Source organism: Pseudomonas sp. LB3P25, assembly GCF_054897985.1.
The window spans coordinates 2,061,890-2,117,889 of the sequence record NZ_CM142711.1; the positions used below are offsets into that span (position 1 = coordinate 2,061,890).

Consider the following 56,000-nt stretch of genomic DNA (forward strand, 5'->3'; position numbering starts at 1 on the left):
ACGTTCGCGCAGGTAGATCAGACCGGCCTGGGCCTGGCCGATTTTGACGGTTTCAAACAACACCCGTTCGAGCAAGGGTGCGAAGCGGGTCTCGGCGCTCAGGCTGTCGGTGATCTGGAAAAAACTCGCCAGAGTGTCTTTCATGCGCGTCATCGACACGCTCAGTTGGTCGACTTCGAGCACCGGGGAGCGACGTGAGGCCGGAAAGTTGAAGTCGAAACTGCGAACCGCATTGGCCTCCCGCACCAGCGCGCGCAGGGGTTTAACCAGAATCCGCGAGGTTAGCCAACCCAGCGGCAGGCACAGCAACAGCGTGGCCAGGGTAATCAACGCACCTTGCCAGCGCATGCGGTAGGCATCGACGAGCAATTCATCTTCCGGCACCAGCAGCGCCAGTTGCAATCCCTGGGGGCCGCCTTCCTGCATGCTGCTGCGGGCAACGATCCATTGACGACCGGCGACATCCAGGCGGTTACCTTCGGGGGGACTGTTGAGCAATGCGCCGAGGCTGGGGCTCAGGTCGGCGGCTTTGATCAGGCGGGCAGTCTGATCGTCGATGATCAGTTTGCTGCTGTCGGGATACGCGATGGCATTCCCTTCGGCATCGAACAGCACGATTTCGGTATTGGGGGTCACGACATGTTTGGCCAGGGTTGCGGAGAGTTCCGCCAAGGTCAGATCGGCCCCCATGATGGCCTGTTCGCCACTGCGCCGGGCCAGGGTAGTGCCGACATTGCGGGTGGAGAAAAAGAGGTAGGGTTCGGTGGTGATCTGATCCCTGTCGTTACGGGCGTTGGCATACCAGGCGCGGGTTCGCAGATCGTAGGTTTCGTCGGGGTTGTCCCGGCGACTGATGAGGGCCAGATCTTGATCGAAAAACAATGATTGGGAGCGGACCTGACCGCTGTTGCCTGTTCGCTCAATGCTCCACACCTGATAAGCCGCAGTGTCCGGTGCCTTGAGGAGCGTTTTCAGGTCGGGGGTTCGCAAGGGTCGAACCATGAAGAAATCACCGTTGCCGTAGCCCAGATACAGCGAGGCCAGGTCGGGGTTGTCCTTGAGCGACTGGCTGAAGGGTTTGAGCAGCGCCAGGCGTTGCGCAAGATCTGGTGCCTGGGTCGCCGGGTATTCCGCCAGCAGGGTCAGCAGATGGCGAATCGGCTCATAGGTGGCGTGCAGGTCGAGACGGACGTCCTGCTCGATGCGGTTGAAGAGCTTTTCACTGCTGGAAAGAATGATTTGTGTGGTTTGCCGGTAGTTGAAAATGCCCAGCACCACGCCAGTCAGCAACAGCAGGAGAGTGAACATCACGCTGATATGGACGTGCAGGGGAAACCGTCGTTGATCCGGGCGCAGTGGGCTGGGCATTACAGGTTTCTCCATGATGGTTAACACACTGCTCAGCGTCCAAGCATAGTTAAGGCTCTGTCATTCTGCTGTTGTCGTTTTGGCTGATCTGTTGCTGCAATGCTTGCTCCAATTCGAGCATGGCGCGCTCTATAGCCTTGCTGCAATCGGCCACTTCGTCGTGATGAAATGCCTCATGGCAGGCCTTTTCCAGCGCCTCGCAGCTGTCGATCACCCGGGAAGCCTGGACGATTCGGGCGGCGCCCTTGATTTTGTGGGCAACGTCGAGAAATGACCGAGGCTCTTTGGGTGGGGACAGCGCCAGCAATTCCTGTCGGTCCAGGCGGTTGCTGTTCAACAGTTCGGTCAACAACCGCTGGTCCAATACCGGATCGCCACCGGTCAAAAGACGCAGTCCTTGCAGGCTGAACGCCGGATTGCGGACGGTTGGCTTGATACCTTCAACCCACTGACTCAAGGCTGTCAGGGTAAGGGGCTTGAACAGGCAGTCGTCCATCCCGGCGTGTTTGCAGCGTTGTACTTCTTCCGGTTGTGCGTTGGCGGTAAAACCCAGCAGGGTACAGGGCGGGCGGTGCGTTTGTTGTTCATGTCGGCGAATGGCGCGGGCCAGTTCGTATCCGTTCATGATCGGCATGTTGCAATCGACAATCACCAGATCGAACGGCTCGACTTCCCATGCCTGAAATCCCGCCTGGCCATCCGGCGCGACGCTGAATCGGTGGCCCAGAAACTCCAGTTGCTGGCGCATGAGCAAGCGATTGGCGGGGTGATCGTCGACCACCAGAACATTCAAGGGGGCCGTCGTGGTGTGGATTTGCGCTTCAGCAGTCTCCGGCATCTGTTCGAGTGGCAGTGTTGCCAGGTGCAACGACACCTCGACTTGAGTGCCGACACCCGGCTGGCTGCTCAATTGCAGGCTTCCGTCCATCATTTCGCACAGGCTGCGGCTGATCACCAGCCCAAGCCCCGCACCGCCTCTGGCTGACTGCCCGGAGTTATCGGCCTGAGCGAAAGGTTCGAACAGCCGCCGCTGTTCCTGTTCACTGATCCCTATGCCGCTGTCGTGAACCTGCAACAGCATCCGGACCCGCTCAGGCTCGGCGGTCGGGTGCAAGTCGACGATGATCCTGACTTGGCCTTGCTCTGTGAACTTGATGGCGTTGCTGACCAGGTTGGACAACACCTGTTTGAAGCGCATCGGGTCCAACAGGACATCAAACTCCCTATTGGCAGGGCGGAATTCCAGCCGCAGCCGGAGATTTTTCTGGCGCGCCAGTCCATCGAAGACCCGCACCACCGAGGCCACGATTTCATTTGGATTGACCCGTTCAGGGCTCAGGCTCAAGCGCCCGGATTCAATCCGGGCAATGTCGAGAATGTCCCCGATCAGCTCCAGCAGGTCCTTCGCCGAGTTGTACGCCACATCGATGGCCGGGCGATCCGGGTGCTCATGATCGATACGCTTCAGCGTTAGCTCGAGCATGCCGATGACCGCATTCATCGGGGTGCGGATCTCATGGCTCATGGTCGCCAGAAAAATGGTTTTGGCTCGGTTGGCTTCATCGGCGCACTCTTTGGCATCGCGCAGATCATCGAACAGTTGCCGCCGTTCGCTGATGTCGATCCAGCCGCCGATGATGCCTTGCACTTCACCGCTCGAATCACGGTAGGGAAGAATCCAGTGGTAAATCGTCAGTCTGCGGCCGCCGATGTGCAGCGCGCGATCGAGAATCAGCGGTATGCCCTCGGCCACGACGCGCTGGTAATCGGCCTGATACTCCCGTGCTTCGAACGCATTGCTCATGCTGCCTTGCATGACGCTTTTGCCGATGACGTCTTCACGTCTCGCGCAGAAGGCTTCCAGGTAACTGTCGTTGCAGCTTTGCAGCAGTCCCTGACGATCGCGGACGTAGATGGGATGAGGCGTCCCATTGACCAGTGATCGCATGAATTCGAATTGATCGTTTAATGCGCGCTCGGCTGCCTGACGCTGCTTTATCTGGCGACGCATGTAAGCGTTCCAGGCAACGGAAATCAGCAGCAGCACCCCGGCCCCGATAACGATTTGGTAGAACAGTCGGTGATAGTTGCGCCAGGTACTTTGCGAGGACGCCGAATAGCCGCGCCAGCGGCTGTTGATGATGCCCAGTTCTTCCGGTGCAATGCTCAGCAGCGCCTTGTTGAGGATGGCGTTCAGTTCTTTGGCATCTCGGCCTGTGGCCAGGGAGAACGCGGCCTGGCGGGTACCAATGGTGGTACTGATTTGAAGTGTTTGCTCGAAGAGTCGCGATGAGATGAAGTAGTTGGCAATCACCAGTGAGTTCACTGCACCTTCTGCCTTGCCTTCGGCCAGCAACTCCACGGCGCTGAACGTGTCTGGGGTTTCAATCAGCTTGATCCGTGGGAACTCGCTGCGCAGATAATCCACCAGGGGATTGCCTTGGGCGATTGCCAGGCGTTTGTCCTGCAACTGCGCAAGGCTTGTCGGGCTGTCGACGGCTTTGCGAGTCAGCAGGACAAAGGAGTTTTGCAGGTAGGGGCGGGTGAAGTTCAACGTCGTTTCACGTTGGGCGCTGGGGAGCAGGGCGGCGATCAAGTCGGCCTTGTTGTCTCTGATCTGCTCGACCATCTCGTCATCACTGCGGCTGCGATGGACGTCGAAGCGCAAACCGGTGCGCAATCTGATCAGCTCGAGCAAGTCCGCGGTAACCCCACGAAAGTTGCCATCACTGTCGAAAAACGTCAGCGGCGCAAAAGCCTCATTGACCACCACACGCACTACCGGATTGTGCACCAGCCAGCGCTCCTCATTGTGGGTGAGCTGCAGTTTTTGATCGGTGAGAAGCATGTCACTGCCGGCACTCCAGCGTTTTGCGATGTTGTCTCGTTCGCTGGTGGGGATGGCCATGAGTATTGCGTTGATGATCCCGAGCAGTTGCGGGTTGTCCTTGTGCACGGCAAAGCTGAAACCGTGGGCTTCGTGTTTGCCGAAGTTGGCCATGCGAATGTTGTTCAGATACCCCTTGTTGATCATGTAATGGGTGGAAATGGTGTCACCCAGAAAAACGTCAGCCTGGTCGAAGGCAACGGCATTGATCGCATTCTGGTAGGACGGAAAGGACGTGATGATCGCCCTCGGATACATTGCCTTGACCTCCGCCAGCGGCAAGTAGTGATACACCATGCTCAGCCGCAGACCGGCCAGGCCATCGGTCAAGGTTCTGGTTTCACCTTCACGTGTCACCAGAACCGGCTGGTCCACGGCGTAGGGGGTGGAAAGTACGATGTCAGCGTTGTGAGCTTCGAATCCATTGGCGGTCCCCAGCAAATCGATCTCGCCGTTTTCGAGTGCCTCTATAGCGGCCTCCCGGGACGAAAATCTCAGAACCTTGATTGGCAAACCGGTTGTTTTGCCGAGGATGCCCGCGTAATCGGCGGTAAAGCCTTCGTAGTCGTGACCACTGACGGTCAGGTCGAAAGGGGGGTAGTCCGGGGCTGACGTGCCCAGGATCAGTTCCCGTTTATTCTCAATCCATTGTCGTTGTGCGTTATCCAGTTGGACTTCCTGGTGTCCGGCCATTGAGCGACTCATCAGGGTGTAGTTCTCGCTGACGGTCTGCGCAGCGGCCACTGAGGCGGTCAGGCATAAACCTGCGGCCATGAGTGTCAGATAATCCTTTATACGACTGGGCATCCTGTTTCTCACACTAACGCGTTACGTTTTGCCATATCGATGAGTTCAACCAGGGATTTGGCTTTGAGTTTCTGCATGAGGCGTTTTTTATAAGTGCTGACAGTCTTGTTGCTCAGAAACATACCTTTGGCAATTTCCTTGTTGGTGCGGCCTTGGGCAAAAAGTTGCAATACCATCAGTTCCCGGTCATTGACTGACTTGAACAGCTCCAGGTCGGCGAAGCGCGCATCATCACAGCGAACAGGATTCAAGGCTTGACTTGGGAAATAGTTGTAACCTGACAATACGGCCTTTATAGCGCTTACCAGTTCACTCAGATCTTCCTGTTTACACACATATCCCGATGCGCCGGATTGCATGCAGCGAATACCGAAAAGTGTCGGGCACTGTGCTGTTAACACCAATGTTTTCAGGCGGGTACTCATTGCGTTGAATCGGGCGAGAACTTCCAGCCCATCCAGTTTGGGAATGCTGATGTCGAGAATGACCAAGTCAGGCATGCATTCGCGAACCATCTGCATGGCGTCGACCCCATTATCAGTTTCGCCGACGACTTTGTAACCTTCATGTTCAAGCAACATTCTGACGGCAAGGCGGATGACCGGGTGATCGTCGACAATAAAAACGGAGTTCATAATCAAATCCCATACGCGCTCAAATAAAGCGCGCACCTTAGCTCAGATAGTTGAGGCGACGCATGAACTGACGGACCTGTAGTGGCAATATAGGAATGTTCCTACAGGTGAAGAAGAATAGGACTACGTATCAACTAGGTTTTTTATGAGGAAGGGTGAAGGTTGTTGAGGGTTAGTCAGATTGCTGGAAATATTGGTTTGTAAGTTTTGAATTGTGTTTGTGTTGAGTTTTTAGTGTGTTCGGTATACGTTTATTTACAGTGAGGCCAAGGTCAACAAGTTTCTAAATTCGGATTGTTTCAGCGGTTTGATCAAGTAACCCAATAATGGCAGTCCGTGTTCGTTGGCCTTTTTTTCAAGTTCGTCCAGTTCGGCGGATGTCAGGCTACTTAACAGTATTGCCTGTCTAATCATCCCCCGATGGCTGGCGAATTCGACGAGATCAAGCCCGCAGAGGTCGGGCAGACATTGATCGCACAAAAGGATATCAAACGGTTGCACAGCCTTGAGCATCTGTTGCAAGGCGCCATCGGCACTGTCGGTGGTGGTCAGTTGGGTGAAACCGTAACTCTCAAGCAGGTATTGAGTCGCCCGGAGTTGGAAGGGATGATCTTCCACCAGCAAGATGCGCAGATCGTCTTTGAACATAGGATTATTCACGCTTCTTCTGTCGAACTGAAGGAAGCGAGATTATTTCGCGAGGTTACCGAATAATCGATCAGTTAGCTCGGCACATGTTGTAGGGGGATTCGGCGAACGTTGAGCGCACTTGGGTTTTGAGAGGTCAATCAACCATTGCAGGCGGCGTAATGGCTGATCACCCGGGTCTCTTCAGTGGCTCGAACAACCGGTCATCTCCAGCGCCATTTCACTTGCATAGCTGTCGGTCATGCCGGCGATGAAGTCAATCATCCGTAGAAACGAGGCGTGCAATGAGCCGTGAGGATCGGGCGCATTGTTGCCCAACAGGTCGAGGACTCGGCAACTCTTGAAGGACGGCGTTCGACCGTTGTGCTGTTCCAGTGCCGCGCCGCAGAAGGCGTTGAGCAGGATTTCCAGCGTGGTGTAAGCGCCGATTTCATGCAGGGTCTTGCGCTTGTCCTGAAAGATTTTTTTTCGCGCCATGTCCTTGGCATTCAGTACGCAACGCTTGGCAGGGCCGTGCATGTGTTCCACCAGATCACCGGGCAGCGTACCGTCCAGCAACGCATCCTGTTGCTCGACAAAGGCCCGGGCTGCGGCGTTGGTCAGGTGTTCAATGGCTTTGCCTCGCAGGATCGCCAGTTTGCGCCGGCGCGAATCCTGTGGACCAAGCTGGCGATAGGTTTCCGGCAGATCGTCACCCACAAGATCCAGCAACAGAGACTCGACTTCGGCGTACTCCAGCAACTCCATCTCCAGACCGTCTTCCAGATCGATCAGCGCGTAACAGATGTCATCGGCAGCCTCCATCAGATACACGAGCGGATGGCGCGCCCAGCGCTGTTCCTCGAGTTGCGGCAGGCCAAGTTTATGGGCGATTTGTTCCAATAGCGGCAATTCGCTCTGATAGCAGCCAAACTTGTGTTTCTTGTAGCCCAGTGAATCCGCGTGTTTTGCCGTCCATGGATACTTCAGATAAGTACCCAGTGTGGCGTAGGTCAGCCGGGTGCCGCCGTCGAACTGGTGATATTCCAGCTGGGTAAGTACCCGGAAGCCTTGGGCATTGCCTTCGAAATTGAGGAAGTCATTGCGTTCGACTTCGCTCATCGCATCCAGCCAGCCACGACCGGCGGCTTGCTGGAACCAGTGGCGAATCGCGTCTTCGCCGGAGTGGCCGAAGGGCGGATTGCCGATGTCATGGGCCAAGCAAGCCGATTGCACCACCATCCCCAGGTCGCTGGGCTCGCACCAGTCGGGCAGGGCGCTGCGGATGGTTTCGCCGACGCGCATGCCCAGCGAACGGCCGACGCAGCTGACTTCCAGCGAGTGGGTCAGGCGCGTGTGGATATGATCGTTGCTGGTGACCGGATGGACTTGGGTCTTACGCCCGAGACGGCGGAACGCTCCCGAGAAAATGATGCGGTCGTGGTCTTTGTGGAAAGGGCTGCGGCCGAGTTCTTCCGGGCTGTGCAGAGGCTTTCCGAGGCGTTCGCGGGTAAGCAGGGTTTGCCAATCCAAGGCTGGTTCTCTCCGTCGAGTGACTGATGAGTGTCCTGTCTCGCAAATACTGTTCCTTTTTGACGGTGTCTGTCGCCGTCATGCTGCGTTGCCGCTCCTCGCCATAGCGGGCTATGACTCGTCGCGGCGCCTTGCCTGACGACCACAGCCACTCGTCAAAAGAGGAACGTATTTGTGAGACAGGGCACTAGCTTCCGGGTTCGCGTCAGGACCTGCAAGGGAAAAACACGCACACACCTGTAGGAGCACGGCTTGCCGGCGATGGCGGTGTATCAGGCGCTGCAATATCGAGTGAACTGCCGTCATCGCGAGCAAGCCCGGCTCCTACAGCCCGACGGCGTCAATATCGATGAGCAGCAGTCGCTCGCCGTGGTCGAAAAATTGCCCGGCGGTGAGGCAGTACTGGTTGCTCGTGGCATCGCGGTAAGTGTTGGAGAGCGTCAGCCTGCGCTCATCCCAACCCTCTGCCAGCAGGTGATAGAAGTAGGGGCGCCACGACCAGTTGTGGCCCAGGTAGCGATTGTCGGCCTCCCAACCGTTGTTGCGCCATTCAAGGTTGGGCGTTAGCTGCGTACCGTGGCGGTCGCATTGATAGAAGCGCAGCAGCCAGGGAAATGCATCCAGTTGTGGCAAGGCGCTGAGCGGTGCGCGGGCCTGAGCCCATGCTTGCAGGATGGTCATCAGTTCGCTGAGTTGTTGGCGCATGATCGTCAGGCGACCGCGCTCATTCAGCTTTTGCTGAACATAGCGCTGACGCAGTTGCGCGAAGCGCTCGACAAAGGCGTCCGAGGCATAGAAATCGGCTTGCGCGCGGGCGAACAGAAAACCCTGAACGTAGCGCGAACCGCACTCCAGGGCAAAACTCAGTTGAGCTTCGGTTTCCACCCCTTCGGCGATGATCCAGCAACCGGTTTTCTCCGCCATTTGCGCCAGAGCCTTGACCACGTCGCTGCTCGGTCCACCCAACGCAGCGGCCTGGAACAGGCGCATGTCGAGCTTGAGAATGTCCGGTTGCAGCGCGAGTACGCGATCAAGCTGAGAGTAACCGGCACCGAAATCATCAATGGCGATCCTCGCGCCGGCCTGTCGGTAGCGCGCCACGACGTCGGCCAGGCGCTGAATATCGCCCCCCAGTTCGGTGATCTCAAAGACAATGCGTTGTGGGTCGACGTTGTGCCTGCTCAATTGCTTGAGGCTCGGTAAAGCCTGGTCCTGCCGCAAGCGGTTGATCCAGCGTGGTGATATGTTCAGGCTCAGAAACCAGTCCGAGGGCGCTTCATGCAGACGGCTCAGCGCGTTATCGCGGATCTGGCGATCCAGACGACGCAGCGCGATGGCGGGCGTTCGCGGGTCGGCGAACAGCGGCCCCACCGAGGTCAGTTGACCGTCGGCCTGGCGCAATCTTCCCAGTGCCTCGACGCCAGCGATACGGCCGGTGGCGGTATCGATGAAGGGTTGAAAACAGGCGAGCGGTTGCCCGTCGATCACGAGGCCTCCTTGGTCAGGTCTTGTTTTTGGATAAACCTGCTCACCGGGTAGGCACGCAGGATCGAACCCCTCGATAAAGAGGTTCAATCCCGATGTTGCAAGAATGCAGCCAGATAGCGGCCTTAGTGGTTACGCGAAGAGCCTTGCATGACCAGCTTGATCAATGGCCCCAGCGTGGCGCCCAGACGAACCAGTCGAGTGAGACTGCTGACGCCACCGCTCTTGGCGCCCTTACCCGTCAGAAAACCCAGCAAGGTGACGGCTGCCACGCCCCAGAGTGGAGCGTGCTTGATGCCGAAACCATCGTGCAGGTTTTGCGTCATCCCGCGCACGCGCTGCAAGGGTTGCAGCAGTTGCGCGGATTCGTGGCGGATTTCCTGGCGATGCATTTCCATGCGCAGGCGGATCAGCGCTTTGCGCATTTCTGTGCGCGAGCTGTTGTGAGGCAGTTCAGGCAGGCTCATGGCAGCAGGCGCTCCCGATCGTTGGCCAACTCTTCCAGGGTGCCGTGGAAGGGCGAGGACTCATCGTAAATCGCCGCTCTCAAGCGCATCGCACAGAAAATGGCCGCGAGTGTGTAGAAAACACAGAGCCCGATGATGGCCGCCAGGCGATAGGTGTCCCAAAACAGGATCAACACCAGCGTCGACAACCCCACCAGCAACAGCAAGGCAAAAACCAGCGCCAGGCCTGCGAATAGCAACAGGCTTACCGTGCGGGCTTTTTGTTCCTGCAATTCGATGCCGAACAGTTCGACATGGCTGTGCAGCAGTCCAAGAAAAGCGGCACCCAGGCGCCGCGTTGAGGAGCTTGGGCCCGTCGCGGACGAGCCGGATTCGCCGATCGCCATATCAGCGCCGAGTGGCCAGCAAGCCAATCAGGAAACCCACGCCGGCCGCGATCCCGACCGATTGCCATGGGTTAGCCTGAACATAGTCTTCGGTGGCGGTAACGGCGGCCTTGCCGCGTAAACGCAGGGAGTCTTCGGTCAATTTCAAGGTTTCGCGCGCACGCAGCAGACTGTCGTGGATTTGCTCGCGCAACTCATCAGCCTGATCGCCGGCCAACGTTGCGGTGTGTTCCAGCAAGCGTTCGGTATCGTTGACCAGAGTCTGAAAATCGTTCATCAGGATTTCTTGAGCAGTCTTTGCCTTGATGCTGGCCATGGGTGGATCTCCGTAAGTGGCTTCTGAAACGTTCGAGTATGAGCCTTGCGCGAAGGTTCAGTACAAATGACTGGTACAACTTTTGCTACGTCGTGGTGCGTCTGCCTGCGCCGTTGCGCTGTTGCTGGGCAGGATTCGAGCAAAACCTTATCTCAAATAATGAAAACTCGCGCAAAGGTTCCAACCTTGTGCACCAAAGCGGCTCATCGGGATCAATGTGCTGATCCCGGCAAGGTGCAACTTGGTGCATGAATTGTCTGCGCGAACTGCTTTGGTGCTTTTTTAGCCTTCAGGTCTGCCAACCCCATGGAAAATCTGCAAAGCGCTGTGGACAGTCTGGTCCATAGCTCCAATACGTTGTTCATTCTGATCGGCGCGGTCATGGTGCTGGCGATGCACGCCGGTTTCGCCTTTCTTGAAGTCGGCACGGTTCGACAAAAGAACCAGGTCAATGCCTTGTCGAAGATACTCAGCGACTTCGCCATTTCGACCCTGGCCTACTTCTTTATAGGCTATTGGATTTCCTATGGGGTGACCTTCATGCAACCGGCAGCTGTGATCAATGCGGATCATGGCTATGGGCTGGTGAAGTTTTTCTTCCTGCTGACGTTTGCTGCGGCGATACCCGCGATCATTTCCGGAGGCATCGCCGAGCGCGCCCGGTTCGTCCCGCAGTTGTGTGCAACAGCACTGATCGTGGCGTTCATCTATCCGTTCTTCGAGGGGATGATCTGGAACGGTAACTTTGGCCTGCAAGCCTGGTTGCTGGAGCACTTTGGTGCCAGCTTCCATGATTTCGCCGGCTCGGTGGTGGTTCACGCCATGGGTGGTTGGCTGGCCCTGGCGGCGGTGTTGTTGCTCGGGCCGCGTAATGGTCGTTATCGCGAAGGGCGACTGGTGGCGTTCGCGCCCTCGAGCATTCCCTTTTTGGCGCTGGGGTCGTGGATCCTGATCGTGGGCTGGTTCGGTTTCAACGTGATGAGTGCGCAAACCCTGCAAGGTGTCAGCGGACTGGTGGCGGTGAATTCGTTGATGGCCATGGTCGGCGGTACCGTGGCGGCGCTGATCGTCGGGCGCAATGACCCGGGCTTTCTGCATAACGGCCCGCTGGCCGGACTGGTAGCGATCTGTGCCGGTTCTGATCTGATGCACCCGGTGGGCGCGCTGATCACGGGCGTTATCGCCGGCGCACTGTTTGTCTGGTGCTTCACCGCGGCTCAAGTCAAATGGCGCATCGACGATGTGTTGGGCGTTTGGCCGTTGCATGGTTTGTGTGGCGTCTGGGGCGGGATCGCCTGCGGCATCTTCGGCCAGAGCGCGTTGGGTGGGCTGGGCGGCGTGAGTCTGATCAGCCAGTTGATCGGCACCGCGCTGGGGGTGGTCGTGGCGCTGGCCGGTGGCTTTGCCGTGTATGGTGCGATCAAGGCGTTCCATGGCCTGCGCCTGAGTCAGGAAGAAGAGTATTACGGCGCGGACTTGTCGGTGCACAAGATCGGCGCTGTCAGTCAGGACTAGGTCTCTTCGTCGTCAGCGCCTGGATAGAAACCGTGCAGAAGTCGATAGCGGTCGTGCCGAATCTGGTCGGCCCGCTCCTGTACCTGATGCGCGGGTAATCCCAGCATGATCAGCGCGTGGGAGGCGAGCATCAGGCTCGACTCCAGCAGTTCGGGCACGACTTCGCTGGCGCCGGCTGCCTTCAACTCGACCAGTTGGCTGTCGTCGCGCGTGCGCACCAGAATCGGTACGGTCGTGTTGAGTCGCCGCGCTTCCTTGAGGATCAGTAACGCAATGTCGGTCTGATCCACGGCGATCACCAGCAGCCTGGCGCGCTCCAGCCCTATCGCGACCAGCAGTTCACCGCGGCGTGAGTCGCCATAATGCACACAGGTTTCACCAACGGCGGCTTCCTGGACACGCACCGGATCAGTATCCAGAGCGATATAGGGTTGCTGCGCATTGCGTAGTGCGCGTCCGATGGACTGGCCGACGCGACCGTAGCCACAGATCACGACATGGTTGTGTAATCCGGCATTGAGCGCGCTGATTTCCTCGAGTTTCGCTTCTTCATTGGGCTTGCGGTGCAGGCGTGTGGCGACGTGGGGCGCGGCGCGCAGCAGCAACGGCGTGACCAGCATCGAACAGAAGGTCGCCGCCAGCAGCAGACCGCCAAAATCCGCGGGCATCAGTTTGTTCTGCTGCATCTGTGCCATCAGCGCAAAGCAGAACTCGCCGCCCTGGGCCAATGCCAGGCCGCTACGCCAGGCGGTTTCGCCATCGCTGCCACGCCATTTGACCAGCAGCGCAACGACGCTGCCCTTGAGCAGCAACAACCCCAGAGTCAGGCCGAGGATCAGCAGGCCGTGGCTGGCGAACAACTGCAAGTCGATCAGCATGCCGATACTGACGAAGAACAGCCCGAGCAGGATGTCGCGGAACGGACGGATGTCGGCCTCGATCTGATGCCGGTAGTGGCTTTCCCCCAGCAGCATGCCGGCGAGAAACGCACCCAGGGCTGGGGAGAGACCGAGCAGGTGAGTCAGCCACGCCGTCAGCAGAACAATCACCAGCGCCAGTAGCACGAACAGTTTCGGGGAACGGGCAGCCGCCACTTCATGGAACAGCCGCGGCAGCAACCAGCGACTGGCCAGCAACAGGCCGATAAACAGCACGACGGTTTTACCCAGCGTCAGTGGCAGCGCCCAATACCAGGCCTGATCGCTGCTGCCAGCGAACACGGGCACCAGGGTCAGCAGCAATACCGCGACGACGTCCTGGAACAGCAACACGGCAATGGCATTCTGGCCGTGACTGCTGAAAATCTCGCCGAGACTGCTCAACTCTTTACTGACAATGGCCGTGGAAGACAGCGACAGGCCGGCGCCGAGTAACAACGCAGGCGTGATCGGCATGCCGAGCAGCATCAGCAATCCGCCTAGCAGCATCCCGGAACACAGCACCTGCAGACTGCCAAGCCCAAACACCACTCGGCGTAACGCGAGCATTTTCGACAGGGAAAATTCCAGCCCGAGGGAGAACAGCAGAAACACCACGCCCAACTCGGCGAGGTCCGGAAGCTCTTCGTTTTCGTTAACCCAGTTGAATGCGGTCGGCCCGATCATCAGCCCCACGCACAGGTAGCCCAGTACTGGCGGCAATCGCAGGCGCTGGAACAGTGCAATTACCACCAGGGAGGAGGCGAGAATGATCAACAGGTTGGCGAACACAAAAACTCCGGTGATGGACGCTGGCAATTCAAGCGTAGAGGCAAATAATCCGTGAGCATCGCGCAATGGGTATTGAAGGCGACTGATGTGCGTCAGCGTATTGCCGCGATCCGTTGCCGTTATGGCCCAAGGGTTGAGTATTCAATGGCTCGACGGCATTTCAGGGCAGGCCTAGAATAGTGACTTAATTTTTTTCGGTTGAGCGCTCATGCTTCCTGAATGTCAGCTGTTCGGCACCGTTGGTTGCCATCTTTGTGAAGTCGCCGAAGCCATGCTGATGGAATTTGTCGAGCGCGAGGGTCTGCTGGTGGAGCTGGTGGATATCGCTGACGACGAAACATGGTTCGAAGCTTACAGTCTGCGTATTCCGGTGTTACGACGGGTCGACACCGGCGCTGAGTTGGCCTGGCCATTCAGTACCGAACAGGTGGTGGCACTCCTGCGTTAAGCGGTTTTTTGCGGTGGCGGTGTTCCCGCCTGTCGAACTTTGCGATGGATCCCCTTGGCTTTACCGGTGCGGTTCGGATACTGTATGCGCATACAGTTATTCGTGATGCCTGCCTTGCACCCCTGGTTTTCGGGTTTGGGCAGGCGGTCCGGGCGTGAGAGGGATGAATTGTGGTCAATGTCGAACAATTGAAGAACAGCGTGAACCGGATGTCGGCGGACGTGGTGCGCGAGGCTGTCCTCGAATTGCGTCTGGATGGCCTGGTGACAGAAGGAAAAACCCCCTTCAATAAACTGCATTTCAATACCTGTTTCGCCGAAATAGAAGCCTTGTTCCAGCGCGCGGGCTATCACCGGCAGCTGGATGTCGTGGGTTATCAGGGCTTGTTGTATGCGCTTTATGACCCTGGTCGCTGGGAGGCGGTCGATGTGCTGCGCTGGCTCAAGGAGTTCACCGAAGCGGCAGCGCGCACGCAGATTCCGGCTTGAGGATTCTCTTCTAGGTTCGTTCCGCCCGCTGTTGGATAATGCCGCCCTGTATTGAGGGTTAGAGCTTTCGTATGTCCACTTCATCATTTTCTGCTGCACACAACCAGGCGAGCACGCTCTACTTGCCGCCTGGCCCGTGGCGGACCGTACTCGATTGTCTGTGCGAACACTTCAGCGCCATCGGCCGTGAACAATGGCTGGACAGAATCGCTCGCGGTCGTGTCCTCGACGGTCACGGCATGCCGATCGCCCTTGATCTGCCTTACAAGGAAGGCTTGCGGATTCATTATTTCCGTGAGGTGCCGGACGAAAAACCGATCCCGGTGGTCGAGTCGATTCTGTACGCGGATGAGCATCTGGTCGTGGCGGACAAGCCGCATTTTCTGCCAGTGACTCCGGCGGGTGAGTACGTGGAGCAGACCCTGTTGCGACGGCTGATCCGTCGACTCGATAACCCGCATCTGGTGCCTTTGCATCGCATTGACCGGCATACGGCGGGGCTGGTGCTGTTTTCCGCCAACCCTCAGAGCCGTTCTGCCTATCAGTCGTTGTTTCCTACACGGCAGATCGAAAAGCGCTACGAGGCAATCGCGCGAGCGTTGCCTGAACGCTCTTTTCCATTGGTCCATAAGAGCCGGCTCATCGATGGCGAGCCTTTCTTCCGCATGCAGGAAGGTCCGGGCGTCAGCAATACCGAGACGGCTGTCGAAGTCAGGGAGAAGAACGGTGACCTCTGGCGTTATGCGCTTTACCCGGTGACTGGCAAGAAGCATCAGCTACGGGTGCACATGACAGCGTTGGGCGCCAGCATCTGCAACGACCCGTTTTATCCGCACGTACTCAAGGATGTTGAGGATGACTATGCCAATCCTTTGAAACTGCTCGCGCAGTGGCTACGGTTTGTAGATCCGGTCACCGGCCAGGAAAGAGTATTCGAAAGTACCATTACCCTGCAGTGGTGATCATGAGGTTCAGCGAATCTGCTGAACTTCAGCCACGAAAAAGCCCGCATAAAGCGGGCTTTTCCATATCCGGTTGTCACCGCAAAAATTACAGCTCTTTAACGGTACGAACCTGATCCTTGTTGATGCGGGTCTGCTTGCCATCCAGTTGTTCGAATTCGTAGAAACCCGAATCTTTATCGAACTTTGGCGCGTCGACAGCCTGGATTTCTCGACCGTCATTCAAGGTGATCACTGTAGGCGATGCGCAACCGGCGAGGGTAGCAAGGCCCAGTGCGAGCATGAAAGTGGCGAGGGTCCGTTGAGTCATGAGTGTGTCTCCGAATATGAATTCTTTTGGTTACTGAGCTTCAGACGTGTACAGCGCGCGCAAGTTCCTTCTCCTGTCAGTCTGACACAGTGTAGTTGGCACTTAACAGTTCTGGTGTGTTGAGGTTGGCCAGGCGTGGGTCATTGTCGGGGCATTGCAGGGCGGTAGCGCCCAGTTTACGCATAAGGCGCCCCGGACTGCGTTCGCCGTCGTTCCAGGCACTTTCAAAATCAGCCGAGAGTGCCACGGGGATGATGCACAGCAGAGGTTCCCAGTGTTCGCCATGGCGCAGCATCAACGGTTGGTCCGGGTGCTGGTTGGCGGAGTCGCGCATGCTATTGAGCAGCGCAGCATCGATGCGCGGTACGTCACACGGCAGCACCAGCAGATGCGCATGGCGGGCGGCCTTCAGGCCTGCGCGAATACCGGCCAGGGGGCCAGGAAAGTCGCCTTCATCGTCATGAACCAACTGGTCGGCGTAGGGCGCGTACTTTTCCAGGTTTCTGTTGCAGGAGATGATCAGGTCATCGCTCAATGAACGGGTCTTGCGGTGCAAGTGGGCAATCAGTGGCTCACCTTGCCATTCCAGCAGCCCTTTGTCCTGACCGCCCATGCGTTGGCCACGACCACCTGCCAGGAGCAGAATGGAACAGGGCGGCAAATGTGTATTCGAGGTCATGGCAGGTCTCCATGGGGGCGGCGAAAAAATGAGGCGCTGTGATATAACACCGGGCTGTTTCTCCTACAACTGGATGAGCCTATGAAAGCCAAGGCTGATGTACCTTTCGCACCGCTCAACATCGCGGTGCTGACGGTCAGTGATACCCGTACCCTGGAAACCGATACCTCAGGCCAGGTCTTCGTCGACCGGTTGAGTGCTGCCGGTCATAACCTTGCGGCCCGGGTTCTGCTTAAAGATGATCTCTACAAAATTCGCGCGCAAGTCGCCAACTGGATTGCCGACGATGTCGTGCAGGTGGTGCTGATCACTGGCGGTACCGGTTTCACTGGACGCGACAGCACTCCGGAAGCGGTGAGTTGCCTGCTGGACAAACAGGTCGACGGTTTTGGTGAGCTGTTCAGGCAGATATCGGTGGCGGATATTGGCACCTCTACTGTTCAGTCCCGTGCCCTTGCCGGCCTGTCCAATAGCACGCTGGTCTGCTGCTTGCCGGGTTCGACCAATGCCGTGCGCACCGGTTGGGATGGCATTCTTGCCGAGCAGCTGGATTCGCGTCACCGTCCGTGCAATTTCGTGGCTCATCTCAAACAGGCGGCACCCTGTGAATCCCGCGGGTAAGCCAGGCAAGACTGGCAGTCTGATGGCTGTCGAGGTGGCACTGGCGCGCTTGCTGGAAATGGCCGAAGCCTCACCGATTCTTGAGCGTGAACGTTTGCCGTTGGCGCAGGTTCAGGGCCGGGTGTTGGCCGATAACCTGATCTCGACGCTTGATCTGCCACCTTGGCCCAATAGTGCCATGGACGGTTATGCCTTGCGCATGGCCGACTGGACTGGAGAACCTCTGGTGGTCAGCCAGAAGATTTTTGCCGGTCAGGCTCCAGAGCCTTTGAAGCCTGGCACCTGTGCACGAATCTTCACCGGTGCGCCAGTGCCCGCCGGTGCTGATTGCGTCGAGATGCAGGAAAATACCGAGGTTCAGGCGGATGAGCGGGTACGTTTCACCGAAACCATGACCCTGGGACAAAACATTCGTCCTCAAGGCCAGGAAGCCACTGTTGGTGAATTGATACTGCCAGCCGGTACGCGCCTCGAGCCGATCGAACAGGGGCTGGCTGCATCGTTGGGATGCGCAGAGTTGGACGTGATTCGCAAGGTTCGCGTTGCTGTTCTGTCCACCGGTGATGAACTGATTGAACCGGGTCAGGCTCTGGGGCCGGGACAGATCTACAACAGCAATCGAGTGTTGCTGTGCAGTTGGTTGCAGCGCCTGGGCTGTGAGGTGATCGATGCCGGAATTCTTCCGGATGATTTAGCGACCACTCGCACTCGCCTTGGTGAATTGAAGGATGTCGATCTGATCCTTTCCACCGGTGGTGTGTCGGTGGGAGAAGCTGACTTTCTGGGTATTGCCTTGCGTGAAGAGGGCGAGTTGACGTTGTGGAAACTCGCTATCAAACCCGGGAAGCCGCTGACATTCGGGCATTTTCGCGGCGTACCTGTGATTGGTTTACCCGGTAATCCCGCGTCAACTTTGGTGACCTTTGCTTTGTTGGCAAGGCCCTATCTCTTGCGTCGACAGGGTGTAAAAGAGGTTGATCCCGTGAAGTTTCAGGTGCCGGCAGGGTTTGCATGGCCAAAAGCAGGCAATCGGCGCGAGTACTTGCGTGGACGTCTGGAGAACGGCCGGGCAATCATCTACAAGAATCAGAGTTCGGGTGTACTGCGTAGCGCCGCCTGGGCTGATGGTCTGGTTGAGGTGCTGGAGGATCGCACGCTGATCGAAGGTGACTGCGTGAACTTCATCCCGCTGAGCGAAGTCCTGAGCTGATTCCTGCCGCAGGCTTGCCGCGCAAACCCGGTTGATCGAACCGGGTTTTGCGTTCATGGCTAGCCCTTAGTGAGTCAGGAGTGTCACGACCTGGTCGAAACGGCTATTGGCGATCCAGGCCAGGAGCCCGATGACCACGGCTGTTCCGATAGCCGAATAGGCAAGCCGGTGTTTTATGGATTTGACGTCACTACGGACTTCATCCAGGTCTCGCCGGATGTATTTGAGGTGTGTCTCCAATTCAACGACGCGAGACTCCATATCAGCTTCTCCAATGGGCTTTGTGCTGTTTTTGAATTCAGCTTGATGATTGGCGCGTTTTTCTGCGAACGGTACGACCGGAATGACCGGTGACCTGATCTCTTGGCTTTGCATGGCACGTCCCTGTGTAGTTCCTGCTGATGTTTGATAACCGCAGGCGCCAAGGTGTACCAATCGCATGGGTCGGTCAATTGAGCCGATTCCTCACGTCTTGTAAGAAAAAATCCCGGCTTGTAGGACGCCATAGGACTCGACTTCAAATAATTCAAACTCTTGCGACTTTTATGCGGTGCGACGAGGTCAACATCTCCTATACGGAATTCAATCATGGGAGTGACAACTAATGAGCGAACGCAAGGCGGTGTTGATTCTGCATGGCAAGCAAGCGCTCAACGAGGCGGTTCGTTCTGCCGTCGCGGACAAACGCAAACAGGGGTGGGAGCTGGCCGTTCGAGTGACCTGGGAGGCCGGCGACGCACAGCGGTTGGTGGATGAAGCTCTGGCGGCAGGCTACATGCAAGTCATCGCCGGCGGCGGTGATGGCACCTTGCGGGATATTGCCGAAGCCATGGCGGCGCATTCGACGCAGGCCAGCCTGGTACTGATGCCCTTGGGGACTGCCAATGATTTTGCGCGTGCCGCCGGCGTGCCTCTGGAACCCGCGCAGGCGCTGGAACTTCTCGACATTGCGCCGAGAGCCATTGATCTGGGGGAGGTCGGTGGGCAGGTGTTCCTGAATATGGCCACGGGCGGTTTTGGCAGTCAGGTCACTGCAAACACCTCGGAGGATTTGAAAAAAATCCTCGGGGGGGCGGCTTATCTGTTCACCGGTTTATCGCGCTTCAGTGAATTGCACGCGGCCTATGGCGAATTGCAGGGGCCTGATTTTCAATGGAGTGGCGAGCTGTTGGCATTGGGTATTGGCAATGGCCGGCAGGCCGGTGGTGGGCATGTGTTGTGTCCAGAAGCGCTGGCTGACGACGGTCTGCTGGACATCAGTATTCTGCCTGCGCCGCAGGAAGTCGTCGGCACCTTGAAAACCCTGCTGGCCGATGGCTTCGGCATCGACAACATGTTTGTGCGAGTCCGGTTGCCGTGGGTCGAAATCAAGGTCTCGGAAGGCCTCTACATCAACCTCGACGGCGAACCGCTGGAAGGCGACAACTTGCGATTCTCGGCACGTCCAGCGGCACTGCGCGTACATTTGCCTGAAAACTCGCCGCTGCTGGGGTCATCGCAATCGATCAATCATCCAGGCTGATGATTTGCTCGCGAACGGCGAACAGCACCAGACCCGCCACATCGTAGATCTGCAAGCGCTTCATGATCTGCGAGCGGTGGGTTTCAACGGTCTTGATGCTGAGGCCCAGGCCATTGGCGATTTCCCGGGTAGATTTTCCGCGAACGATCAGCCGAAGGATTTCCAGCTGACGCGCCGTCAGGTTGTGCGAGTCGGCAGGTTCCGGCTGGTTTTTCTGAGTTCGGGTCAGCGCCTGGTTGATGACGGTGTGGGCGATGGCCGGGCTCAGGTAGCGTTCGTTGTTACGCAAGGCATCCAAGGCATGTTCGAGCTCGGTAGCCGTGGTGTCCTTGAGCAGGTAGCCATGTGCACCGGATTCCAGTGCCTGCATGATGAGTGCAGGATCGGTGTGCATCGACAGGATCAGCACCTTGCTCTGCGGGCGTACTCGCTTGAGTCGCTGCAAGGCGTCAAGGCCACTGGTTTCCTTCATGGAAATATCTAGCAGGACGATATCCGGGGACAGCTGCTCGACCATCTCCAGCAACTGCGAGCCGTCATTGGCCTCACCGATTACCGCGTAGCCGGGAATATCCAGCACCAGAGCGCGCACGCCTGCCCTGATAAGCGAGTGGTCATCCACCAGAAGTAAGTTACAAGTCAACGCATAACCTTATTCGTACTGGCTCGTTCGAGCGCACGAGGCGCCCAGGGAAAGAGTGCTTCGATTTGAGTGCCTTTGCCCGGCTCGCTGGAAACGCTCAGTGTGCCGCCTAGCTGATTGATCCGCTCCGACATCCCTGCCATGCCGCGTTGCCCTTCACGACCTGGATCGGTCGCTGGCGCGAAACCCAGGCCATCGTCGCTGATCAACAGCGTCAGGCCCTGAGGCAGACGTTGCAGACGGACCAACAGATTTTTCGCTTCGGCATGGCGCAGTATATTGGTCACCGCTTCCTGGGTGATTCTAAAGGCCGCCACCGTCATTTCTTCCGGTATACCGGCCAAGCGCTGATGGCATTCCAGGCTCCAGTGCACCGGCGTGTTGGCCAGCGTCTTGAGTAAATGCGCCCGCAGACTGGCTTCCAGCCCGAGACTGGTCAGCTGCCTCGGATTGAGAATGGCCGATACGTCTCGAACTTTGGTCAGGGTTTCTTCCAGCGTGTCGCAGAGCACTGAACACTGGCCCTGAAGTTCTTCGGGCATTCGGCGTTTGAGCCAGTCGCTTTGAAGTTTTGCCGCGGTCAGCAATTGGCCGATGTCGTCATGCAATTCCCGGCTGAGCCGGTGACGTTCGTTTTCCTGAACCTCCAAGAGTCGGTCAGCCAACTCTTGGGGTTGAAACTTTATCGACTTGCGCGAAAGACAATACTGCACCCAGACGCAGGTCAATGCCGCGATATTGAGTACCAGCAGACTTAGCGGCAGGCGAGTGGACAGGCTATAAATCAGCAGGCTGCCAAGCGCCGAGCAGGTACACAACATAAGCGTGACCCGGCGCGCGTTTTTTGGGGAGGGTGGCCTTAGGGTGATTGACTTGAGGCTGGCGTACATAGCGGATGGAGCCAATGGATGTTCGCTGCGGGAAGACCGGTCATCGTGGATGACGGGGCCCTGTCTGGAGTCACTCTGCCATTAATTGACGTCAACTAATGGGCGGCATAATACCACTTAAGATACCGTTGGTCGCGTTTGGTATATATGTCTGCAGAGTCAGGAAATAAGCGTTTATGGACAGCAGTTCCATAATGGGAAAAGTTGGGTGGCAGGAAGGGTTTATTTGTTTCGAGTTGTCGTTAGCGGGTATGGAATATTCAAATGCGACATGAGCCCGTTAAAGTTAGAGAGGCAGTCATGGCAATAAAATTCGGAGCCGGCACAGTGCTCCGATAAATTCAGGCTTGTCGCCCCGAATAGGAAACGAGTGTGAACGGTTTGGAATTAGCGGGGGGCTGAAACTGACTGTGTCCGACCTGAAAGGCGAAGGCTTCGATCAGGGAGGTCTGTTCACTGTCATCAAGGCTGAGTTGGCCGGTCTTCTGATCGATAAGCTCGAGTTGCCAGGCGATCAACGTCAGGCAGTTTTTTAGCGCACCCAAGGCCTGGTCGTGTAAATCCATATGGTTCTGGGCGTGGCTCAGCAAACCATGAATGTGCAACGAAAACTCCGAAACGGCTGCCAGAGCGAGCGCATCAGCTTTGTTGGCCAGTTTGAGCAGGGTGCTAAGCATGCAGTCGATAGCGTCCTTGTCATTGCTGATCAGTTGCAAATGACTCAGGCATTCCTCGGTTTTGACCAGGAGTGTCTCAGCTTCGACGAGAAACTCAGGGAGCCGGTGAGCCCACTCTATACGATCGTTCGGCATGCTTATCTCCACAACGTCATGTCAAATGCGGGAATGTCGTGTGTGTCGACGGGGGCGATCAGAGTCCCCGCATTGCCATGCCGTCGTGAGATCGCGCGCCGGCCTGTCTGGCTGCAGGCTGGGGAACTCGATAGGGTGGGTGGCCACTTACCTGCGATCGCACACAAAAGCCTGACTCCGTTCATGCAATGAGAATGGCGTCACATTAATGGCTATTGGATATTGCGAATATCAGGTTGGGCCTGATTGCTACTAGGGGAATCCCTTACACGGTGGAACCAACCGAACGAAACGAGGTCTCGCGGCAGGCAATGATGCAGATGAAATCACCTGGCCAGTAAAGCATGATGCTAATGTGACATCAATGTTTGGTCGTGGCATTTTACAGGGGGGTCAAGGTCCGGCAAAAACAGCCGATAACCCCCTTTAGTGAATTCATCAGAACAAGCCCAGGAGTCATTGATGGCCGGCATTCTCGACACGGTAGACCAACGCACGCAACTGGTGGGTGAGAATCGCCTGGAAATTCTTATGTTCCGGCTGGCCGGACGGCAATTGTTCGCGATCAACGTCTTCAAAGTGCAGGAAGTGCTGCAACTGCCGAAGCTGACCCTGATGCCTCAGCGTCATCCGTTTGTCTGCGGCGTGGTTAATCTGCGTGGCCAGACCCTGCCAGTGATCGACCTGTCCCAGGCCATCGGTATGCGTCCGCTGGTGCCAGGCCCTACCAGTACGATCATCGTTACCGAGTACAACCGTTCGGTGCAGGCGTTCCTGGTCGGTGGTGTGGACCGTATCGTCAACATGAACTGGGAAGCCATTTTGCCGCCCCCGGCCAGCGCCGGTCGTCAGCATTACTTGACTGCTATCAGCAAGGTCGACGATCAGTTGGTGGAAATCATCGATGTCGAGAAAGTCCTGGCGGAAATCGTCCCGTACAACGCCAAGGTGTCGCGCGACAAACTCGACGATCCGGTTCTGGAACGTGCCCGTGGCCGTGAAGTGCTGCTGGTGGACGACTCGAACGTGGCCCTGTCGCAATTGCGCGACACCCTGGGTCAGTTAGGCGTGAAGATGCACATCGCCAGTGATGGCTTGAAGGCACTGAACATGCTCAAGGCCTGGGCCGATACCGGTGTGAACATGACCGACAAGCTGCTGATGGTCTTCACCGATGCGGAAATGCCGGAAATGGACGGCTATCGCCTGACCACGGAAATCCGCAACGACCCGCGTCTGCGTGGCCTTTATGTGGTTCTGCATACCTCGTTGTCCGGCAGCTTCAACGACTCGATGGTGAAGAAGGTCGGCTGCGACAACTTCCTCTCCAAGTTCCAGCCGGACAAACTCGTCGATGTGGTGCGCCAGCGCTTGATGCTCGATGAAGTGCCTGCCTGACCACAACACGCTCCCACAGTTTTTGGCCTTTGATTCGGCGATCAAGCTCGTATAGGGTGGCGTTTTTGCCCACCAGGGAGCTGGCCATGTTGCGTCTGAGCGCGCTTTATCGTTATCCGTTGAAATCCGGCAAGGGCCAGGCCCTGCAGCAGGTCAGCCTCGACAAGCTGGGCCTGGACGGTGATCGACGCTGGATGCTGGTGGACGAGGCCAGCGGACGCTTCCTGACCCAGCGTGCGGTGGCGCAGATGAGTCAGCTGTCGGCGTTGTGGAATGCCGACGGGGGCTTGACCCTCAGTGCGCCGGGCCGCTCACCGATCGATATCGCCTTGCCCGCCAGCGACGCGCAACTGCGTGGCGTGACCATCTGGCGCGATACGTTGCGTGTGCCGGATGCCGGTGACGAGGCGGGTGCCTGGGTCAGCGAATTCATTGGCAAACCGACTCGCCTGGTGCAAGTCCCTCTTGATCGTGCACGGACCACACAGGCCGGCTACGGTAAGGACGACGATCAGGTGGCCTTCGCCGATGGCTTTCCGCTGTTGCTGATCGGACAGGCCTCGTTGGAGGATTTGTCGCAAAAAGTCGGCCGCCCGCTGGAAATGCTGCGCTTTCGGCCGAATCTGGTGATCGAGGGCAGCGAAGCGTATGCCGAGGATGGCTGGAAGCGCATCCGCATCGGCGATGTCGAGTTCCGCGTGGTCAAGTCGTGTTCACGCTGCATTCTGACCACCATCGACCCGCAAACCGGTGAGCGCAGCGAAGATCGTGAGCCTCTGGCCACGTTGCAGAAATACCGTGCCGAGGCCGATGGTGCGATGTTCGGACAGAACCTGGTCAATGACAGCAATGGCCAACTGGAAGTCGGTATGCCGGTGACGGTTCTGGAATAAGACAATCTGAATGACTGCCCTTGAACAAAAAGTGCCCGTGTCCATGGACACGAGCATTTTTTTGTCGCTGTGAAAACCCGGGGGGTTAGCCGCGGTATTCGCACAGGTAAGCGGTGTCGACGGCCACTTTCAGCTGGAACTTGCTGTTGGCGGGCACGTTGAACTGGCTGCCGGCGGCGAAGGTTTCCCAGTCGCTGCTGTCTGGCAGTTTGACGGTCAGGGCGCCGGACACCACGTGCATGATTTCACGCTGGCTGGTGCCGAATTCGTATTCGCCCGGTGCCATGACGCCGATGGTCGCAGGACCTTCAGCAGTGCCAAAGGCGATCGACTTGACGGTGCCGTCGAAGTACTCGTTGACTTTAAACATGGGCGATTCCTCGAAAAGGGCTAAAAAGGGCCGGCCAGTATGCACAAGGCCCATGCCGGCGTCACCTCTCTAAAGTGGAAGAACCAACGGCAATAATCGTGCGGTATTGCGCGCATCTTCCAGCGCCCGATGTTGTTGGCCGCTGAACTGCATGCCCGCCAGTTGCAGCGCGCCGTTGAGCCCCAGCGGGCGTTCCAGCCGGCGAGCCTTGGCAAAGCGCTGTTTGAGGTTCATGTGCGGCACCCGGCTCAGGGCGCTGTCGAGTTGCAGGCGCTCCCACTCCTGAACCAATTGTTTGCGATCGTAATCGCCCCAACTGGCCCAGCCTTCGAGGCGTGAGTGATGCTGGCCGAGCCAGTGCTCGAACGACGCCCAGACCTCGCTCAGAGGCTGCGCAGCATCGATATTGGCCTGGGTGATGTGGGTCAGTTCCCGGCAAAACGGCATCAGCAAGGGCCGACGCAGCGGCCGGACGAAACACTGGAAATAATCCAGTTCGCGCCCTTTGCGGTCCACCAGGGTGGCGCCGATTTCGATGATTTCCATTTCCGTTACTGGCCAACCACCCTCATCGGTGGTGGCTTCGAGATCAATGACCAGCCAGTGAGGCATCGCAGGGTTCCTGGTATCCGCGTCCTGATAGGGCTTGAGCGTAGCCAAACCCGGCGGATCCGCCTAGCGGCTTATTCGACCTCCAACAAAATCTGACGATTTTTTACCTGATCGCCGACCCTGACCTGCAAGCGTTTGAGTACGCCGTCGATACCCGATTTGAGCGGATGCTCCATTTTCATGGCCTCCAGCACCACCAACAACTGGCCTTTACTAACCGGGCTGCCCTCAGTCACCAACACGTCGACGATCGCCCCGTCCATCGGCGCCTTAAGGGTGCCGGTGCTGACGCTGACCTGACTACTGACCAAGGCCTGCGTCCGGTCCACCAGCCGCAGGCTACCGGGACGGGTGAACAGCCAGAGTTGTCCCGCCTCGAGACGGTAAGCATGGCGTCGCCGGATACCGTTGATTTCCAGGCTGGCCCAGCGTCCGTCGCACTGGATGACCTTCAATTCAAAGAGCGTTGTGGCGACTTGAATCCGATACGGTTCATCCGGCACAGCGTTCAATTCCACTGACCAATCCTGATCCTCAAGGCCGATTCGATAGTGCAACGGCACGCTGGCGTTATTGCGCCAACCGGCCAGTGGCGCGTGATGAACCTGCGCCGAGGCCTGATAGAACAGGGCAGCTGCGATGGCCAGTTCTTCGGCACTTGGCACATGCGCATGCAGGCAGGGATGCTCGGCGAAGTGAGTCTGGATGAACCCGGTGCTGAACTCGCCACTCATAAATTGCGGGTGTTCGAGCAGGCTGGCGAGCAAGCGCTGATTGCTCTGCACGCCGAGCAGCACGCTGTCCTGCACCGCCCGCAGCAACCGGCGCCGGGCTTCTTCGCGGGTGGCGCCGTGAGCGATGATCTTGCCCAGCATCGGGTCATAAAACGGGCTGACATTCTGGCCTTCGGTCAGGCCATGATCGATCCGCACGCCGCCCTGCAACGCAGGCTCCCATGCGGTGATGCGACCGGTTTGTGGGAGAAAACCGTGTGCCGGATCTTCGGCGTACAAACGGACTTCCATGGCATGGCCACTGAGCTGGACCTGCTCCTGGCGCAACGGCAGAGGTAGCCCTTCGGCGACGTGCAACTGCCAGGCCACCAGATCGAGGCCAGTGATCAATTCGGTCACCGGGTGCTCCACCTGGAGTCGGGTGTTCATCTCCAGAAAGTAAAACTGCCCGCGCGCATCCAGCAGGAACTCGACGGTGCCAGCGCCGACGTAATTCACGGCGCGACCCGCCTTGAGCGCTGCTTCACCCATGGCCCGACGCAACTCGGCGTTCATCACCGGGCAGGGTGCTTCTTCGATGACTTTTTGATGGCGACGCTGGATCGAACAGTCGCGCTCGCCAAGGTAGATCAGGTTGCCGTGCCGGTCGCCGAACAGTTGAACCTCGACGTGGCGCGGGTCGATCAGCGCTTGCTCGAGAATCAGTTCGTCGCTGCCAAACCCATGCAGCGCTTCGGAGCGGGCGGTGCGCAGTTGCTCGAGCAAATCATTGGCCTCGTGCACCAGGCGCATGCCACGCCCGCCACCGCCGGCACTGGCCTTGATCATCAACGGATAGCCGATGCGTGCGGCTTCGCGGCTCAGGGTCGCGTCGTCCTGTTCTTCGCCCTGATAACCTTTGATGCACGGCACACCGGCATCGAGCATGGCGAGTTTCGACAGGCGTTTGCTGCCCATCAGTTCGATGGCGTCGGGACTGGGGCCGATGAAGGTGATGCCGGCATCCTGGCAGGCGAGGGCGAACCCGGCGTTTTCCGAGAGGAAGCCGTAGCCCGGATGGATCGCGTCAGCGCCCGTGCGCCGGGCGGCGTCGAGAATGGCCGGGATATTCAGATACGACTGCTGCACCGGGGCCGGGCCGATGTTCACGGCTTCGTCGGCCATCTGCACATGCAGCACATCGGCGTCGGCATCGCTGAACACCGCGACCGTGCGATAGCCCAGGGCCTGGGCGGTGCGCTGGATGCGGCAGGCGATTTCACCGCGGTTGGCGATCAGGATTTTTCTGAATCCGGGCATTGGGTCTTCTCTCAAGTTTTGCGGTGGATGTGATGGCCTCTTCGCGAGCAGGCTCGCTCCCACATTGGATCTGTGTCGTTCACAAAACCCTGTGGGAGCGAGCCTGCTCGCGATGCTTTTAAGGCGCCCACCCCGGTTTACGCTTTTGCATGAAGGCCATGGTCCCCTCAACTCCTTCAGCCCCGGTCACCGCCTCGCTGAACCACTCGGCCGCTTCATCCAGCAACGCATTCGATGGCTGCCCGGCACTTGCCAGCAACAGCTTTTTGGTCGTCGCATTCGCTTCCGGCGCGCAGCACAACACATGGGCCAGAATTTCATCGAGACGCTCGGCCAACGCTTGCGCGTCATGCTCGACAAAGTGCACCAACCCCATGCGCCGCGCCTGTGTGCCATCGAAACGTGCCGCGGTCAGCGCCAGTCGGCGAGTCTGAGTCAGGCCGATGCGCTGCACCACGAACGGCGCGATTTGCGCTGGCAGCAGACCGAGGCTGGTTTCCGGCAGACCGAATTGCGCCTGGTGATCGGCCAAGGCGACGTCGCTGACGCAGGCCAGACCCAATCCACCGCCGAGCACCGCGCCTTGCAGCACCGTGATCACCACTTGCGGCGCGTGTTGCACCGCTTGCAGCAGTGCACCGAACGCCCGATTCAAGTCGCGATACGCGCTCGGACCTTGAGCGCGGGCATTAGCCATGTCCTTGATGTCGCCACCGGCGCAAAAATGCCCGCCCGCACCACCGATCACCAGCGCGCGAATGGCTCGGTCGTCACCCACGGCTGCCACCACCGCGCGCAGTTCATCGACCATCTGCAAGCTCATGGCGTTGCGGCTTTCCGGGCGGTTGAGGGTGATGTGCAGGACGCCGTTATGCGGTTCAAGCAGCAAGGTCTGGCAAACGGGCAAGGTGCTCATTTCTTTTTCCCCGGCAGGATGCCCATGAGTTTGCAGATGATCCCCAGCATGATTTCGTCGGCACCGCCGCCGATCGACACCAGCCGCACGTCGCGGTACGCGCGGGCCACCGGGTTGTCCCACATGAAGCCCATGCCGCCCCAATATTGCAGGCAGCTGTCGCTGACTTCCCGACCCAAACGCCCGGCCTTGAGTTTGGCCATCGACGCCAGACGGGTGACGTCCTGGCCTTTGATGTACTGCTCGGTGGCCTGATAGACCAATGCCCGCAGGCATTCGATTTCGGTTTGCAGTTCGGCCAGGCGGAAGTGGATGACCTGATTGTCGATCAGCGCATTGCCGAAGGTTTTGCGCTCCTTGCAGTACTCGATGGTGCTGTCGATGCAGTACTCCAGGCCCTTGATCATATTCGCCGCGCCGAACAGCCGTTCCTCCTGGAACTGCAGCATCTGCATCATGAACCCCGCGCCTTCATGGCCGATGCGATTGCGTTGCGGCACGCGGACGTTGTCGAAAAACACCTGAGCGGTTTCCGAGCTGCGCATGCCGAGCTTGTCCAGGTGTGAGCTGAGGCTGATGCCCGGCGTGTTCATCGGCACCATGATCAGCGACTTGTTGATGTGCGGTTTGTCGTCCGAGGTGTTGGCCAGCAGGCAGATGAAATCGGCGCTCGGCGAGTTGGTGATCCACATCTTGCTACCGTTGATCACGTAGTCGTCACCGTCCTTGCGGGCGGTGGTTTTCAAACCGGCCACGTCGGAACCGGCGCCGACTTCGGAAACACCGATGCAACCGACCTGCTCGCCAGAGATCGCCGGCCGCAGGAATTCTTCACGCAACTCATCGGAGCCGAAACGCGCCAACGCCGGGGTGCACATGTCAGTCTGCACGCCGATGGACATCGGAATGCCGCCGCAGTGGATCGTGCCGAACTCTTCAGCCGCGACGATCGAATAGCTGTAGTCCAGCCCCATGCCGCCAAACTTTTCCGGTTTGGAAATCCCCAGCAGGCCGAGGTCGCCGGCCTTGCGGAAGATCTCGTGGATCGGAAAGCGCCCGGCCTTTTCCCATGCCTCGACGTGAGGATTGATCTCGTGATCGACAAATTGGCGGACGGTCCGGCGCAGTGCTTCGTGTTCCTGGGTGAAGATCATTTTTATTGTTCTCCTGATCGCGCTCTTAGAAGCGAGCTACACCAAAACTGTTGGTTTGCAGCGGCCGCACTTCGGCTTCATGACAGATATCCAGCAAGTACCCGAGCAAGGTCCGGGTATCCCGCGGATCGATCAACCCGTCGTCCCACAAACTGGCGCTGCCATAGAGCGCGGTGGATTGGCTGTCGAGTTTCTGCGCGGTGACCTGTTCCAGCATGTCGAGCATTTTCGGGTCGGGCACCAGGCCGTCCTTGGCCTGCTTGGCCTCGGTGACGATCCGCAGCACTTTGCCGGCCTGGGCGCCGCCCATCACCGCCGTGCGGCTGTTGGGCCAGGCGAAAATGAAGCGCGGGTCGAGGCCGCGGCCGCACATTGCGTAGTTGCCGGCGCCATAGGAGCCACCGACGACGATGGTCAGTTTAGGCACCCGGGCGTTGGCCACTGCTTGAATCATTTTCGCGCCGTGTTTGATCACGCCTTGCTGCTCCGACTCAGTGCCGACCATGAATCCGGTGGTGTTGTGAAAAAACAGCAGCGGCGTCTTGCTCTGGTCACAGAGCTGAATGAACTGCGCAGCCTTGCTCGCACCCTTGGGCGTGATCGGCCCATTGTTGCCAATGAACCCGCAGGCGCGGCCTTGAATCTGCAAATGGCCGCAGACGGTTTGCTGATCGAACTCACCCTTGAATTCGAGAAAGTTCGAGCCGTCGGCAATCCGCGCGATGATTTCGCGTACGTCATAGGGCTTTTTTGGATCATCAGGAATCAGCCCGAGCAGTTCATCGATGGGGTAGAGCGGTTCTTCCCACCGACGTTCGGGTACCCATGACAGCTGATCATTCCACGGCAACAGGCTGACAATCTCGCGTACCTGCCGCACGCCATCGGCGTCGTTCTCGGCCAGGTACTCCGCGGTGCCGGCGATTTGCGCATGCATCTCGGCGCCGCCCAGTGCTTCATCGGTGGCGACTTCGCCGGTGGCAGCCTTGAGCAGCGGCGGGCCGGCCAGAAACAGCTTGGCCTTGCCACGCACCACCACCACGTAATCCGACAACCCTGGCTGATAGGCGCCACCCGCTGTGGCCGAGCCATGGACCACCGTGATTTGCGGCAGGCCCATGGCCGACATCCGCGCCTGATTGGCAAAGCTGCGGGCGCCTTCGACGAAAATCTCCGCCGCGTAATTGAGGTTGGCGCCACCGCTTTCGGCCAGGATAATGACCGGCAGTTTGTTCTCCATGGCGATCTGTTGCAGGCGCAGGGATTTTTTCAAACCGCTGGGGGAAATGGTCCCGCCTTTGATCGCACTGTTGTTCGCCACCACCAGTACCCGCACGCCGGACACGTAACCGATTCCCGCGATCAACCCGCCGCCTGCCGAGCTGCCGTCCTTGTCGTCGTGCAGCTTGTAGCCCGCCAGGCTCGCCAGTTCGAGGAACGGGGCGCCGGGGTCCAGCAGCAGGTTGAGGCGTTCCCGGGGTAACAATTGGCCGCGCTTGTCGAACCTGGGCTTGGCTTCGGCCGCTTTATTCAGCAGGTGCTGTTCGAGCTGGCGGACGTGCTCGATGCCGACCAGCATCGCCGCGTGATTGCGGGCGAACTGTTCGCTGAACGGGTCCACTTGCGACTGAATCACCGGCATGACTTATTCCTTATCCTTGAGGACGTCCGGCAAGTAGGCTCGATGGAAACCGTTATACGACTCGCTGATCTGCGCCTTGTGTATCGGCCAGGCGCGCCCGCCCAGGCTGGCGGCGCCGTCGATGCGCAAGGTGCTGCCGCTGACAAACGCCGCTGCCGGGCTGAGCAGGAAAACGATCGCCGCGCTGACTTCCGATTCGGTGCCGATGCGTTTCAGTGGAACGTGCTCGCGCAACGTCGGGATCACCGCTTTGTACGCGCCTTCGTAGGTGTCCATGCCACTGGACGCGATCCAGCCCGGCGCCACGGCATTGACCCGCACCCCGGCATAACCCCATTCGAACGCGGCGGTCTTGGTGAGGTTGTCCATGCCTGAGCGCGCCGCGCCCGAGTGGCCCATGCCGGGCATGCCGCCCCACATGTCGGCGAGCATGTTGACGATGGCGCCGCCGTGCGTGCTCATGGACTGGTTGAACACTTCCCGGGCCATCAGGAAGCCGCCCATCAGGTTGGTGTGCAACACCGTTTCGAAACCTTTTTGATTGATCGACGCCAGCGGCGACGGGTACTGCCCGCCGGCATTATTGACCAGACCGTGAATCAGTCCGTGCTTGCGGATTAATTCGCTGACCACATGCTTGACGGCTTCTTCCTCACGAATATCGCAGACCATCCAGTCAGCCTTGCCGCCATCTTCGGTAATCTCGGCCACGACGTTTTTCAGCTTGTCGGCCTTGCGCCCGAGCAGCAGCACATGGGCGCCGAGGGCCGCCAGTTCGTGAGCGGTGCAACGGCCGATGCCGCTGCCGCCACCGGTGATGATGATATTTTGGCCTGCAAACAAATCGGCTTTGAAAATCGAATCGTAAGCCATGGCAACAGTCCTCTAGTTGACCCGGTCGGCGATGCGCTGAGGCACCGGTATCTGAATTTCCAGCAGTTGCTGGGCGAAGGCTTTGCCTTGCGGATCGATCCGCAGGCTGGCCACACCACCACCTCCCAGGGCGTTCTCCAGCAGAAAATTAAGGCTGTGGGTGCCCGGCAGGTACCAGCGTTCGACACGTCCGTGGATCGGATCGAGGACATGACTCATCCAGTCGACGATCACTTCTGGCGTCAAGGCTTCGGCAATCCACGGCAGGTACTCCGGCTCGCGGGCCATGACGCCGATGTTGCTGTGGTTACCCTTGTCACCGGAACGCGCCACTGCGAGTTTGACCAGGGCCACGCTGGCATCGGCCCGGTCTGTGGGTTTCGGTAGGGCGCACGCCACGGGCAAGTCGGCGGTGTCGAGCACATCAACGGCGGGCAGGGCGCAGGGGTGGCGCCGGCCCTTTAGATCAATTTCCAGCGTGCAGGCGGTTTTGTCGATAAGGAACGAGAACAGCCGGATCAGCGGATACACCGTCGGCCGTCCACCGACAATTCCGGTCAGTCCCGGCGCCATGCCGGTGGCGGCCTGGGCGATCTCATGGGAGAACACAATCAACGCCTGTTTACCCGGATGGCGCACTGCGAGTTTGATCACCACTTCGCGGCTGTCCTGACGCTGACCGTGGGGGCCGTAAGTGGCCTCGCTGCCGAGCAGTTCGATGTTCACTTCGCTGTAGGGCCCCCAGCCGCGCTGGCTGAAGATTTCCGAGGTCTTGTTGATGATCGCTTCGCTGACTCGACGCGCCTTGTCGACCGCATCGATCCCGGCGATCAGGCAACTGGCGGTGCAGCGGAAACCGTCCGGGTACGTCGCGCTGACCTTGTACTGATCGGTCGGCGGCAAGCCTTTTGCGCCGTGCACCTGAACCGCGTTTTTGCCTTGTTGCACGAGTTTGACTTCAGTGAAATCGCAGACCACGTCCGGCAGCAGATACGCCTGCGGGTTGCCGATTTCATACAGCATCTGCTCGCCGACCGTCAGTGGGGTGACCAGCCCGCCGGAGCCTTCGGGCTTGCTGACGATGAACTGGCTGTCGGCGATGACTTCGACGATGGGGAAGCCGATGTGTTCGTAGTCGGGCACCTCGCGCCAATCGGTGAAGTTGCCGCCGGTGCACTGGGCGCCGCATTCGATGATGTGGCCGGCCAATGCGGCTTGGGCGAGTTTGTCGTAGTCGTGCCACGACCAGCCGAACTCATGCACCAGCGCGGCGCTGACCACGGCGCTGTCGACTACGCGCCCGGTGATGACGATGTCGGCGCCCAGACGCAGGGCTTCGACGATGCCCGGTGCACCGAGGTAGGCGTTGGTCGAGACACACATCGGCGGCAAGGGCGCGCCGCTGAACATTTCATGGATACCGCTGCAGCTCAGCCGTTTGAACTGCGGCTGCAAGTCATCGCCCAGCAGCACGGCAATCTTCAGCGCCACCCCGGCCTTGTCGCAGGCCGCTTGCAGGGCGGCGGCGCAGGCTTGCGGGTTGACCCCGCCGGCATTGCTGATGATGCGGATTTTCTGTTCGGCGAGTTGGCCCAGCAACGGGCTGAGGACTTCGATGAAGTCGCTGGCGTAACCGGCCTGGGGATCTTTCATCCGCGCACCGGCCATGATCGACATCGTAATCTCGGCCAGATAATCGAAGACCAGATAGTCCAGACGCCCACCTTCCACCAGTTGCGCGGCGGCGGTCGAGGTGTCGCCCCAGAAGGCGCTGGCGCAACCGATGCGGATTGTTTTTGGCACAGTCAACTCCATAACCACCCCCGACAGAAGTACATCGAGACTACCAAGCAAGCGCTTGGTTTGTAAACGGCTTAACTATCTTCTGCCCGAGCGCTTGCTTGGTCGCTCCGGCCAGCTTAAATTGCCCGCGCAACCCCGCAGTTTTAGCGGCAAGCGGCGTATTTGATTGATCGACTGTAGGAGAGAACGGGTGGACGAGCAAAAAGCCCTGAGGGTGATGCGCGAATTGGTCGACAGCGGCCAATTGACCGACCCGGACAGCGCCCGCGGCAAACTGCTGCAAGTGGCGGCTCACCTGTTCCGCAACAAAGGTTATGAACGCACCACCGTGCGCGATCTGGCCGGTGCCGTGGGGATTCAGTCCGGCAGTATTTTTCATCACTTCAAAAGCAAGGACGAGATCCTGCGGGCGGTGATGGAGGAAACCATTCGCTACAACACCGCGTTGATGCGTGCAGCCCTGGCAGAAGCCGGCAGTGTGCGCGAGCGGGTACTGGCGCTGATTCGTTGTGAGTTGCAGTCGATCATGGGCGGCAGCGGCGAGGCCATGGCGGTGTTGGTGTATGAATGGCGCTCGCTGTCCGAAGACGGGCAGGCGCAGGTGCTGGCGCTGCGCGATATTTATGAAGAGCTTTGGCTTCAGGTGCTGAGCGAGGCCAAGGACGCCGGTTTTATTCGCGGGGATGTGTTCATCACTCGCCGTTTTCTGACCGGTGCGTTGTCCTGGACCACCACCTGGTATCGCGCCAGCGGCAGCATGAGCCTCGATCAATTGGCCGATGAGGCGTTGATTCTGGTGCTGGAAGAGAAACAATAGCTTTCCAAGTCAGAAGGAAACTGGCTAAGTGGCCGAAACCGCCTAGCTTGAATGCATTGAAGTGTATTTTTTTGGGGAGTGGGTTGTTTTGATGTCTTCGCCAATTCGGACGGCTTCGCGGCTTTTGCTGGCGACGCTTGCGACGTTATGCGTGGTTCCGTCCCAGGCCGCACAGCTGGTGCGGGTCGGTGCCGCACATTTTCCTCCTTATACCGTGCGCCCGGAATCCGGTGCTGACACCGGTTTGCTGCCGCAACTGGTCGAGGCGCTCAATGTCTTGCAGAGCGACTATCAGTTTGTGTTGGTGCCCACTTCCATTCCCCGGCGTTTTGGTGACTTCAAGCAAGGCCGGGTGGACATGGCGATTTTCGAGAACCCGGACTGGGGCTGGAAGGACATCCCGCACACCACTGTCGACATGGGACTGGAAGACGCCGAGATTTTTGTCGCGCAACGCCAACCCGATGGCCAGCCGGTTCGTCAGCAGAATTATTTTGCCGACCTCGCCGGCAAACGCCTGGCGCTGTTCAGCGGCTATCACTACGAATTCGCCAACTTCAATGCCGATCCAAAATTCCTAGCGCAGAACTACAACGCCACGCTGACGTATTCCCATGACAGTAACCTGCTGATGGTGCTGCGCGGGCGTGCCGATGTTGCCCTGGTGACGCGCTCTTACTTGAGTGATTACCTGCTGCGCAACAAGGAAGTCGCTGATCAATTGCTGGTGTCCCAGCGTATCGATCAGGTTTATCACCACTACGCCATCCTCAGTCCGGCCGCACCCATCAGTGGTGAGGCGTTCGGCAAGTTCCTGCAAGGGTTGCGGGACAATGGCGAGATGCTGAAGATTTTCGATCCCTACAAGATCGCCGTGGTGCCGGTCCCGGGTAGCTGAGATCGCACCACAGGTCGCGTATTGACCGACTTCTCTTAAATTTCCCGCACTGGCTCACGTCACCTCGTTGAACTGTCGACGATCAACGTGAGCCCGACCCATGTCCAATCTGAATCACCTGACTGCCCTGGCCTTGCCGACAGGAAGCCGTCTTGTAGCGGATGAAACCGAAAGCCGCCTGTGCCTCAGCCTTGAAGGGCAGCCGCTGATCCAGCTGCGCCTGACTCGCGAGCCCGAATGGCATGTGCAGGCAGAGGAACGCTTTGGCCCATCCTGTCGCTCAGGCAATCTGGGCGGCCTGTTATTGGCTGTTTGCCCGTGACCCGTCTTGCCAGCGTCTGACCTGGCAACTCGATGAAGCCCCCACCGAAGCATTGCTCAGCGGGTTGCTGATCCCTACCGAAGTCGTCGGCCAGTATCGCTGCGAGCGCACGTTGTTCTGGCAGTTGCCTCAGCCTTGGCTGGGCGCGTCACTGACATCGAGTTATCCGCAGCAAATGGTCATCAGTGGCGGCAAGCGTCATCCGCTGCGCCCGGTGAAACCGCGTGGTGAAGTCTATCGGCGTTTTGATGCGCGCCTCGGTGCCTGGATTTCCCTGCGTACGGTGGACATTCTGGCAGGAGGAGGGCAGCCTCGAGAAGCATCGCGAGTACCTGAGCAAACTTGAGGCTGACCCCCACGCCCTGACGCTGATCGGTTGTTTCGATGATCAGCCGTTCGCCTACTTTGAAGCCTATTGGGCCAAGGAAGATCGCATCGCGCCGTTCTATGACGCCGGCGATTACGACCGCGGTATTCACATGCTGGTGGGTGAAGAAAATCACCGTGGCCCGCACAAGGTGGCGAGCTGGTTATCAGCGTTGACGCATTACCTGTTTCTCGACGATCCCCGTACTCAGCGAGTGGTTGCCGAGCCTCGCGCCGACAACGCGAAGATGATCGGGCATATGCAGAACCAGGGTTTCCACTGCGAGAAAGCGTTCGACTTCCCGCACAAGCGTGCGGCGTTGATGGTGTTGGGGCGTGAGCGGTTTTTTGATCGGTGTGTATTGGCTTGATGCATACGGCGCAAGGTCTGTTTCGGTCTTGAGTGCCCCATCGCGATCAGGCTCGCTCCCACATAGATCTCCTGTGAACACACAATTTGTGAACAATAGAGATCAAATGTGGGAGCGAGCCTGCTCGCGAATGGGGCAATGAGATTTCAGATCTTAGCGGCGGACAAAAGTATCCACACGACTGCCCGACACCTTGCGGCAGTGCACCAGCGCATCGCGAATCATGAAGTTCACCAGGGTCGGCGAGACGCCAAGCTCCTTGGCGATGTCCTTTTGCGGCACGCCGTGCAGGCGATACATCTCGAAGGCGTAGCGGGTGCGGCTGGGCAGCTCGGTCAGCGCGTCGGCGATGTGTTCCAGCGTCGAGAAGTTGATGTGCGAGGTTTCCGGCGAAGCGCCTTGTATCACCACGTTCAGGCCTTCCTCTTCAGGGCCCGAATACTTCTGCTCCAGCGCCTGTTTACGATAGTGATCGATCGCCAGGTTGCGCACGATCTGGAACAGGTAGCTGAGCTGAGCCTTGAATGAGGACGTGATCTGCGGCGCCGATTGCAGCCGGAAGAACGCATCCTGCACCACGTCTTCGGCACGCGACCGACAGCCGGTAATGCGGGTTGCAATCTTGACCAGAATCAGTCGATTGTCGACGAATGCCTGAAGTAGCGGTGAATCGCACCTGCTTGTGGACACTTGTTCCGTCATGGAAATCACCTTGCTGCCAATAGGTTCGTGGGACGGCTCGCGGGGGCTGAACGGTCCTACATATCGAGCGACAAATTATGTTGAATGATAATGATTGTCAATTGAGAAAGAGGATTAATGCTCCTGAAGGGTGCGGAGTGAGAACCGCGACACGCTGACGCACCCGGCCCCTGTTGGGGTTCAAGCCTGCGGACTAATTATTTCAAGACGTCAACCGTTCTCATTGGTGAATGGTTTCGGGTAGCCGCTGCGGCCAAAACAGCATTCCCAAGCCTTGCGCGGTCGGCGAAGACCGCGTCCTGCACGCCCTCGACGGGGCGTGTCGTCAGAAAACCGATTCCACTTGCAAGCCGAATTCAGGCAGGAAACCTCATGACCGACGCGTTCGAACTCCCCAGCACTAGCGTCGCTAAAGGCCTCATCGCGAGCAAGCTCGCTCCCACAGGGATATGCGATCACCTGTGGGAGCGAGCTTGCTCGCGATGAGGCCAGTGCAGACAACTACAAGGTTGACTGTGGAGCGACTCCGGCACAGTCTGCCTGCTCCATTTTTTGCGAGAGGAGACAGTCAATGCCCTTCGTTACGGTTGATGGACAACCCCTTCACTACCTTGATCAAGGCAATGGCCCTGCCGTTCTACTGGCTGGCAGCTACCTGTGGGACCAGACCATGTGGGCGCCGCAGATCGCCGCGCTTTCGCAGCACTACCGAGTGATCGCTTTGGATCTGTGGGGCCATGGTGAATCCGGGCGTATGCCCGAGTGCACACAGTCGCTGGATGACATTGCGCGCCAGGCACTGGCGCTGCTTGATCACCTGGACATCGACCGTGTCACGCTGGTCGGTCTCTCGGTCGGCGGTATGTGGGGCGTGCGTCTGGCGCTGTCGGCGCCGCAGCGCATCAACGGTCTGGTGCTGATGGACACCTACGTCGGCGTCGAGCCGGAACCGACTCGCCAGTACTATTTCTCGCTGTTCAAACAGATCGAAGACACCGGCGTGATCGCACCGCAGCTGCTCGATATCGTCGTGCCGATCTTCTTCCGTCCGGGCATCGACCCGCAGTCGGCGCTGTATCAGGATTTCCGCGCCAAATTGGCCGCGCTGCCGCCGGAGCGTCTGCGCGAGAGCATCGTGCCAATGGGGCGGATTACGTTTGGGCGGGATGATCTGTTGCCGCGTCTGGGCGAGTTGAATCCTGAGACCACGCTGCTGATGTGTGGCGATCAGGACAAACCGCGGCCGCCATCGGAGACGAGGGAGATGGCCGAGTTGATTGGTTGCCCGTATGTACTGGTGCCGGAGGCGGGACATATCTCTAACCTAGAGAATCCGCAGTTCGTGACAGCGGCTTTGCTGAAGTTTTTGGCTGAGAGAACTTAATCGGTTCTGCTGACGCCTTCGCGAGCAGGCTCGCTCCCACAGGGGAATGCATTCCAATGTGGGAGCGGTTCTGCTCGCGAAGGGGCCGGTGAATTCACTTCGGCCCGAGAATTTGCACCAACTTGTCCGGCGACGGTGCGCCTTGCTGTTGTTGCAGCTCGCCCTTGTCGTCCATGTAGAAAATCGCCGGGGTGGCCTGCAGCTCCAGGTCTTCCATCAACTGCATGTTCGCCGCCAGTTTCGCCTGAATCGCCGGTGGCACGTTTTTCAGGGCTTTTAGTGAGCTGTCCTTGCCTGACTTCTCATGGTCTTCCAGGGCTTTCTGCGGATCCTTGGCGGCCAGCAGCGCAGCTGATTTGCCCGGGCTGTCTTCGCGAATGATGCCGACCATGATGTGCCGCAACTGCACCTTGCCCGCCTTGACCCATGGCCGCGCCTGTTCCCAGAACATGTTGCAGTAAGGGCAATTCGGATCGCTGAACAGGTAGACGACACGCGGCGCATCTTTCTTCCCGTCACCGATCCAGTTGCTGGCTTCCATCTTGCCCCAGATTTCCTTGGCCATCGGTGCATAAACCAGCTTCTGCAGCGGCGCGCTGCTCAGGTCGTTGCCGTCGGCGTCATACAAATTGCCGAGCAGCACGTGCTTGCCATCCGGGGTCAGGTACAACGCCATGCCCCGGTTCTGGTACTGCGCCGCGTAACCACGCAAGCCGTCGGGTGCGTCGAATTCGCCGACGATTTTCGCGCCCTTGGCTTCGATTTTCTTGATCGCTTCGGGCAATTCTTCGGCGGCCTGCACTGACGGTAAATGCAGTAGGGCGGCACCCAGGGTCAACGTCAGCAGGTGGCGGAGGCGGGGCATGGCAGTTTCCTTGAAGAGGTGGCCGGTGCGGCAGGATTCGGGGTGTCGAAGTTTTCCAGGGCGCGGGCCAGGCTGGCTTCCGACAGCTCACCCAGATGGCTGCCCAGCAGGCGACCGTCGGGGCTATAGAACAGCGTAGTCGGCAACGCCATGGAGCCGACAGCCTGACCCAATCGGCCACCGCCGTCGAACAGCACGTTGGACAGGCTCAGGCCCTGGGTTTCCAGAAAAGTACTGACGCTTTGCATGCTTTCAGCCTGGTTGACGAACAGGAACGTCAGGTCCGGGCGGTGTTGCTGGGCGTTTTCCAGTACCGGCATTTCCCGACGGCACGGCGGACACCAGGTGGCCCAGAGATTGATTACCAACGGGCCGCCCTTGTAGTCGGCCAATTGCACGGTTTCACCGGCGGCATTGCGCAGGGTAATTTCCGGCAGGCGTGTGCCTTGTTCGTAAATCGTCAGGGAGAAGGTCGCCAGCAACCAGAACGCCAAACCGCTGGCCACGCCAAAGCCCAGCGGCCGGCGCAAGCCCGGGCGACGCCAGCCTCGATACAACGCGGCCAGCAGCAGCACGATCACACCCGGCCAGGCGAGGAAACCGCCGTCGCGCAGGTCGATGATCTGCCAGGGGTCATCGCGATAATGGGCCCAGTAAACGGCCACGAAACCGACCCGGGCGGCCAGCATGCCCAGCAGGAACAGGCTGAACAGCACCGACTCCGGATTCTCGCCGCCGCGCTTGGCCGCCCGCCAGCCGACGAAGGTCGCCAGCGCCAGGGCACTGATCAGCAGCAGGTGATTAAGCGCGATGGCAAAAGTGCCGAGGGTAAAGGTCAGCATTAACGGGCGTCTCGGGTGGTGGTCCAGCGTTGCAGGAAGGTGCCGGCATCAACCTCACCGGTGATGCGCTGGTTGCGACGCTCGATGCCGTCGGCGCCGATCCACAGCAGGCTCGGTGGCCCCGGCACTTTATAACGGCCGAGCAGTTCGCGGCTGGCGGCATTGTCGGCGGTGACGTCCAGCCGTAGCAAGCGCACATCGCTCAAGGCTTCCAGCACGTGAGGTTTGCCGAACACCTGTTTTTCCATGACCTTGCACGACACGCACCAGTCGGCGTAGTAGTCCAGCAGCACCCATTGGCCTTGAGCCTGTGCCGCGTCGAGTTCCCGTTGCAGAGCTGCCGGGTCCTTGATCGTGGTGAATGCGTCGTGGCCGACCGGGTTTGCGGCGTTGCTGGAATTTGAAGCGCTGTAGACCTGCAATGGCTTCAACAAGTCGTCACCGCCGCCGGCGGCACCGATCATCAGCAGGCTGCCCCACACACCGAGCAATAGTGAGCTGGCGCCGAACACATGGGCTACGCGACCGAAACCTTCCGACTGTTTCCAGGCGCTGTACGCGGCAATCAGCAGCAACGCACCGCACAAACCAATCCACAGGGATTCATCCAGCACCGGACGCAGCATCAATAACGCGGTGGCGAGGAACAGGAAGCCAAACACACCCTTGAGCAGGTTCATCCAGGCGCCGGGTTTGGGCAGGAAGCGATTGCCGACGGTCACCAGCAACAACAGCGGCACACCGATGCCGATGCCCATGGCGAACAGAATCAGCCCGCCATGCAGCGCATTGCCGCTTTGAGCGATGTAGAGCAAGGCGCCCGCCAGCGGGGCGGTCATGCACGGACCCACCAGCAAACCGGACAAGGCCCCCAACACACCAGCACCGAACAGGCTGCCGCCGCGCTGATTGCGCGAGACATTTTCCAATCGATCACGCACAGCCACCGGCAGTTGCAACTCGAAGAAGCCGAACATCGGCAATGCCAGCAATACAAACACAGCCGCGAAACTGCCCAGCAACCAAGGGTTCTGCAACAACGCCTGCAGGTTCGCTCCGAGCAGCGCGGCCAGAACGCCCATCGCCGCATACACCAGCGCCATGCTCACGACGTAGCTGGTGGCCAAGGCGAAACCGCGCTTGGGCGTGGCGCCACTGCCGACGATCAAACCGGCCAGAATCGGCAGCATCGGCAACGAGCAAGGCGTGAAGGCCAGCAACAGCCCAAGACCGAAGAACACCAGCAAGCTCCAGCCCAGCGCCCGTTGTTGCAGGTCGCTGGCCAAGGCTTGATCCGGCGCTTCGTCTGTCGCAGAGATAGTCGATTTACCACCCAGATCCACGACCTGAGTTTGCGGTGGATAACACAAACCGGCATCGGCACAGCCCTGGAAGCCCACTTTGATTTGACCCGTGGCACCTGCCGGAATCTTCAGTTCCAGGCCTTGGCGATAGACCTGCTGTTCGCCAAAAAACTCATCGCTGTGCGCTTCGCCTTCAGGTAATACGGGATGGTGCTCAGCGGGCAAACCATCGAACTTCAGGCGTTTCTGATAAAGGTAATACCCGTCGGTGATCTGCCAGTAGAGCTGTGTTTCGCCCGATTCAAGGCGTTCGGAAGTGAAAACGAATGCCTTTTCCACGGGCAAAAATTCAGGTTTGGTCTCGAACGGATTGGTCCCTGCCTGGGCCACACCCGAGATCAAGAGAACCAAAAATAGAAACAGTCGACGCATGGGTAAGCCTTATCCCTGTGCAAGTGAGGTGCACAATGGGAGGCGGCGATTAACCGATGATTAACCGTGTCCATGGGGCAAGTAACAGCGCGTGCGCTGTGCCGAACCTCGGTGAATCCTCAGTCTCTCAATAGCCCAGGCCAGGAGACATCATCGATTTTTTTCGGGCCGGTTTCTGCTCGATTGTCCTTTATGTTGTACCTGATGTATTCGTTGTTGGTCAGAAAGATATAGTAGTAAGAGTCGATAAGGGGGGCGTCGTTTTGCACGGCTGTTATGATTCGGTTTTTATACGGTGCTAATCCTGGCCAAGAGTCAGGTGTTATCGGTGCTCGTGTTACTTTTTTTGTTGTTTGATTGATGATGATGTAGTGCCCGTCATTTGTCAGGAACCGGAATAAGTACTTGGGTGCAAAAACTTCCCACCACGTACCGGCAACGATGCGATCAAAGTAAGGAAGTAGTTGATGCCATAGGGAGTTTTCAAGGCGATAGTTTCCGGTCACTTTGTCAAGATCCTGGTCGTACTTACAGACCATTGGCGTGCTGCTGTCATAATAAAATAGCCACAAAATGTCATCCCCGCCGCCCCCGGAACCCCCCAGCGCGCTGGACGTGAATCCGAAACGCAGGTTTTTGACGTGAGCGTGAAAGCTTCCCCAGTTACTGGATGTGATATCGGCGGGATATCCCTCTTCGACCTTGTTTTCAGCGAGATCAAAACGTGAATATTGATTGGTATCTTTGAAGAAGAAGTAAATTTTATCTTTTCCTGCGCGCCAGTCGACGGCAACAAAGTTCTTAAGTGTTGGCATGATCTGATTCCTTTCAGTCAGGTTAAGTTTCTTTTCAATGATGAAATAGTGTTTTTTTTTGATTGAGGGTTGGTTTGGGTGGGTGCCGGGTTTAGATTATCGCGATGTAATGCACTTTTGTATGTTTTTTATGGGGTGTTTGTTTCGGTTTGAAACCGGGTTGTTTGATGCCAACTAAGCAAAGCGCTCAAATGACGAGGCGATTATCAAATACCCCTCTGATACGCTGGTGCGATGCCTGAATGGAAGACCCTGCTTCTCGTCGGCGGTGGGCCTTGCCATAATTGCGGCTTAATCCTGACCTGCTTCACTCGCGTTTTTGCTCATGGAGCGCCCATGCACGTACTGGTTTGCGAAGACGATGAGCTGATTGCCAGCGGCATCGTTGCCGGCCTCACCGCCCAGGGCTTGACGGTCGAGCACGTGGCCACGGCGTCCGCTGCCCGGGCGATGCTCAAGGTCGCCGAGTTCGACGTGATGGTGCTCGACCTGGGCTTGCCTGATGAAGACGGCCTGAAGCTGTTACAGCAGTTGCGCCATCATGGTCTGGAGATTCCAGTGCTGATTCTTACGGCCCGGGACTCGGTCACCGACCGCGTCGACGGTTTACAAGCCGGCGCTGACGATTACCTGCTCAAGCCTTTCGACCTGCGCGAACTCGCCGCGCGTCTGCACACCCTGCTACGACGGGTGGCGGGGCGCAGCGTCAACCTGATCGAGCACGGCCGTCTGACCTACGACCCGAGCAGTCGCGAAACCATGCTCGGCGGCCAGCCGGTGGACCTGTCCCGTCGTGAGCAGTCGCTGTTGCAGGCTTTGCTGCATAACCGGGGCCGGGTGCTGTCCACCGAGCAACTCAAAGACAGCGTCTATGGCTTCAATGACGAACTGGAAAGCAACGCCCTCAACGTGCATATCCATCACCTGCGGCGCAAACTCGGCAATGGCATTGTCGAGACGGTGCGCGGCCTGGGCTATCGCCTGGGGCCGGCCGATGGCGCAGAGGAATTGAAAAAGTGATGAGCCTGCGTTTGCGCCTGAGCCTGACACTCGGCGCCGCTTTTGCCCTGATCTGGGCCCTGGCGGCGGCCTGGATGCTCAGCGACCTGCGCAACCAGATGATGTTTTCCCTCGACCAGCGGCTGGTGGCCTCGGCACGCATGGTGGCCGGCCTGATGGAGCAATTGCCGGCGTTGCCGAGCAAGGGCGAGGGCACCCATTTCAGCGCTGAACAACTGAACCTCCCCGGCGGCATGGCCTGCCAGGTCAGTTCATTGCGCGGCGAAATCCTCGCCCGCAGTCACACCGATCCGCAACAAACCCTGGAAGCCGAGAAAATGGGCTTCCACGACCAGATGATCGACGGTGCACCGTGGCGCAGTTTCACTCTGGCCCGCGGCGACGTGCGCATCACCACCGCCGACCGGCAGATCGAGCGTGAGGCGCTGAACATGTCGATCCTGCTGGCGGCTTCGGTGCCGGTGGGCGTCGCCTTGCTCGGTTGCCTGTGCCTGCTCTGGCTGGGGATCGGCCAGGGGCTGGCGCCACTCAACCGCATGCGCGATGCCTTGATGCGCCGCAGCGCCGACTCCCTGGAACCTTTGCAGATCCAACCGCTGCCCAGTGAACTGCAACCGTTGCTGGACACCCAGAATCAGCTGTTCCAACGGATCGGCAAGACCATCGAACGGGAACGCCGCCTGACCGGTGACGCCGCCCACGAATTGCGCAGCCCGCTGACGGCGATCAAGACCCATCTGCAAGTGGCGCGCATGACCGAAGGCGTGGCCCGGGATCAGTCCCTGGCCCGGGCCGAAGAGGGCGCCGATCGCCTGCACCGGACCCTTGAGCAGTTGTTGCTGCTGGCGCGGGTCGAGGGCAGTCTGTCGTTCGATGACGGCGTGCAATGCAGCGCCGAGCAGGTGGCGAAACTGGCGATTCAGGACGCCGCCAGTGGTGATCGCCAGCGAATCAAGCTGCAGATGCCGAGCAAATTCTCCGATGCACCGGTGCAAATGCCGGCAGTTTTGTCGATCGCGGCGTTGCGCAACCTGTTGGACAACGCCCTGCGTCATACCCCTGGCGAAGGGGCGGTGGAGCTGAGCCTGGAAACTACTGGCAGTCGTGTGCACTTTTTGGTCCGCGACCACGGCCCGGGGATTGCGGAAGACGATCTGCAACACCTGACCCAACGCTTCTGGCGCAACGGCCAGAGCACCGGCTGCGGCCTCGGTCTGGCGATAGTTCAAGCGATTGTCCAGCGTTGCGGCTGTACATTGCATTTCGACAGTCGGCCGGATGGGTTGCGGGTTGAGCTGACCATGCCGTTGCAACCCATCTAACAAACAACACATCAAAAGTAACTTCTCTCCATTAGCCGCGCGGCTCGAACGGGGCTATCGTCCCCGGCAGCTTTTTCTCAATGGATTGAGGTAACAGCGCCATGGATGCACCCCTACACATTTGCAAGGCAACCCCCGCCGACGCCGGCATCATCAGCCGGATCGTCGAGCGCTCCATTCGCGTGGGTTGCGCGCTCGACCATCGCAACGATCCGCTAACCGTCGCCACCTGGACCCACAACAAAACCATCGAACACGTCCAGCCTTGGCTGACCGACCCGCGGTTGTACCTGAACATCGCCCTGTTGCAGGACAAACCGGTCGGCGTAGCGATGGCTGCGATCAGCGGCAAGGTCGCGTTTTGTTACGTGCAACCGGAATGGTTTCGTCGCGGGGCCGGGCAAGCGCTGGTGCACGACCTCGAAGGCTGGTTGACTGATCAGGGTTTGCGCCAGGCACGACTGAACAGCACCCGCACCAGCGAAGCCTTTTATCGTCATTTGGGTTACCAGCCTTGCGCCAAAACCTTCGCCGTAGCCGGGCTCCACGCCATTCCCATGCACAAAACGCTGACATCATCTTCATAGAAAGCTGATCGAGGGTCTAAATCCTCGGCGCCCTGATGCGTTTCCAGAACAGGAAAACCTTATTGAGGGGTCGAGAGATGTCAGTCGCTACCAGCCTTATGGAAGATCAGTCGGCCCGGATCACTCCGGTGCCGGCCGAGACGCTTTATCAGTTCAACGAATCGCCGCTGCTGGCCCGTCAAAACCAGCAGGAATCGAATGCCCGCAGCTATCCGCGACGCATTCCCCTGGCCCTCAAACGTGCCAAGGGCATTTATGTCGAAGACGTTGAAGGCCGCCGTTTCATCGACTGCCTGGCCGGCGCCGGGACGTTGGCCCTTGGGCACAACCATCCGGTGGTGATCGAAGCGGGGTGGCGCGCATTTGCGGGTTGGCCAGCCAGACGATTTCCTGGCTGACCACTGCCAGGGTGCCGGTCACGCAGACGATCAGTACGAAAAACCAGATCGGCAATGCCAGCCAGCTATGGACCAGAAACCAGAGTTTTGAACGGGATTTCTTCGACATGATTAAAGGTCTTGTTTCGATGAGAGGGCCGTGGCTTTTGCCTGCGCGGGCGACTGCATCTAAATAAGACGGATGAGCATCGAAAATCCCGAAGGGGGATGTGAAAGAAAATGTTTCGCGATATCGCTTGGCTGGTTTCTGTAGGAGCAAAGCTTGCTCGTAATTGCTCTCTGTCATTCAACATTGATGTTGACTGGGCTACCGCTATCGCGAGCAAGCTTTGCTCCTACAGAGTCATGAGCGTTGTGTACTTGCGCTGATCCAACACGAAACCTGGCGGTATGAACCGCCAGCATAGCTGTGGGGCGCAGCGATCAGAGCAGGAAACCCAGCACTTCGGCGAGCAGCAGTTCGGGGGCTTCTTCGGCGATGTAATGGCCGGCGGGCAGCGCCTTGCCACGGACGTCGGTGGCGACGTGTTGCCATTCCTTGAGCGGCTCGAAACAACGCCCGACCGTGCCTTCTGCGCCCCATAGCACCAGCAACGGCAGATTCAGATGACGGCCGACTGCGATATCGGCGCGGTCATGCTCCAGATCCGTGCTGGCGCTGGCGCGATAATCCTCGCAGATACCGCGCGCGGTGCCCGACAGTTTCAGGCAGCGCAGGTACTCAGCGAATGCTTCCGGCGTGAACGGTTTGAGCCCGGCGCTGCGACTGCCCATCACGCTGCGAAGATAAGATTCTGGATCCGCTTCAATCAATGTTTCCGGCAACGGTGCCGGGCGGATCAGGAAAAACCAGTGCCAGTAGGCGCGGGCAAAGGCTTCGTTGGTTTGCGCGTACATCGACAGGGTGGGCGCGATGTCGAGAAGCACCATGCGTTGCACGGCAGCGGGATGGTCGAGGGCCAGGCGATGGGCAACGCGGGCGCCACGGTCGTGGGCCAGCACCGAGAACTGTTCGAAGCCCAGGGACTTCATCAGCTCCACGCCGTCCTTGGCCATTTCGCGTTTGGAGTAATGGGTGTGGTGATCGTTGGCCGGCGGTTTGCTGCTGTCGCCGTAACCGCGCAGGTCGGCGGCGATGACGGTGAAGTGCTCGGCCAGTTGTTCGGCGATTTTGTGCCAGATGACGTGGGTCTGCGGGTGACCGTGCAATAACAGCAGGCCCGGCCCGCTGCCGCCGATGCGGTAGGCAATGTCCACACCGTTGACGTGGCGCTGGTCTTTCAGGAATCCGGCGAACATGGATGACTCCTTGTAGTAGTTGCCTGCATCCTGAAATCGTTGCGCGCTTATGGCAAGGCGCAAAGCGTGGTGCGCTTGTTCATGAAGTGTGTTCGAGGGGGGGTTGTTGTTTGGGATGCCGCCTTCGCGAGCAGGCTCGCTCCCACAATGGATGTGTGAATACCGTCCACTGTGGGAGCGAGCTTGCTCGCGATGAGGCCTTAACATTCACCGCAAAACTCAACCCTTTTGAAACATCTCCTTCGCCCGCTGCTCAATCTGCTCCTGAGTCAGGTCTTCCTTGCGCGTGGCCAGAAACCACAGATGCCCATAGGGATCCTTCAAGGTCCCCGAGCGGTCGCCATAAAACTGATCCTTGACCTCGGACACCACCGTGCCACCGGCGGCAATCGCCTGTTTGTAAGACTTGTCCACATCGTTCACATACAGATGCAGGCCCACAGACGGCGCCTTGCCCGGATTGCTCAGCGGGCCCTGATCGCAAGGTGTGCCAAGCATGATCGGGCAATCGCCGATGCGCAGTTCGGCGTGGCCGATGCCGCCATCGGGCATGGACAGACGCATGACTTCGGTGGCGCCAAAGGCTTTCTTGTAGAACTCGATGGCTTCGGCTGCTTTTTGAATGCCCAGATAAGGCGTGATGCTGTGATAACCCTCTGGAATGGGTTTGACGCTCATGGTGGTTCTCCCTGTTTTTTGTTTTGGGATGAAGGTGGTCCTTCGCCGATTTACAACCTATGAAGAGTAGTAGGAGCTGCCGAAGGCTGCGATCTTTTGACCTTGGCTGCGGTGCGGCCGACGAAAAATCAAGATCAAAAGATCGTCCGAACGCGGCCCGAGCCTTCGGCAGCTCCTACAGGGTGTAAGGCATAACAACGCCACTGTTCAGCCATCAACAGCGAAGCAGCAGATTGCCCGGGTTTTCTCATCGAAAACACCTTTGAACGGCCCTGAACGCCCCGAAAAAATTGGTTCGGACGGTCAGGCACAGAAGCTGCAATGCCCTCTGGTAAACACTGGTACCGAGAGCCTTGTACGCCTGAATCTGCCGTTTATCCGATCAATCCACCGGCCGCCCATCGGATCGCCAACGAAGCCGAAGCCTTGCGCGTCGCCGAACGCATTGCCGCGGTGTTGCAGGAACAAGACGCCGAGCGCGATCGCACCCGCCAGGTGCCCGCCGAGATCGTCGACCTGTATTCCAACAGCGGTTTGTGGGGCATTAGCGTGCCGAAAGCATTTGGCGGCGCGCAGGTGTCCTACGCGGTGTTGGCGCAGGTCATCGCGATCATCTCGGCGGCCGATCCGTCCCTGGGGCAAATCCCGCAAAACCACTATTGCCTGCTCGAAGACATTCGCCTGCAAGGCACGCCTGAGCAGCAAGCGCACTTCTTCGGGCTGGCGCTGCAAGGTCACCGATTTGCCAATGCCTTGTCGGAAACCGGCGGCAAGCATGTGCAGGATATTCAGGCGACCCTCCGCCGTTACGGCGACGGCCATGTGATCAACGGTCGCAAAGGTTATTGCACCGGTTCGCTCTACGCCCACTGGCTGGCGGTGCTGGCGCTGGACGAAGAGCAGAAGGGCCAGTTGGCCTTTGTCGAGCGCGGCACCCAAGGGCTGGTGATCGTCGACGATTGGGACAGCATCGGTCAGCGCACCACCTCCAGCGGCACGGTGCTGGCTGAGGACCTGCACGTCTCGGCGTTCAATCTGTTCCCGACGTATCGCTCTTATGAAACACCCACCCTGGCGGGCCCGTTCGCGCAGTTGACCACCGCGGCCATTGACGCCGGCATCGCCCGTGCGGCCCTGCGAGACACCATCACATTCGTTCAGCAATTCGCCCGGCCGTGGATCGACGCGGGTGTGGAAAAGGCCAGTGAAGATCCGCTGACCATCATTCAGGTCGGTGGCCTGGAGATTCGTCTGGAAGCGGCCGAAGCCTTACTGGAACGAGCCGGTTGGGCGCTCGATGCCGCACGTTCGGCGCCAGACGAAGACAACGTCGCGCAAGCCTCATTGGCCGTCGCCAAAGCCAAAGTACTGACCACCGAAATCGCCATCGAGGCCAGCAACAAGCTCTTCGAGCTCGGCGGCACCCGCTCGACCCTGAAGAAGCACAACTTCGACCGTCACTGGCGCAACGCCCGTGTCCATACCCTGCACGACCCGGTGCGCTGGAAGTACCAGGTGGTCGGCAACGGGCTGCTCAATGGCGTCAAGCCACCGCGTCACGACTGGTCCTGATCATGGCCGAGCTGCTGAAAAATATTTATTGGGCCGACATTGCCCAGGCCTGCCTCGACACCCTGAGCATGCTCGGTGCCGCCCTCGGTTTTACCGTGGTGCTGGGGCTGCCGCTGGGCGTGGTGCTGTTCCTCACCGGTAAGCGCCAATTGCATGAAGCGGTCGGGGTTTATCGGGTGCTGTCGGTGATCGTGAACACGCTGCGCTCGCTGCCGTTCATCATTTTGCTGATCGTGCTGATTCCCCTGACCACGCTGTTGGTGGGCACTTCGCTCGGCGTGCCGGGGACGATCCCGCCGCTGGTGGTCGGTTGCACGCCGTTCTTCGCGCGGCTGGTGGAAACCGTGTTGCGTGAAGTCGATCGCGGGGTCGTGGAGGCGACCCAGGCCATGGGCGGCAACACCTGGCAAATCATCCGCCATACCTTGTTGCCCGAAGCGCGGGGAGGGTTGCTGGCGGCGGTTACGGTGACCGCGATTGTGCTGGTGGATTACACGGCAATGGCCGGCGTGATTGGTGGCGGTGGTCTTGGCGACCTGGCGATCCGCTACGGCTATCAGCGTTTTCAGACCGATGTGATGGTGGTCACCGTGGTGCTTTTGCTGATCCTGGTCCAGGCCCTGCAAATGACCGGCGACCGACTGGTGGCGCGCTACAGCCGACGATAAACAGTTCGATTCAATCATTAAAAATCGGCCCAACGTCCACCCTACGACGGCCACTCAATCTGCCTAGGAGCACAGCATGAAAAAGACCCTGGCCATTCTGGCTGCCGTCCTGTCGTTCAACGTTCACGCCAACGAGAAACTCATCGTCGGCGCCACCCCGGTGCCGCACGCGGAAATCCTCGAATTCGTCAAACCGGCCCTGGCCAAGGAAGGCGTGGACCTGGACATCAAAGTCTTTACTGACTTTATCCAGCCCAACCAGCAATTGGCCTTGAAGAACCTCGACGCCAACTATTACCAGTACCGACCGTTCCTCGATGACTTCAACAAAACCCGCCATACCGATCTGGTGCCGGTGGTCGGTGTGCACATTGAACCGTTTGGCGCTTACTCGACCAAGATCAAAAACATCGCCGAACTGAAGGATGGCGCCACTGTATCGATCCCCAATGACCCGGTGAACACTGGCCGTGCACTGGTTCTGCTAGACGAAGCCGGCCTGATCAAACTCAAGGACCCGAGCAACACCCAGGCCACTCAGCGCGACATCATCGAAAACCCCAAACACCTGAAAATTCGTGAACTGGAAGGTGCGCTACTGGCACGTTCGGTGAGCCAGGTGGACCTGGCGTTTGTCTTCGCCAACTACGCCCTGGAAGCGGGGATTGATACCAACAGCGCGTTGATCGTCGAGAAGGGCAAGAGTCTGTACATCGAGTTTCTGGTCGCGCGGCCGGACAACATCAATGATCCAGGCTTGCAGAAATTGGCCAAAGCGTTGAATTCCGATGAGGTTCGGCAGTTCATTTTGACCCGCTACAAAGGACAGATTGCGCCGGGGTTCTAAAACCTCATCGACTGACAGGCCGCTTTCGCGAGCAGGCTCGCTCCCACACTGGATTTGTGAACGCCACAGATCAAATGTGGGAGCGAGCCTGCTCGCGAAGGCCGCAACGCTATTTCGGATCAGCCTTCGTTTCAAGAAGCTGCGCCCCCGGCCCCTGTTCCCCCAACACATCGCCAAAATTGCGCAACGGACATGCCTCCATCGACAGGCACCCACACCCAATGCAGCCATTGAGCCGATCCCGCAGCAAGGTCAGCTGATTGATCCGCTCATCCAGATCCCGACTCCACTGCGCCGACAACACCTTCCAGTCCGCCGCCGTCGGGGCGTGGTTATCCGGCAGGGACTTGAGCGCCTCGCCAATCTCCGCCAACGGAATACCCAATCGCTGAGCCACTTTGATCAACGCCACCCGCCGCAACACTTCCCGTGGATAACGCCTCTGGTTGCCCTGGTTGCGATTACTTTTGATCAAACCCTTGGATTCGTAAAAGTGCAGTGCGGTGACCGCGACGCCGCTGCGCGCAGCCAATTGGCCGACGGTGAGTTCCTTGTGCAGATTTTCCGAGGTGATCATTTAAAAAATGCCCCTTGACCTCAAGTTAACTCGAGGTTTTACCCTGCAAGCCTTCGGATCGCAAGATCCGGCTTACAGGTGAGTGGGGACTATTCATGCAAGCACTAGAGAAAAATCGCAGCTTCACCCAATTGATTGAATTCGAGATCGAACCTCATCAACAGCCCGCACTGGTGTCGGCGCTGTCGAAGCAGACCGAACGTCTAGCCCAGGGCTACAGCGGTTTTCTGAGTGCCAGCATCCAGGCCAGCGACGATGGCCGGCGGGTGCTCAATTACCTGCAATGGCAAACTCGCGAGGCGGGAGAAGCCGCGTTTCAAAGCTTTGAAAGCGGCGAGCAGGATTTCTGGCAGCTGATCCGTGCTCATCAAGCGAAAACCGTGACCTTCGGCTCGTTCCAGGTGCTGCACAGCCTGGAACGCAGCCACGACAACGCGCTGCACTGCAATCTGGTGGGTTAGATCGACAGCTGCATGACACGCTCGCCTTGAAGGTTTTCCGTGGGGCGGCGCTTGTTTACCGCCAGTTCGCCGATCTTGATCAGTCGCGTGCGGGTTACGTTGCGGCTCAGCCCCAGCAGCGCAGCGGTGTGCACCTGGTTGTAATGGCTGAAACGATAGGCGGCTCGCAGCAACGCGTCTTCGACTTTCTCGTGCAGCGCCCCGGCCTGTTCTTCGAAGAGTTTTTGAAAGGCCCGTTCGAGCAGGGCTTCCGGTGAATCGTTGACGTTGCTGTGGTAATCGTCCTGGCGCTCGATGCGCATGTTCGACAGCCGCAGGTCGTCGCGTTCGATCACGCCGTTACGGCAGATCAATAGGGTGTGGTGAATGACGTTTTCCAGTTCGCGGATGTTGCCCGGCCAACTGTAGCTGCGCAGTTTCAGTTCGGCCTCTTTGCTGATGGTGATGGTGCCGTAACCGAGGCGCTGGCTGTAGGCTTCGACGAAGTGTCGGGTCAGCGGCAGGATGTCGCCGGGGCGGTCGCGCAGCGGGCTCAATTCCAGGCTGACCACGTCGAGGCGGTAGTACAAGTCCTCGCGGAAATGCCCGGCGTTGATGGCTTTCTCCAGTTGCACGTTGGTCGCGGCCAGCACGCGCACGTTGATGGGGATGCTCTTGCGCGAACCCAGTCGCACCACTTCACGCTCCTGCAACACCCGCAACAACTTGACCTGAATCGCCATCGGCAAATCGCCGATTTCATCGAGGAACAACGTGCCGCCGTCGGCCTCCTCGAACCATCCGGCCTTGGCGCTCAGCGCCCCGGTGAAGGCACCTTTTTCATGGCCGAACAACTCGGCCTCCACCAGGGATTCGGAGAACGCGCCGCAGTTCACCGCCACGAATGGCCGGTTACGCCGGGCGCTGAGGTTGTGGATATGCCGCGCCACCAGTTCCTTGCCGGTGCCGGTTTCGCCGATGATCAGCACGCTGGCTTCACTCGGTGCGACTTGTTGAATGTGGGCGAGCAAGGCCTGGGATTTCGGGTCTTCGAACACCTGCGCCGTGGCGCGGATCGAGGTGGCCAGAGCGGGCGAGGGCGGTAAGGTCAGCAGTTGCATGGGCAGGCTCCATGAATAGAAGGCTATGAATAGAAAGTCGGGATCGGCAGGGACTGGTTCAGTGCCCAGTCACCCAGTTCATGGAGTTTGTAATCCACCGGGTCGTGCAGGGTTTGCGTGCGCAGGTTGCGCCAGTGGCGGTCCAGTCGCAGTGAGGCATGAGTTGAACGGGCGCCGGTCACTTCGAACAACCGGCTACAGAGTTCCAGACCATTGCGAGTGGCGGCGACCTTGGCCGTGGCGATGGCGTTAGCCAGGTGTCCACGTTCTTCGGCGCTGAGGTTCGGGCCTTTGGCCCAGGCCTTGTCGAGCAGCCCGGCAGCGCGCTCCACCAGCAGTCGAACACTTTCGAGGGCGACCCAAAACTCGCCATAGTGGCCGAGTACATAAGGATCCTGACGCACATCCTGAGCGCTGGATTTGTGCCACGGACGGGTTTCGGTGAGGGTGTATTGCCGCGCTTCTTCGAAGGCACCTTCGGCGATGCCGAGGAACATGTGCGTGAACGTCAGTTGGGCAATCAACGGCCGAAGGCAGGCGAATGGCGTACTCAGCGGACCCGGATCGAGCAGCAGTTCCGACTCTTCGACCCGCACCCGTTCGAACGTCGCACTGCCGCTGTCGGTCTGGCGCTGGCCCATGTTGTTCCAGTCGTTGTGCAAGGTGATGCCGCTGCGACCGCTGGGAATCGCGGCGATCAACAGCTTGCCGCCAGCGCTTTCGTCGACGGCGGAGGCGATCAGCATTTGCGAATCGCTGGCGCCGGAGCAGAAGCTTTTCTTGCCGGAAAACTCACGCCAGCCACCGAGGTTTTTCACCACGGTGCGGGTGTCCAGCGGGTTGAGGGCGTTGCCCCAGAACCAGTTCTTGCGCGCGGTCTGTTCGAACCATGGCTGCCACTGCTCGGGCCGGGCGAACAGGCGCACGGTGGCGAGCATCAGGTGATGGAAGCCGAAAACATGGGCTATCGAGCTGTCGACTTTGGCGAACTCGCGCACGATGGTCAGGGTTTCACTCCAGCTGGCGCCGAGGCCGCCGTACTGGACGGGAATGCTTAAGGCGAGCAGACCGCTGTGGCGCAACGCGTCACGTTCAGCTTTGGGCGTACCGCCACGTTCATCGCGCTCGACAGCGGTCAGGGCAAACTCGGCCGCCAATCGGCGAGCGGTGTGCAAGGGGGATATCAGGGCGCTTTGCGGCTTGGCAGTCACGCGGGGTTCCTCATAAAAATCGACGCAATCCCCTGTGGGAGCGAGCCTTTGTGGCGAGGGAGCTTGCTCCCGCCGGACTGCGAAGCAGTCCCTGAACAGTCCGGCGCGGTATGTATGAAATCCGCATCAACCGGTCTACGACTGCTTCGCAGCCGAGCGGGAGCAAGCTCCCTCGCCACAAGATTCCTGTCCTTCAGAGAGGTTCTTCAGGCCGTGGCTTTAGCCGGCAGCACATCATTGGCAATCATTTCGCCAAACGGCCCGGTAAGGTTGGTAACCCCGCGTCCGGCAAGGCTGGCGTACGGCTCAGGCAACAGCGGGAACACCAGCTCGGCAAAGCGATAAGCCTCTTCGAGGTGCGGATAGCCGGAGAAGATGAAGCTCTCGATTCCCATATCCGCGTACTCCTTGATTCGCGCCGCCACTTGCTGCGGATCGCCCACCAACGCCGTCCCGGCACCGCCGCGTACCAGGCCGACACCGGCCCACAGGTTGGGGGATATTTCCAGGTTGTCGCGGCGCCCGTCATGCAACGCCGCCATGCGCCGCTGACCTTCTGAATCGAAACGCGAGAACGACTTCTGCGCGGCCGCGATGGTCTCGTCGCTGATGTGCTCGATGAGTTTATCCGCGGCTTTCCAGGCCTCTTCGGCGGTCTCGCGAACGATCACGTGCAAGCGAATCCCGAACTTCACCGTGCGACCGTTTCGCGCTGCGCGCTCACGCACATCGGCCAGTTTTTCCGCCACGGCGGCCGGTGGTTCGCCCCACGTCAGGTAGACATCAACCTGCTCGGCGGCCAGTTCATGGGCGGCCTCGGAAGAGCCACCGAAGTACAGCGGTGGATAGGGTTTCTGCACCGGCGGATACAGCGCCTTGGCGTTCTGCACTTGCAGGTGCTTGCCTTCGAAATCCACCGATTCGCCTTGCAGCACCCGGCGCCAGATTTTCAGGAATTCGTCGGTCACTTCGTAGCGTTCGCTGTGATCGAGGAAGATGCCGTCGCCACGGTTTTCATCCGGGTCACCGCCCGTGACCACGTTGATCAGCAAGCGGCCATTGGACAGTCGATCCAGTGTCGCGGCCATGCGCGCCGAGACTGTCGGCGAGATGACTCCTGGCCGGATC

Annotated in this window: 54 protein-coding genes and 3 pseudogenes (2 of these 57 running past the window's edge); 21 read left to right on the forward strand and 36 right to left on the reverse strand. The window is 58.9% G+C overall.

The window, feature by feature from the left end; genetic code table 11:
* The 9 genes from ACYZTW_RS09150 to ACYZTW_RS09190 all read right to left on the reverse strand — a co-directional run.
* Positions 1 to 1,368: the beginning of an HD domain-containing phosphohydrolase gene (locus ACYZTW_RS09150; protein WP_462004590.1), read on the reverse strand. The gene continues 1,581 nt to the left of window position 1, outside the view; 1,368 of the gene's 2,949 nt are visible here — the first part of the coding sequence; its start codon is at positions 1,366 to 1,368; its stop codon lies beyond the left edge, outside the window.
* A 49-nt stretch (positions 1,369 to 1,417) separates the two neighbouring features.
* Positions 1,418 to 5,062, reverse strand: coding sequence for a transporter substrate-binding domain-containing protein (locus tag ACYZTW_RS09155; RefSeq protein WP_462004591.1), 3,645 nt, complete (start codon positions 5,060 to 5,062; stop codon positions 1,418 to 1,420).
* 8 nt (positions 5,063 to 5,070) lie between these two features.
* Positions 5,071 to 5,697, reverse strand: coding sequence for a response regulator transcription factor (locus tag ACYZTW_RS09160; protein ID WP_046049241.1), 627 nt, complete (start codon positions 5,695 to 5,697; stop codon positions 5,071 to 5,073).
* Positions 5,698 to 5,952: 255 nt separating this feature from the next.
* Positions 5,953 to 6,345, reverse strand: a complete 393-nt coding sequence (locus tag ACYZTW_RS09165; protein WP_095131946.1) for a response regulator — start codon at positions 6,343 to 6,345, stop codon at positions 5,953 to 5,955.
* 183 nt (positions 6,346 to 6,528) lie between these two features.
* Complete coding sequence (locus ACYZTW_RS09170) at positions 6,529 to 7,857, reverse strand: deoxyguanosinetriphosphate triphosphohydrolase (protein ID WP_462004592.1); 1,329 nt, start codon at positions 7,855 to 7,857, stop codon at positions 6,529 to 6,531.
* Positions 7,858 to 8,181: 324 nt separating this feature from the next.
* Complete coding sequence (locus ACYZTW_RS09175; RefSeq protein ID WP_462004593.1) at positions 8,182 to 9,345, reverse strand: EAL domain-containing protein; 1,164 nt, start codon at positions 9,343 to 9,345, stop codon at positions 8,182 to 8,184.
* Between the two features lie 122 nt (positions 9,346 to 9,467).
* Positions 9,468 to 9,809: a hypothetical protein gene (locus tag ACYZTW_RS09180; protein WP_462004594.1), complete on the reverse strand. Its 342-nt coding sequence runs from the start codon at positions 9,807 to 9,809 to the stop codon at positions 9,468 to 9,470.
* Positions 9,806 to 10,195 carry a phage holin family protein gene (locus ACYZTW_RS09185; protein ID WP_140683439.1) on the reverse strand — a complete coding sequence of 130 codons (390 nt, stop codon included), beginning with the start codon at positions 10,193 to 10,195 and terminating at the stop codon, positions 9,806 to 9,808. The genes ACYZTW_RS09180 and ACYZTW_RS09185 overlap by 4 nt, the downstream gene beginning before the upstream one ends.
* 1 nt (position 10,196) lies before the next feature.
* Positions 10,197 to 10,511, reverse strand: a complete 315-nt coding sequence (locus tag ACYZTW_RS09190; RefSeq protein WP_462004595.1) for an ElaB/YgaM/YqjD family protein — start codon at positions 10,509 to 10,511, stop codon at positions 10,197 to 10,199.
* A gap of 306 nt (positions 10,512 to 10,817) precedes the next feature.
* Here ACYZTW_RS09190 and ACYZTW_RS09195 point away from each other — a divergent pair, with 306 nt between their 5' ends.
* Complete coding sequence (locus ACYZTW_RS09195; protein WP_134419154.1) at positions 10,818 to 12,026, forward strand: ammonium transporter; 1,209 nt, start codon at positions 10,818 to 10,820, stop codon at positions 12,024 to 12,026.
* On the opposite strand, the gene ACYZTW_RS09200 is transcribed toward ACYZTW_RS09195, so the two are convergent.
* Complete coding sequence (locus tag ACYZTW_RS09200; protein ID WP_462004596.1) at positions 12,023 to 13,735, reverse strand: cation:proton antiporter; 1,713 nt, start codon at positions 13,733 to 13,735, stop codon at positions 12,023 to 12,025. The two genes, ACYZTW_RS09195 and ACYZTW_RS09200, sit on opposite strands and share 4 nt — an antisense overlap.
* A gap of 208 nt (positions 13,736 to 13,943) precedes the next feature.
* Here ACYZTW_RS09200 and ACYZTW_RS09205 point away from each other — a divergent pair, with 208 nt between their 5' ends.
* The 3 genes from ACYZTW_RS09205 (at position 13,944) to ACYZTW_RS09215 (ending at position 15,633) form a co-directional block, all read left to right on the forward strand.
* Positions 13,944 to 14,183, forward strand: coding sequence for a glutaredoxin family protein (locus tag ACYZTW_RS09205; RefSeq protein ID WP_140683451.1), 240 nt, complete (start codon positions 13,944 to 13,946; stop codon positions 14,181 to 14,183).
* A 170-nt stretch (positions 14,184 to 14,353) separates the two neighbouring features.
* Complete coding sequence (locus ACYZTW_RS09210) at positions 14,354 to 14,671, forward strand: hypothetical protein (RefSeq protein ID WP_008145883.1); 318 nt, start codon at positions 14,354 to 14,356, stop codon at positions 14,669 to 14,671.
* Positions 14,672 to 14,742: 71 nt separating this feature from the next.
* On the forward strand, positions 14,743 to 15,633 hold the full coding sequence (locus ACYZTW_RS09215) for a pseudouridine synthase (RefSeq protein ID WP_462004597.1): 891 nt from the start codon (positions 14,743 to 14,745) through the stop codon (positions 15,631 to 15,633).
* An 88-nt stretch (positions 15,634 to 15,721) separates the two neighbouring features.
* Here the strand turns inward: ACYZTW_RS09215 and ACYZTW_RS09220 are convergent, their stop codons facing one another.
* Entirely contained in the window at positions 15,722 to 15,943 is a 222-nt protein-coding gene (locus ACYZTW_RS09220) for a YgdI/YgdR family lipoprotein (RefSeq protein ID WP_033059146.1), read from the reverse strand.
* A gap of 76 nt (positions 15,944 to 16,019) precedes the next feature.
* Positions 16,020 to 16,622 carry a molybdenum cofactor guanylyltransferase MobA gene (gene mobA / locus ACYZTW_RS09225; RefSeq protein WP_462004598.1) on the reverse strand — a complete coding sequence of 201 codons (603 nt, stop codon included), beginning with the start codon at positions 16,620 to 16,622 and terminating at the stop codon, positions 16,020 to 16,022.
* A gap of 81 nt (positions 16,623 to 16,703) precedes the next feature.
* Here mobA and moaB point away from each other — a divergent pair, with 81 nt between their 5' ends.
* Together moaB and ACYZTW_RS09235 are read left to right on the forward strand one after the other, a co-directional pair.
* Positions 16,704 to 17,243, forward strand: a complete 540-nt coding sequence (gene moaB, locus ACYZTW_RS09230) for a molybdenum cofactor biosynthesis protein B (protein WP_149629239.1) — start codon at positions 16,704 to 16,706, stop codon at positions 17,241 to 17,243.
* Positions 17,227 to 18,453 carry a molybdopterin molybdotransferase MoeA gene (locus tag ACYZTW_RS09235; protein ID WP_462004599.1) on the forward strand — a complete coding sequence of 409 codons (1,227 nt, stop codon included), beginning with the start codon at positions 17,227 to 17,229 and terminating at the stop codon, positions 18,451 to 18,453. Before moaB ends, ACYZTW_RS09235 begins: the two co-directional genes overlap by 17 nt.
* Before the next feature lie 66 nt (positions 18,454 to 18,519).
* On the opposite strand, the gene ACYZTW_RS09240 is transcribed toward ACYZTW_RS09235, so the two are convergent.
* Positions 18,520 to 18,828 (reverse strand): hypothetical protein, encoded by a 309-nt coding sequence (locus tag ACYZTW_RS09240; RefSeq protein ID WP_462004600.1) that lies wholly within the window; start codon positions 18,826 to 18,828, stop codon positions 18,520 to 18,522.
* 229 nt (positions 18,829 to 19,057) lie between these two features.
* Here ACYZTW_RS09240 and yegS point away from each other — a divergent pair, with 229 nt between their 5' ends.
* On the forward strand, positions 19,058 to 19,975 hold the full coding sequence (gene yegS / locus ACYZTW_RS09245) for a lipid kinase YegS (RefSeq protein WP_462004601.1): 918 nt from the start codon (positions 19,058 to 19,060) through the stop codon (positions 19,973 to 19,975).
* On the opposite strand, the gene ACYZTW_RS09250 is transcribed toward yegS, so the two are convergent.
* The 3 genes from ACYZTW_RS09250 to ACYZTW_RS09260 form a co-directional block, all read right to left on the reverse strand.
* Positions 19,959 to 20,618 (reverse strand): response regulator, encoded by a 660-nt coding sequence (locus ACYZTW_RS09250; protein ID WP_033059158.1) that lies wholly within the window; start codon positions 20,616 to 20,618, stop codon positions 19,959 to 19,961. The two genes, yegS and ACYZTW_RS09250, sit on opposite strands and share 17 nt — an antisense overlap.
* A complete protein-coding gene (locus ACYZTW_RS09255) occupies positions 20,615 to 21,508 on the reverse strand; it encodes a sensor histidine kinase (protein ID WP_462005728.1) in 894 nt (297 codons plus the stop codon). Before ACYZTW_RS09255 ends, ACYZTW_RS09250 begins: the two co-directional genes overlap by 4 nt.
* A 341-nt stretch (positions 21,509 to 21,849) precedes the next feature.
* Positions 21,850 to 22,320, reverse strand: a complete 471-nt coding sequence (locus tag ACYZTW_RS09260; RefSeq protein WP_462004602.1) for a hypothetical protein — start codon at positions 22,318 to 22,320, stop codon at positions 21,850 to 21,852.
* A 462-nt stretch (positions 22,321 to 22,782) separates the two neighbouring features.
* Between ACYZTW_RS09260 and ACYZTW_RS09265 the strand changes: the two genes are divergently transcribed.
* Positions 22,783 to 23,718, forward strand: coding sequence for a chemotaxis protein CheV (locus tag ACYZTW_RS09265; RefSeq protein WP_348127219.1), 936 nt, complete (start codon positions 22,783 to 22,785; stop codon positions 23,716 to 23,718).
* 86 nt (positions 23,719 to 23,804) lie between these two features.
* Positions 23,805 to 24,611 (forward strand): MOSC domain-containing protein, encoded by an 807-nt coding sequence (locus tag ACYZTW_RS09270; protein WP_462004603.1) that lies wholly within the window; start codon positions 23,805 to 23,807, stop codon positions 24,609 to 24,611.
* Positions 24,612 to 24,696: 85 nt separating this feature from the next.
* Here the strand turns inward: ACYZTW_RS09270 and ppnP are convergent, their stop codons facing one another.
* From ppnP to ACYZTW_RS09310, 8 genes are all read right to left on the reverse strand, one after another.
* The gene (ppnP, locus tag ACYZTW_RS09275) at positions 24,697 to 24,981 is read right to left on the reverse strand and encodes a pyrimidine/purine nucleoside phosphorylase (protein WP_007940055.1); all 285 of its coding nucleotides are present in this window, start codon (positions 24,979 to 24,981) and stop codon (positions 24,697 to 24,699) included.
* 69 nt (positions 24,982 to 25,050) lie between these two features.
* Complete coding sequence (locus ACYZTW_RS09280; protein ID WP_462004604.1) at positions 25,051 to 25,593, reverse strand: 3'-5' exonuclease; 543 nt, start codon at positions 25,591 to 25,593, stop codon at positions 25,051 to 25,053.
* A 71-nt stretch (positions 25,594 to 25,664) separates the two neighbouring features.
* Positions 25,665 to 27,626 carry an acetyl/propionyl/methylcrotonyl-CoA carboxylase subunit alpha gene (locus ACYZTW_RS09285; protein WP_462004605.1) on the reverse strand — a complete coding sequence of 654 codons (1,962 nt, stop codon included), beginning with the start codon at positions 27,624 to 27,626 and terminating at the stop codon, positions 25,665 to 25,667.
* A 118-nt stretch (positions 27,627 to 27,744) separates the two neighbouring features.
* On the reverse strand, positions 27,745 to 28,542 hold the full coding sequence (locus ACYZTW_RS09290; protein ID WP_462004606.1) for an enoyl-CoA hydratase/isomerase family protein: 798 nt from the start codon (positions 28,540 to 28,542) through the stop codon (positions 27,745 to 27,747).
* Positions 28,539 to 29,696, reverse strand: coding sequence for a citronellyl-CoA dehydrogenase (gene atuD / locus ACYZTW_RS09295; protein ID WP_462004607.1), 1,158 nt, complete (start codon positions 29,694 to 29,696; stop codon positions 28,539 to 28,541). Before atuD ends, ACYZTW_RS09290 begins: the two co-directional genes overlap by 4 nt.
* Positions 29,697 to 29,721: 25 nt before the next feature.
* Complete coding sequence (atuC, locus tag ACYZTW_RS09300; protein WP_462004608.1) at positions 29,722 to 31,338, reverse strand: geranyl-CoA carboxylase subunit beta; 1,617 nt, start codon at positions 31,336 to 31,338, stop codon at positions 29,722 to 29,724.
* A gap of 3 nt (positions 31,339 to 31,341) precedes the next feature.
* Positions 31,342 to 32,211: an SDR family oxidoreductase gene (locus ACYZTW_RS09305; protein WP_462004609.1), complete on the reverse strand. Its 870-nt coding sequence runs from the start codon at positions 32,209 to 32,211 to the stop codon at positions 31,342 to 31,344.
* Positions 32,212 to 32,223: 12 nt separating this feature from the next.
* Complete coding sequence (locus ACYZTW_RS09310; protein WP_462004610.1) at positions 32,224 to 34,014, reverse strand: acyclic terpene utilization AtuA family protein; 1,791 nt, start codon at positions 34,012 to 34,014, stop codon at positions 32,224 to 32,226.
* A gap of 190 nt (positions 34,015 to 34,204) precedes the next feature.
* Here ACYZTW_RS09310 and ACYZTW_RS09315 point away from each other — a divergent pair, with 190 nt between their 5' ends.
* The 3 genes and pseudogenes from ACYZTW_RS09315 to ACYZTW_RS09325 all read left to right on the forward strand — a co-directional run bounded on the left by ACYZTW_RS09315 (position 34,205) and on the right by ACYZTW_RS09325 (position 36,788).
* The gene (locus tag ACYZTW_RS09315) at positions 34,205 to 34,831 is read left to right on the forward strand and encodes a TetR/AcrR family transcriptional regulator (protein WP_462004611.1); all 627 of its coding nucleotides are present in this window, start codon (positions 34,205 to 34,207) and stop codon (positions 34,829 to 34,831) included.
* Positions 34,832 to 34,922: 91 nt separating this feature from the next.
* A complete protein-coding gene (locus tag ACYZTW_RS09320) occupies positions 34,923 to 35,729 on the forward strand; it encodes a substrate-binding periplasmic protein (RefSeq protein WP_462004612.1) in 807 nt (268 codons plus the stop codon).
* Positions 35,730 to 35,829: 100 nt separating this feature from the next.
* Positions 35,830 to 36,788: pseudogene (locus tag ACYZTW_RS09325) on the forward strand (GNAT family N-acetyltransferase).
* A gap of 153 nt (positions 36,789 to 36,941) precedes the next feature.
* On the opposite strand, the gene ACYZTW_RS09330 reads toward ACYZTW_RS09325, so the two are convergent.
* Positions 36,942 to 37,490 carry an RNA polymerase factor sigma-70 gene (locus tag ACYZTW_RS09330; RefSeq protein ID WP_462004613.1) on the reverse strand — a complete coding sequence of 183 codons (549 nt, stop codon included), beginning with the start codon at positions 37,488 to 37,490 and terminating at the stop codon, positions 36,942 to 36,944.
* A 571-nt stretch (positions 37,491 to 38,061) separates the two neighbouring features.
* Between ACYZTW_RS09330 and ACYZTW_RS09335 the strand changes: the two genes are divergently transcribed.
* A complete protein-coding gene (locus ACYZTW_RS09335) occupies positions 38,062 to 38,874 on the forward strand; it encodes an alpha/beta fold hydrolase (RefSeq protein ID WP_462004614.1) in 813 nt (270 codons plus the stop codon).
* Positions 38,875 to 38,968: 94 nt separating this feature from the next.
* Here ACYZTW_RS09335 and dsbG read toward each other — a convergent pair whose 3' ends face one another.
* The 4 genes from dsbG to ACYZTW_RS09355 all read right to left on the reverse strand — a co-directional run bounded on the left by dsbG (position 38,969) and on the right by ACYZTW_RS09355 (position 43,132).
* Positions 38,969 to 39,739, reverse strand: a complete 771-nt coding sequence (gene dsbG, locus ACYZTW_RS09340; RefSeq protein WP_462004615.1) for a thiol:disulfide interchange protein DsbG — start codon at positions 39,737 to 39,739, stop codon at positions 38,969 to 38,971.
* Positions 39,715 to 40,581: a TlpA family protein disulfide reductase gene (locus ACYZTW_RS09345; protein ID WP_462004616.1), complete on the reverse strand. Its 867-nt coding sequence runs from the start codon at positions 40,579 to 40,581 to the stop codon at positions 39,715 to 39,717. Before ACYZTW_RS09345 ends, dsbG begins: the two co-directional genes overlap by 25 nt.
* A complete protein-coding gene (gene dsbD, locus ACYZTW_RS09350; RefSeq protein ID WP_462004617.1) occupies positions 40,581 to 42,317 on the reverse strand; it encodes a protein-disulfide reductase DsbD in 1,737 nt (578 codons plus the stop codon). The genes ACYZTW_RS09345 and dsbD overlap by 1 nt, the downstream gene beginning before the upstream one ends.
* A 119-nt stretch (positions 42,318 to 42,436) precedes the next feature.
* Positions 42,437 to 43,132 (reverse strand): hypothetical protein, encoded by a 696-nt coding sequence (locus ACYZTW_RS09355; protein ID WP_462004618.1) that lies wholly within the window; start codon positions 43,130 to 43,132, stop codon positions 42,437 to 42,439.
* A gap of 336 nt (positions 43,133 to 43,468) precedes the next feature.
* On the opposite strand from ACYZTW_RS09355, the gene ACYZTW_RS09360 reads away from it, so the two are divergent.
* The 4 genes and pseudogenes from ACYZTW_RS09360 to ACYZTW_RS09375 all read left to right on the forward strand — a co-directional run.
* Positions 43,469 to 44,152: a response regulator gene (locus tag ACYZTW_RS09360; protein ID WP_110749457.1), complete on the forward strand. Its 684-nt coding sequence runs from the start codon at positions 43,469 to 43,471 to the stop codon at positions 44,150 to 44,152.
* Positions 44,149 to 45,474, forward strand: coding sequence for an ATP-binding protein (locus ACYZTW_RS09365; RefSeq protein WP_462004619.1), 1,326 nt, complete (start codon positions 44,149 to 44,151; stop codon positions 45,472 to 45,474). The genes ACYZTW_RS09360 and ACYZTW_RS09365 overlap by 4 nt, the downstream gene beginning before the upstream one ends.
* 101 nt (positions 45,475 to 45,575) lie before the next feature.
* Positions 45,576 to 46,061 (forward strand): GNAT family N-acetyltransferase, encoded by a 486-nt coding sequence (locus tag ACYZTW_RS09370; RefSeq protein WP_462004620.1) that lies wholly within the window; start codon positions 45,576 to 45,578, stop codon positions 46,059 to 46,061.
* A gap of 77 nt (positions 46,062 to 46,138) precedes the next feature.
* Positions 46,139 to 46,411: pseudogene (locus ACYZTW_RS09375) on the forward strand (aminotransferase class III-fold pyridoxal phosphate-dependent enzyme); the annotation flags it as partial.
* Position 46,412: 1 nt separating this feature from the next.
* Here the strand turns inward: ACYZTW_RS09375 and ACYZTW_RS09380 are convergent.
* The 3 genes and pseudogenes from ACYZTW_RS09380 to ACYZTW_RS09390 all read right to left on the reverse strand — a co-directional run.
* Positions 46,413 to 46,568 (reverse strand): annotated as a pseudogene (locus ACYZTW_RS09380) (PepSY domain-containing protein); the annotation flags it as partial.
* A gap of 314 nt (positions 46,569 to 46,882) precedes the next feature.
* Positions 46,883 to 47,758 (reverse strand): alpha/beta fold hydrolase, encoded by an 876-nt coding sequence (locus ACYZTW_RS09385; protein WP_462004621.1) that lies wholly within the window; start codon positions 47,756 to 47,758, stop codon positions 46,883 to 46,885.
* A gap of 219 nt (positions 47,759 to 47,977) precedes the next feature.
* Positions 47,978 to 48,436 (reverse strand): VOC family protein, encoded by a 459-nt coding sequence (locus ACYZTW_RS09390; RefSeq protein WP_462004622.1) that lies wholly within the window; start codon positions 48,434 to 48,436, stop codon positions 47,978 to 47,980.
* Positions 48,437 to 48,757: 321 nt separating this feature from the next.
* Between ACYZTW_RS09390 and ACYZTW_RS09395 the strand changes: the two genes are divergently transcribed.
* The 3 genes from ACYZTW_RS09395 to ACYZTW_RS09405 all read left to right on the forward strand — a co-directional run bounded on the left by ACYZTW_RS09395 (position 48,758) and on the right by ACYZTW_RS09405 (position 51,523).
* Positions 48,758 to 50,008, forward strand: coding sequence for an SfnB family sulfur acquisition oxidoreductase (locus ACYZTW_RS09395; protein ID WP_462004623.1), 1,251 nt, complete (start codon positions 48,758 to 48,760; stop codon positions 50,006 to 50,008).
* Between the two features lie 2 nt (positions 50,009 to 50,010).
* On the forward strand, positions 50,011 to 50,676 hold the full coding sequence (locus ACYZTW_RS09400) for a methionine ABC transporter permease (protein ID WP_462004624.1): 666 nt from the start codon (positions 50,011 to 50,013) through the stop codon (positions 50,674 to 50,676).
* Positions 50,677 to 50,752: 76 nt separating this feature from the next.
* Complete coding sequence (locus tag ACYZTW_RS09405; RefSeq protein WP_462004625.1) at positions 50,753 to 51,523, forward strand: MetQ/NlpA family ABC transporter substrate-binding protein; 771 nt, start codon at positions 50,753 to 50,755, stop codon at positions 51,521 to 51,523.
* 109 nt (positions 51,524 to 51,632) lie between these two features.
* Here the strand turns inward: ACYZTW_RS09405 and soxR are convergent, their stop codons facing one another.
* Complete coding sequence (gene soxR / locus ACYZTW_RS09410) at positions 51,633 to 52,100, reverse strand: redox-sensitive transcriptional activator SoxR (RefSeq protein ID WP_462004626.1); 468 nt, start codon at positions 52,098 to 52,100, stop codon at positions 51,633 to 51,635.
* 95 nt (positions 52,101 to 52,195) lie between these two features.
* On the opposite strand from soxR, the gene ACYZTW_RS09415 reads away from it, so the two are divergent.
* Complete coding sequence (locus ACYZTW_RS09415) at positions 52,196 to 52,561, forward strand: antibiotic biosynthesis monooxygenase (RefSeq protein ID WP_462004627.1); 366 nt, start codon at positions 52,196 to 52,198, stop codon at positions 52,559 to 52,561.
* Here the strand turns inward: ACYZTW_RS09415 and ACYZTW_RS09420 are convergent.
* The 3 genes from ACYZTW_RS09420 to ssuD form a co-directional block, all read right to left on the reverse strand.
* Entirely contained in the window at positions 52,558 to 53,661 is a 1,104-nt protein-coding gene (locus ACYZTW_RS09420; protein ID WP_462004628.1) for a sigma-54 interaction domain-containing protein, read from the reverse strand. The two genes, ACYZTW_RS09415 and ACYZTW_RS09420, sit on opposite strands and share 4 nt — an antisense overlap.
* A 23-nt stretch (positions 53,662 to 53,684) precedes the next feature.
* Positions 53,685 to 54,872 carry an acyl-CoA dehydrogenase family protein gene (locus ACYZTW_RS09425; RefSeq protein ID WP_462004629.1) on the reverse strand — a complete coding sequence of 396 codons (1,188 nt, stop codon included), beginning with the start codon at positions 54,870 to 54,872 and terminating at the stop codon, positions 53,685 to 53,687.
* 206 nt (positions 54,873 to 55,078) lie between these two features.
* A protein-coding gene (gene ssuD, locus ACYZTW_RS09430) for an FMNH2-dependent alkanesulfonate monooxygenase (protein ID WP_462004630.1) crosses the window boundary here: on the reverse strand, positions 55,079 to 56,000 show its 3' portion. 224 nt of this gene lie beyond the right edge of the window; the window shows 922 of its 1,146 coding nt (coding positions 225–1,146); its start codon lies off the right edge, out of view; it ends in the stop codon at positions 55,079 to 55,081.

Coding starts and splice junctions, on each gene's coding strand:
- ACYZTW_RS09285 (WP_462004605.1), bottom strand. CDS start 27,626: ATGCCCGGATTCAGAAAAATCCTGATCGCCAACCGCGGTGAAATCGCC.
- ACYZTW_RS09185 (WP_140683439.1), bottom strand. CDS start 10,195: ATGGCGATCGGCGAATCCGGCTCGTCCGCGACGGGCCCAAGCTCCTCA.
- ACYZTW_RS09305 (WP_462004609.1), bottom strand. CDS start 32,211: ATGGCTTACGATTCGATTTTCAAAGCCGATTTGTTTGCAGGCCAAAAT.
- ppnP (WP_007940055.1), bottom strand. CDS start 24,981: ATGTTTAAAGTCAACGAGTACTTCGACGGCACCGTCAAGTCGATCGCC.
- ACYZTW_RS09260 (WP_462004602.1), bottom strand. CDS start 22,320: ATGCCGAACGATCGTATAGAGTGGGCTCACCGGCTCCCTGAGTTTCTC.
- yegS (WP_462004601.1), top strand. CDS start 19,058: ATGAGCGAACGCAAGGCGGTGTTGATTCTGCATGGCAAGCAAGCGCTC.
- ACYZTW_RS09255 (WP_462005728.1), bottom strand. CDS start 21,508: ATGTACGCCAGCCTCAAGTCAATCACCCTAAGGCCACCCTCCCCAAAA.
- ACYZTW_RS09240 (WP_462004600.1), bottom strand. CDS start 18,828: ATGCAAAGCCAAGAGATCAGGTCACCGGTCATTCCGGTCGTACCGTTC.
- ACYZTW_RS09195 (WP_134419154.1), top strand. CDS start 10,818: ATGGAAAATCTGCAAAGCGCTGTGGACAGTCTGGTCCATAGCTCCAAT.
- mobA (WP_462004598.1), bottom strand. CDS start 16,622: ATGACCTCGAATACACATTTGCCGCCCTGTTCCATTCTGCTCCTGGCA.
- ACYZTW_RS09265 (WP_348127219.1), top strand. CDS start 22,783: ATGGCCGGCATTCTCGACACGGTAGACCAACGCACGCAACTGGTGGGT.
- ACYZTW_RS09160 (WP_046049241.1), bottom strand. CDS start 5,697: ATGAACTCCGTTTTTATTGTCGACGATCACCCGGTCATCCGCCTTGCC.
- ACYZTW_RS09360 (WP_110749457.1), top strand. CDS start 43,469: ATGCACGTACTGGTTTGCGAAGACGATGAGCTGATTGCCAGCGGCATC.
- ACYZTW_RS09280 (WP_462004604.1), bottom strand. CDS start 25,593: ATGCCTCACTGGCTGGTCATTGATCTCGAAGCCACCACCGATGAGGGT.
- ACYZTW_RS09370 (WP_462004620.1), top strand. CDS start 45,576: ATGGATGCACCCCTACACATTTGCAAGGCAACCCCCGCCGACGCCGGC.
- ACYZTW_RS09415 (WP_462004627.1), top strand. CDS start 52,196: ATGCAAGCACTAGAGAAAAATCGCAGCTTCACCCAATTGATTGAATTC.
- ACYZTW_RS09355 (WP_462004618.1), bottom strand. CDS start 43,132: ATGCCAACACTTAAGAACTTTGTTGCCGTCGACTGGCGCGCAGGAAAA.
- ACYZTW_RS09190 (WP_462004595.1), bottom strand. CDS start 10,511: ATGGCCAGCATCAAGGCAAAGACTGCTCAAGAAATCCTGATGAACGAT.
- dsbG (WP_462004615.1), bottom strand. CDS start 39,739: ATGCCCCGCCTCCGCCACCTGCTGACGTTGACCCTGGGTGCCGCCCTA.
- ACYZTW_RS09335 (WP_462004614.1), top strand. CDS start 38,062: ATGCCCTTCGTTACGGTTGATGGACAACCCCTTCACTACCTTGATCAA.
- ACYZTW_RS09290 (WP_462004606.1), bottom strand. CDS start 28,542: ATGAGCACCTTGCCCGTTTGCCAGACCTTGCTGCTTGAACCGCATAAC.
- ACYZTW_RS09385 (WP_462004621.1), bottom strand. CDS start 47,758: ATGTTCGCCGGATTCCTGAAAGACCAGCGCCACGTCAACGGTGTGGAC.
- ACYZTW_RS09345 (WP_462004616.1), bottom strand. CDS start 40,581: ATGCTGACCTTTACCCTCGGCACTTTTGCCATCGCGCTTAATCACCTG.
- atuD (WP_462004607.1), bottom strand. CDS start 29,696: ATGATCTTCACCCAGGAACACGAAGCACTGCGCCGGACCGTCCGCCAA.
- atuC (WP_462004608.1), bottom strand. CDS start 31,338: ATGCCGGTGATTCAGTCGCAAGTGGACCCGTTCAGCGAACAGTTCGCC.
- moaB (WP_149629239.1), top strand. CDS start 16,704: ATGAAAGCCAAGGCTGATGTACCTTTCGCACCGCTCAACATCGCGGTG.
- ACYZTW_RS09180 (WP_462004594.1), bottom strand. CDS start 9,809: ATGAGCCTGCCTGAACTGCCTCACAACAGCTCGCGCACAGAAATGCGC.
- ACYZTW_RS09155 (WP_462004591.1), bottom strand. CDS start 5,062: ATGCCCAGTCGTATAAAGGATTATCTGACACTCATGGCCGCAGGTTTA.
- ACYZTW_RS09400 (WP_462004624.1), top strand. CDS start 50,011: ATGGCCGAGCTGCTGAAAAATATTTATTGGGCCGACATTGCCCAGGCC.
- dsbD (WP_462004617.1), bottom strand. CDS start 42,317: ATGCGTCGACTGTTTCTATTTTTGGTTCTCTTGATCTCGGGTGTGGCC.
- ACYZTW_RS09220 (WP_033059146.1), bottom strand. CDS start 15,943: ATGACTCAACGGACCCTCGCCACTTTCATGCTCGCACTGGGCCTTGCT.
- ACYZTW_RS09320 (WP_462004612.1), top strand. CDS start 34,923: ATGTCTTCGCCAATTCGGACGGCTTCGCGGCTTTTGCTGGCGACGCTT.
- ACYZTW_RS09390 (WP_462004622.1), bottom strand. CDS start 48,436: ATGAGCGTCAAACCCATTCCAGAGGGTTATCACAGCATCACGCCTTAT.
- ACYZTW_RS09395 (WP_462004623.1), top strand. CDS start 48,758: ATGCCCTCTGGTAAACACTGGTACCGAGAGCCTTGTACGCCTGAATCT.
- ACYZTW_RS09420 (WP_462004628.1), bottom strand. CDS start 53,661: ATGCAACTGCTGACCTTACCGCCCTCGCCCGCTCTGGCCACCTCGATC.
- ACYZTW_RS09165 (WP_095131946.1), bottom strand. CDS start 6,345: ATGTTCAAAGACGATCTGCGCATCTTGCTGGTGGAAGATCATCCCTTC.
- soxR (WP_462004626.1), bottom strand. CDS start 52,100: ATGATCACCTCGGAAAATCTGCACAAGGAACTCACCGTCGGCCAATTG.
- ACYZTW_RS09405 (WP_462004625.1), top strand. CDS start 50,753: ATGAAAAAGACCCTGGCCATTCTGGCTGCCGTCCTGTCGTTCAACGTT.
- ACYZTW_RS09330 (WP_462004613.1), bottom strand. CDS start 37,490: ATGACGGAACAAGTGTCCACAAGCAGGTGCGATTCACCGCTACTTCAG.
- ACYZTW_RS09270 (WP_462004603.1), top strand. CDS start 23,805: ATGTTGCGTCTGAGCGCGCTTTATCGTTATCCGTTGAAATCCGGCAAG.
- ACYZTW_RS09215 (WP_462004597.1), top strand. CDS start 14,743: ATGTCCACTTCATCATTTTCTGCTGCACACAACCAGGCGAGCACGCTC.
- ACYZTW_RS09205 (WP_140683451.1), top strand. CDS start 13,944: ATGCTTCCTGAATGTCAGCTGTTCGGCACCGTTGGTTGCCATCTTTGT.